The organism is Kitasatospora sp. CB02891 (assembly GCF_002803145.1).
Lineage (GTDB): Bacteria > Actinomycetota > Actinomycetes > Streptomycetales > Streptomycetaceae > Kitasatospora > Kitasatospora griseola.
This window is the reverse complement of the sequence record NZ_NNBO01000020.1, coordinates 1-57,671: the sequence shown is the minus strand read 5'-3', so window position 1 is coordinate 57,671 and position 57,671 is coordinate 1. Positions and strand designations below refer to the sequence as shown.

Here is a 57,671-nt window from a genome sequence, read left to right as displayed (position 1 = left end):
TTCCTGAACACCTGGGCCGCCCACATCGAGGTCGCCCGCCACCTCGACTCCGCCGCCCGCATGCGCGCAGCCGAACACGCCGTACAGACCCTGGATCGCGACGACCCCCGCTGGAGCGAAGCCATCCGCGTATGCCTGGAGATCTTCAACCGGGCCTACGCGGCGGTGAACGGATGACCTGGTCCTGGGAGTACCACCCGGACGAGCAGGACGTCGCCGCCGAAGCAGCACCGGCCCCCTGGCCGAGGTGGAGCAACGCGCCGACGAGCTGGTCCGCGCCGCTGAAGCCCGCTGTCTCGACGGCACGGGTTACCAGGGCCCCGGAGAGGCCATGAGAACTACTGCCGTCACCAGCGGCTTCTTCGCCTCTCGCCAGAAACGCATCTACATCTGCCAGGTCATCGGCCTGTAAACCGCTAGGCTGCCGGGTTTCTGCATGAAGGGGGCCGTTGGCGTGTTGGTGCTGGTGCACGGCGGGTTGTGGGACGAGGAGATGGACGCCGAGCGGTTCTGGGGGCGGACCGGGGTGGTGGCGGGGTTGCGGGACGCAGGGGTGGCGGTGTGTGCGCCGGATCGGGCGATGCGGGCCGGGAGTTGGGGAGCGGAGGCGGAGCAGCTGGTGGCGGGGCTGCCGGACGGGCCGGTGGTCGTGGTCGGCGGGTCCAACGGGTGCTCGGTGGCGGTGCGGACGGCGCTCGCGGTGCCGGAGCGGGTGCGGGGGCTGGTGTTGGCCTGGCCGGCGACGGCGGGGGATGCGCGGGTGGACGGGCGGCTGCCGGCCGAGGTGGCGCCGTTGCTGGCGGGCGGGGTGCTGCGCGGGGTCGCGGACGAGGAGTTGACGGAGCTTCGGATGCCGGTGGCGGTGCTGCCGGCGGTGCCGGAGAACCCGGTGCACCAGCGGCGGACGGCGGACGCGCTGCTGGCCCTGGTGCCGGGGGCGGTGGAGCTGCCGGGGTGTCCGGAGCCGCCGCACCCGCTGTTCCGGCCGGAGGGACTGGTGGCGGCGCTGGCGGGGTTCAGTCGTCCTTGAGCCGGTCCTCGGTGCGGCCGTGGCGGCCCGGGCCGATGGCGTCGAACTCGTCGCGGCGGCCGTCGGCGTGGCCGCCGAGGTGGCGCAGGGCGGGGGAGATCGGGCGGCGGCCCGGCTCGAACAGGGGGCCGAACGTGAGGGCGCCGGCGGTCCGGACGGCGGCGGACCGGTCGCCGGTGCCGCCCCGGATGTCGGCCTCGACGTAGGCGACGGGGCTGGTCGCGGACCAGGCGGCGAGGGTGCGCCCGAAGCCGCTCGGGAGCACCCGGAACGGGGCGGGCCGGGGGCCGTCGCCCCTGACCGCCTCGTCCGGTCCGTCGCTCATCGGGAGCAGTGCGAGGCCCTGGGCGAGCGGGACGACGCGGGTGGCGGGGAGGTCGGCGGCGTCGGCGCGGAGCAGGGTCCCGGCCGCGACGACGGCCTCCAGGTAGTGGCCCGCGGTCGGCCGGTCCTACTTCTTGAGGCGGTAGATGACGGTGTCCCCGGTGACGCCGACCACCTCGTAGTGGGTGTTGAGGAGGGTGGCGATGCGGGGCACCATGTCGGGCTGGTAGGGGGAGGTGCCGGAGTCGTCGACGACGACCTCGGGGAAGCCGTTGGTGGAGATCTCGTTGTCGAAGGTCTGCCAGGCCTCGGCGACGGAGTACTGTTCGCCGACCTTGTCCGCGCCCTTGCCGCCGCTGAAGTTGGTGAGGAAGCCGGCGGTGAGGTAGCGGGTGACGGGGCGTCGGTCGGCGAGCCAGTAGAGCTCGGGGTGCATGCCCCAGATCAGGACGGTGTCCTTGGGGGTGGTCTGGGCGGCGACGGCGGTGGCGACCTCGGTGGTCTGGGTGAGGCGCTGGCCGGGCCAGAGGACGGCGAGGACGCAGAAGAAGCTGCTGGCGAGGGCGGAGTAGATCAGGACGGGCCGCCACGAGATCGCGGAGGTGGCGACGGCGCCGACGCCGAGCAGGACCAGCGGGGGCATCAGCTGGAGGTAGTAGTGGCCGAAGAAGTGGAAGCCGATCGAGACGGCGATCACCGAGGAGGCGAGCCACATCCACAGGTCGACGGTGGAGCCGTGCTCGGGTCCGCGGGCGGGGACGGGTCGTCGGCGGTGGCGCAGCCACAGGCGGTGGGCGAACGGCAGCAGGAAGGCCAGGCCTGCGCTCATCAGGATGGCGGAGTTGCCGAGTGCGCGGCCGATCATCTGGGGCCAGTCGGAGCCGAGGCCGGCGTAGTCGCCGGAGCCGGTGACGACCCAGAACAGGAAGCCCTTGGGCTTGGTGAGGATGACGGCGACCAGCGCTATCGGCAGCGCGAATCCGAAGCCGATCTTGGCGAGTGCGGGGGGCCAGCGGACGCCGCGGCGGCGGGTGTCCTGGAGGAGCATCCACAGCACGGGGAGCATGACCGCGCCGCCGGTCTGCTTGGTGAGCGAGCAGAGCGCGACCGCGATGCCGGCGGCCAGCCAGCGGCGGCGCTCGGCGTAGCGGAAGGCGGCGACCATCGCGGGCAGCATGAAGACTTCGAAGGTCGCGGCCTGGGTGTCCTCGGGCGAGAGCCCGATGGAGACCAGCAGGTAGAGGATGCCCGCGTAGCGCCCGGCCTTGTCGCCCCAGCGGCCGCGGGCGAGCGAGGCCAGCAGGATCGCGGTGGCGAGGTGGGCGACGATCGCGAGGGTGCGCAGCGGCCAGAGCGAGGCGGAGCCGAAGAGCGCGAAGCAGGCTTCGTACAGCCAGGGCAGCAGCGGGGGTTTGCGGTCGACGACGGTGTCGTACAGGACGCCGCCGTCGGCGAGCATCCGGGCCTGGGTGGCGAGGTAGCCCTCGTCGGGGCTCCACACGGGGCGCAGGAAGGACGGCAGGTGGGTCAGTGTGGCCAGCACGGCGAGCAGCGGGACCAGTCTGGTCCAGTACCCGGTGCGGAGGCGCTCTGGGAGGCGCTCGGCAAGGGCACGTGGGCTGCTCGTGAGGGTGAGGGACACGGATGACAACCTACCGGGCGTGGACGGGCGTAGTCAGGGGCAGTCCACGAATGAGTGTGACCGTCCGACAATAAGCGCACCGTCACAGGGCCAAAAGGCGGTCCCGTGACGGTGCGCTGGGGGGATTGCGGGTGGTCAGCTCCGGGCGAAGGAGCGGGTGCTGACCAGTGCTTCGATCTTCTCGGCGATGGCGGGCACGGTGAGCCCGATCTCGTCGAGGATCTCGCCGCGCGAGGCGTGGTCGAGGAACTCCTGCGGGATGCCGAAGTCGCGCAGCGGCACGTCCACGTCGGCGTCGCGCAGCGCCTGGGCGATCGCGGAGCCGACGCCGCCGGCCCGGCCGTTGTCCTCGACGGTGACGACCAGGCGGTGCTGGGCGGCCAGGCCGGGCAGCGCGGCGTCGACCGGCTTGACCCAGCGCGGGTCGACCACGGTGCTGCTGATGCCCTGCTGGGCGAGCAGCTCAGCGGCCTCCAGGCAGGTCGGGGCCATCGCGCCGATCGAGACGATCAGCACGTCGGCGGCCTCGTCCGCGGAGTCGGCCTCGGGGCGGCGCAGCACGTCCATGCCGCCGACGGTGCCGACGGCGGGCACGGCGGGGCCGACGTTGCCCTTGGAGTAGCGGACCACGGTCGGGGCGTCGGCCACCTCGACGGCCTCGCGCAGCTGGAGCCGGACCTGCTCGGCGTCGCGCGGCGCGGCCAGCCGCAGGCCGGGGACGACCTGCAGGATCGACATGTCCCACATGCCGTTGTGGGAGGCGCCGTCGGTGCCGGTGACGCCGGCCCGGTCGAGCACGAAGGTGACGCCGAGCTTGTGCAGCGCGACGTCCATCAGGACCTGGTCGAAGGCCCGGTTGAGGAAGGTCGCGTAGACCGCGACCACCGGGTGCAGGCCGTTGGTGGCCAGGCCGGCGGCGCAGACCGCGGCGTGCTGCTCGGCGATGCCGACGTCGAAGATCCGCTCCGGGTAGGCCTTGGCGAACGGGGCGAGGCCGACGGGGTGCAGCATGGCGGCGGTGATGGCGACCAGGTCGCGGCGCTCGCGGCCGAGCGCGACCATCTCCTCGCCGAACACCGACGTCCAGTCCTTGCCGGAGGTCTTGACCGGCAGGCCGGTGTCGGGGTGGATCACGCCGACCGCGTGGAAGCGGTCCTCGTCGTTGTTCTCGGCGGCGTGGTAGCCGCGGCCCTTCTCGGTGATGCAGTGCACGATGACCGGGCCGCCGAAGTTGCGGGCCTTGGTGAACGCGGACTCCAGCGCCTGCAGGTCGTGGCCGTCGATCGGGCCGAGGTACTTCAGGCCGAGGTCCTCGAACATGCCCTGCGGGGCGATGAAGTCCTTCAGGCCCTTCTTGGCGCCGTGCAGGGTGTCGAACATCGCCTGGCCGACCACGGGGGTGCGCTGCAGCGCGTCCTTGCCCCAGGACAGGAAGCGCTCGTAGCCCTGGGTGGTGCGCAGGGTGGCCAGGTGGTTGGCGAGGCCGCCGATGGTCGGCGAGTAGGACCGCTCGTTGTCGTTGACGACGATGACGATCGGCAGGTCCTGGCTGTCGGCGATGTTGTTCAGCGCCTCCCAGGCCATGCCGCCGGTGAGCGCGCCGTCGCCGATCACGGCGACCACGGGGCGGTCCTTGTGGCCCTGGATCTTGTTGGCCTTGGCGAGTCCGTCGGCGTAGCCGAGGACGGTGGAGGCGTGCGAGTTCTCGATCACGTCGTGCTCGGACTCGGCGCGCGAGGGGTAGCCGGACAGGCCGCCCTTCATCTTCAGCCGGGAGAAGTCCTGGCGGCCGGTCAGTAGCTTGTGGACGTAGCTCTGGTGACCGGTGTCGAACAGGATCCGGTCGCGCGGCGAGTCGAAGACCCGGTGCATGGCGAGGGTCAGCTCGACCACGCCGAGGTTGGGTCCGAGGTGGCCGCCGGTCTTGGAGACCTCCTCCACCAGGAAGGCGCGGATCTCCTCCGCGAGCTCCGCGAGCTGCGCGGGGGTGAGTCGATCGAGATCGCGCGGTCCCCGAATACGGGTCAGCAGGGCCACCCGTTCCTCCTCGTCCAAGTTCTCGCGCCCGCTCGGGCCCGGAGGGCGTACGCCCCGCTTGAGTCTAATGTCCATTACCCGGGCGTAGTGCGGCGGGCAACCCCGTCCCCCGTTCGGGTGACAGGGGTGGAAAAGCACCGAACCGCGCGACCGGCCCCGCTAAGGCGGGGAAGTGTGCCGGTCGCGCGGTTGCGGGTGGTGCCGGGTCAGCCGCGTCCGTTGGACTTCTGGGTGCGGCGGGAGACCGAGTCCAGGACCACCGCGGCGAGCAGCACCGCGCCGGTGATCATGTACTGGATGGCCTGCTCGGCGCCCACCATGTCCAGGCCGGTGGTGATGGACTGGATGACCAGGATGCCGAGCAGCGCCGACCAGGTCTTGCCGCGGCCGCCGAACAGGCTGGTGCCGCCGATGACGGCCGCCGCGATGGCGTTCATCAGCATGTTGGCGCCACCGAGGCCCTTGTCCGCCGAGCCCTGCTGGGAGGCGATGAACAGGCCGCCGAGACCGGCCAGGCCGGCCGAGATCATGTACACCGAGGTGCGCACCCAGGCGACGTTGATGCCGGCCCGGCGGGCCGCCTCGATGCCGCCGCCGACCGCGAAGATCTGCCGGCCGTAGCCGGTGCGGCGGAGCACGAAGTCGGTGATCGCGACGATGCCGACGAACAGCACCAGCGGCAGCGGCAGGCCGCGGTCCTGGTTGAGCACGTAGGCGACCACCAGCACGATCACGGCGAGCACGCCGGTGCGCATTGCGATCTCGGCGATCGGGCGGGCCGGCAGGCCGGCGGCCGTGCGGCGGCGGGCGTCGAGCAGCTGGCCGGCGGCGAACAGCGCGATGGAGAGGATCGCGGCCAGCCACGCCCAGACGATGTCGCCGTCGCCCAGGAAGTAGGTGTCCAGGTTGGCGATGACGCCGTCGTTGAGGTTGTTGACGGTGCCGAGCTTGCCGATGACCAGGTTCTGCAGGCCGCTCCAGGCGAGCATGCCGGCCAGCGTGACCAGCAGCGCGGGCACGCCGATCTTCGAGAAGAAGAAGCCGTGCAGGGCGCCCAGGGCGACCGCGGCGGCGATGCCGATCAGCACCGCCAGCCACTCGTTGACGCCCTGGCGGACGGCCAGCACCGAGGAGATCGCGGCGGTGGCGCCGGCCACCGAGCCGAGCGAGAGGTCGATCTCGCCGAGCAGCAGCACGAAGACCACGCCGGTGGCGATCAGGCCGGGGCCGGCGATCCACTTGGTGATGTTGGTGACGTTGTCGGCGTTGAGGAAGTGGCCGGTCTTCCACTGGAAGACGGCGGCGATGATGATCAGGCCGACCACGACGGGCAGCGAGCCGAGCTCGCCGCTGCGGACCTTGCGGCCGAACTCGTCGAGGTAGCCGGCCAGGCCCTCCTTGCGGACCAGCAGGCGCGGGTCGACGGCGGGCGGGGTGGGCGTGGTGGGGGTCTCGGTGCTCACTTGGCGTCCTCCGCGATACGGGCCTGACGACGGGTCACCGCGTTGTCGGTGGCGCCGGTGATGGCGGAGATGATCTCCTCGTGCGAGGTGGTGGCCACCTCGAAGATGCCGTTGTTGCGGCCCAGGCGGAGCACCGCGACGGTGTCCGCGACGGCCTTGACGTCGGCCATGTTGTGGCTGATCAGGATCACGCCGAGGCCCCGCTCGCGCAGCCGCTCGACCAGGTCGAGGACCTGGGCGGTCTGCTCGACGCCGAGGGCGGCGGTGGGCTCGTCCAGGATGACGATCTTCGGGTCGCCGACCAGGGCGCGGGCGATCGCGACCACCTGGCGCTGGCCGCCGGAGAGGCCGGCGATCGGGATCCGGACGCTGGGGATGCGGATCGACAGGGTGTCGAGGAGCTCGCGGGCGCGCTTCTCCATGGCGACCTCGTCCAGGGTGCCGAAGCGCTTGAGCTCACGGCCGAGGAACAGGTTGCCGACCACGTCGAGGTTGTCGCACAGGGCGAGGTCCTGGTAGACGGTGGCGATGCCGAGCGCCTGCGCGTCGTGCGGGCGGCCGATGGAGACCGGCTTGCCCTCCCACTCGATGACGCCCTCGTCGATCGGGTGGACGCCCGCGATGGTCTTGACCAGGGTGGACTTACCGGCGCCGTTGTCGCCGACCAGGGCGACGACCTCGCCCGCATGGACCTCCAGCTGCACGTCGGTGAGTGCCTGGACGGCACCGAAGCGCTTGGAGACCCCGCGCAACGCCAGTACGGGTGCGCCTGTCACGTGAACCATCTCCTTGAGTTCCGTGTCGGACCTGACGTTTCCGACACGGGCGACCCGCGCGCCGGTCCGGACGCGCGGGGTGGGACTGCTGGAACCGAAAGGGCCGGCGGGAGCTTCCGGGTGGTCAGGAAGCTCCCGCCGGGCGGGTGTTACTGCAGGCCGGCCGCGGTGCAGGCAGCGGCGAAGTCGGCGGTGCAGATGTCCGCGACCTTGTACAGCTTGTCGGCGATCACGGTGTCCTTGATGTTCGCCTTGGTGACGACCTTGGGGTCCAGCAGGACGGACGGGATGCCCTTGTCCGCGCCGCTGTCGACCGTGGAGGTGGCGACGCCCTTGACGTCCTTGCCCTGGAGCAGGTTGACCGCGAGCTCGCCGGCCGCGTCGGCCAGCGGCTTGTAGGCCTTGTAGATGGTGAAGGCCTGGTCGCCGGAGACCAGGCGCTGGATCGCGTCCAGGCTCGCGTCCTGGCCGCCGACCGGGACGCTGATGCCCTGCGACTTCAGCTGGGTGATGATCGCGCCGGCCATGCCGTCGTTGGCGGAGTAGACGCCCTGGAAGCCGTCCTTGCCGAGCGAGGAGATGGCGGCGCCGATCTTCTGGCCCGCGACGGTGGGCTTCCACTCGCCGCTCTGCTCGTAGACGATGCCCTTGACCTTGCTGTCCAGCACCTTGTGCGCGCCGGTCTTGAACTGGGCGGCGTTCGGGTCGGCGTCGTCACCGTTGATCATCACGACGTTGGAGTCGGCGGCCTTGGCGCCGAGGGCGTCGACCAGGCCCTGGCCCTGGAGCTCGCCGACCTTCTCGTTGTCGAAGGAGACGTACGCGGAGACCGGGCCGCTGGCCAGGCGGTCGTACGCGACGACCTTGACGCCCTTGTCGGCGGCCTCCTTCACCCAGCTCTGGGTGGCCTTGGCGTCGAACGCGTCCAGGATGATCACCTTGACGCCCTGGGCGATCAGGGTGTCGAACTGCTGCTTCTGCTTCGACGCGGAGGCCTCGGCGTTGGCGTACTCGATCTTGCAGTCGGAGCAGAGCTCGTGGACCTTCGCCTCGATGAACGGCTTGTCGAAGGACTCGTAGCGGGTCGAGGAGGCGTTCTCCGGCAGCAGCAGGCCGATCGACTTGTTGTTGCCCGAGGCCGCGCCGTCCTTCTTGTCACTGCCGGCCTTGCCGCACGCGGCCATGGTCAGTGCCATCGAGACAGCGGCGGTGCCGACGACGACGCGACGCATCATTGCGTTCATGGTGGGGGGTGCCTCCCTGACAGAGCCGCAACGTTGCGGCGAGGTGGGCAGGAGTCAACCCCGTCACCAAGCTTGTCGTCAACAAGTAAAGCATCAGCCCCAGGGATTCAAACCCTTTCGTTATCTTCCTGAAGGCTCAGTCGAGATCGGACGGCCCGTCAGGGGCCCTCAGGGGCCCCTCGAAGCGACTCAGATCCCGCCCGTCTCCCCCATCTCACTCATCACCAGGGCCAACGCCCCGAGCACCTCGGCGCGGCCGCCGAGCGTGCCCGGGACCACCGACAGCTGGCGGGCGGCGCTGGGGATCGCGTACCGGGCCACCGAATCCCGGATCGGGGAAAGCACCAGCTCACCGGCCTCGGCCAGCTCTCCGCCCAGGATCACCCGGCGGGGGTTGAGCAGGTTGCACAGGGTGGCCACGCCCATGCCGATCTGGCGGCCGGCGTCGGCGATCACCCGGCGGCAGCCCAGGTCGCCCTGCTGGGCCAGCTGCACCACCTTCCCGAGGGTCAGTTCGCCCGGGTGGTTGGCGTTCAAGAGGTTGAGCAGGTAGCGGGAGCCCACGAAGGTCTCCAGGCAACCGCGGTTGCCGCAGCGGCACACCGGGCCCGCCTCGTCCAGCGTGATGTGCCCGATCTCACCCGCCGTGCCGCCCGGGCCGCGGTAGATCTGGCCGTTGATCACCAGTCCCGCGCCGACGCCGCTGGCCACCTTGATGTACGCCAGCTCGCCCAGGCCCCGCCCGGCGCCCCAGACCAGCTCGCCCAGCGCGCCCAGGTTGGCGTCGTTGTCCACGTGCACCGGCATGCCCAGGCGCTGCGCCAGCTCCTGACCGGGCATCACGCCGGTCCAGCCGGGCAGGATCGCGGTCGAGCCGAGCGCCCCGGTCTCCTGGTCGATCGGGCCGGGCACGCCCAGGCCCACGCCGATCACCTTGTCGCTCCGGAAGCCGGCCTGCTCCAGCAGCCGCGCCACCATCCGCTCGGCCAGGTCGAACCCCTGCTGGGCGGAGACGTCCACGTCCAGCGGCTCGCTCTCCTCGGCCAGCACCCGGTGCGCCAGGTTGCCGACCGCCACCCGCAGGTGGGTGTGGCCGAAGTCCACGCCCACCACGATCCCGGCGTCCCCGCTCAGCGAGACGCTGCGCGCCCGGCGCCCGCCCGAGGAGGTGTCGGCGACCACCACGGTGCCGGACTCCTTGAGCTCCCGGACGATGTTGGACACCGTCGCGGCCGACAGCCCCGTGCCCCGGGCGATCTCGGCCTGGGTCAGCGATCCGGCCATCCGCACCGCCCGCAGCACCCGTTCGAGATTCGCCCGGTGCAGCGAGGACTGCGATCCCGGTGTGTCCGTCGACATGTTCCACCCTCCAGGGCGCACTTGCGTTCGTCCAAAGTCCAGCTTCAACTTCTGAACTCTATGCTCCGGTACCGATCGGAGGGCCCGTCAAGTACGAACACGGATCGTTACGCACGTGGGAGGATGCCCGGTAACCAAGCTCTGACGAAGGAGTCCTGCGTGCCTGGCACCAACTTGACCCGTGAGGAGGCCCGCACCCGGGCCGCACTCCTGCATGTGGAGGCGTACGACATCGAGCTCGACCTGAGCTCCGCGCGCGAGGGCGGCACCTTCCGGTCCACCACCGTGGTCCGGTTCACTGCCACCGAGCCCGGCGCCTCCACCTTCATCGACCTGGTCGCCCCCGCGGTCACCGAGATCGTCCTCAACGGCCGCGCGCTGCCGCTGGAGAGCTTCTCCGACAGCCGCATCGCGCTGCCCGACCTGGCCGCCGAGAACGAGCTGCGGGTGGTCGCCGACTGCGCCTACACCAACACCGGCGAGGGCCTGCACCGCTTCGTCGACCCGGCCGACGGCGAGACCTACCTGTACACCCAGTTCGAGGTCCCGGACGCCCGCCGGGTGTTCGCCAACTTCGAGCAGCCCGACCTGAAGGCCGCCTTCGCCTTCACCGTCACCGCCCCGGCCGGCTGGGTCGTGATCTCCAACTCGCCGACCCCCGAGCCCGCCGGCGACGGCGACACCCGGGTGTGGACCTTCGAGCCCACCCCGCGGATGTCCACCTACATCACCGCCCTGGTGGCCGGCCCCTACGTCGGCGTGTTCGACGCCTACGAGAACGGCGCGCAGCGCGTGCCGCTCGGCGTCTACTGCCGCCCCTCGCTGCGCGAGTTCCTCGACGCCGACGCGATCTTCGCCGTCACCAAGCAGGGCTTCGACTACTTCCAGGACAAGTTCGACTTCGCCTACCCGTTCGCGAAGTACGACCAGCTGTTCGTCCCGGAGTTCAACGCCGGCGCGATGGAGAACGCGGGCGCCGTCACCCTCCGCGACCAGTACGTGTTCCGCTCCAAGGTCACCGACGCCTCCTACGAGCTGCGCGCCGCGACCATCCTGCACGAGCTCGCCCACATGTGGTTCGGCGACCTCGTCACCATGGAGTGGTGGAACGACCTGTGGCTGAACGAGTCGTTCGCCACCTTCGCCGAGGCGGTCTGCCAGGCCGAGGCCCCCGGCTCCAAGTGGCCGCACTCCTGGACCACCTTCGCCAACCAGATGAAGACCTGGGCGTACCGGCAGGACCAGCTGCCGTCCACCCACCCGATCATGGCGGAGATCAACGACCTGGAGGACGTCCAGGTCAACTTCGACGGCATCACCTACGCCAAGGGCGCCTCGGTGCTCAAGCAGCTGGTGGCGTACGTCGGCCAGGACGCCTTCTTCCAGGGCGTGCGCGCCTACTTCAAGCGCCACGCCTGGGGCAACACCCGCCTCACCGACCTGCTCGGCGCCCTTGAGGAGGCCAGCGGCCGCGACCTGCGCACCTGGTCCAAGGCGTGGCTGGAGACCGCCGGCATCAACGTGCTGCGGCCCGCCCTGGAGGTCTCCGCGGACGGCGTCATCGAGTCCTTCGCCGTCCTGCAGGAGGCCCCGGCGCTGCCCGCCGGCGCCCGCGGCGAGGCCGTGCTGCGCCCGCACCGCATCGCCATCGGCCTGTACGAGCTGGTCGACGGCGACCTGGTCCGCACCGACCGCATCGAGCTCGACGTGGACGGCGCGCGCACCGAGGTCCCGCAGCTGACCGGCCGCCCGCGGCCCGCCGTGCTGCTGCTCAACGACGACGACCTGTCCTACGCGAAGGTCCGCCTGGACGCCGAGTCGCTGGCCGTCGTCACCGAGCACCTCGGCGACTTCACCGACTCGCTCCCCCGCGCGCTGTGCTGGGCTTCCTCCTGGGACATGACCCGCGACGGCGAGCTCGCCACCCGCGACTACCTGTCGCTGGCGCTGTCCGGCCTGCGCCGCGAGAGCGACATCGGCGTGGTCCAGTCCGTGCACCGCCAGATCAAGGTCGCGCTGGAGCTGTACGCCGACCCGGCGTGGCGCGAGACCGGCCTGCAGCGCTGGGCCGCCGCCGCCGAGACCTCGCTGCGCGAGGCCCCCGCCGGCAGCGACCACCAGCTCGCCTGGGCCCGCGCGCTGGCCGCCTCGGCCCGGACCGACGGTCAGCTCGCGCTGCTCGCCGGCCTGCTGGACGGCTCGGAGACGATCGAGGGCCTGGCCGTCGACACCGAGCTGCGCTGGACCCTGCTCGGCCGCCTGGTCGCGACCGGCCGCGCCGACGAGGCCGCGATCGACGCGGAGCTCGCCCGCGACAACACCTCCTCCGGCCAGGAGCACGCCGCCACCTGCCGGGCGGCCCGCCCGACCGCCGAGGCCAAGGCCGAGGCCTGGGCGTCCGTGGTCGAGTCCGACACCCTCACCAACTACGTCCAGGAGGCCGTCATCGCCGGCTTCCAGCAGCCCGACCAGCGGGACCTGCTCGCGGCGTACACCGAGAAGTACTTCGCCTCGGTGAAGCAGGTGTGGGAGACCCGCAGCCACGAGATCTCCCAGCAGATCATCGGCGGCCTGTACCCCGCGTACTCCGTCTCGCAGGCCACCCTGGACGCCACCGACGCGTGGCTGGCCTCCGCCGACCCGGCCCCGGCCCTGCGCCGCCAGGTCGTCGAGGCCCGGGCGGGCGTGGAGCGGGCGCTGAAGGCTCAGGCCGCGGACCGCTGACGCGGAGTCGTGCGCGAGGGGGCCCGGGGGACGCGTTCTCCCGGGCCTCCGGCGTGTTCGGGGGTGGGGGTGGGGGTGCTCACCCTGGTGGTGCGCTCCTCACCGAGCCTTGGGCAGGGTGATGCGGAAGGTCGTCGCGCCCGGTGCGCTTTGTGCCGTGGCGGTGCCGGCGTGGGCCTGGGTGACGGCCCGGACGATGGCGAGCCCGAGGCCGGTGGAGCCGGTGCGGCGGGAGCGGGTGGGGTCGCCGCGGACGAAGCGGTCGAAGATGTGCGGGAGGAGTTCGGGCGGGATGCCCGGGCCGTTGTCGGTGACGGTGAGGAGCACCTGGTCGGGGGTGGCGGAGAGCCGGAGGGTGACCTCGGTGCCGTCGGGTGTGTGGGTGCGGGCGTTGGCCAGCAGGTTCGCCACCACCTGGGTCAGCCGGTGCGGGTCGCCGGGGACCGTGACGGGTTCGGCGGGGAGTTCGAGCAGCCAACGGTGCCGGGGCGCGGCGGCGCGGGCGTCGGCGGTGCAGTCCAGGGCGATCCGGGTCAGGTCGACGTCCTCGACGGCCAGCGGGCGGCCCGCGTCGAGGCGGGCGAGCAGCAGGAGGTCCTCGACGACGGTGCCCATGCGCCGGGACTCGGCGGTGATCCGCTCCAGCGAGTGCCGGACGGGCTCCGGCACCGGGCCCGGGTGCCGCAGGGCGAGCTCGGCGTGGCCGCGGACGGCGGCCACGGGATTGCGCAGTTCGTGGCTGGCGTCGGCGGCGAACGCCCGGAGCCGCTCCTCGACGTCCTGCCGGCGGGTCAGCGCGTCGCCGATGTGGCCGAGCATCCGGTTCAGCGCGGCGCCGACCCGGCCGACCTCGGTGCCCTGGTCGTCGTCCGGGACGCGCTCGCCGAGGTCGACCGCGCCGCTGGCCAGGGGCAGCGCGGAGACCCGTTCGGCGGTGGCGACCACCCGTTCCAGCGGGCGCAGGGCGAGTCGGACGCCGAGCGTCCCGGCGACGGCCGCGACGGCCAGCGCGGCGGCGAACACGACGAGTTCGATCAGCAGCAGGCGCTGCACGGTCTCGTCGAGGGGGTGCATCGGGAGGCCGGTGATCAGCACGTCCCCGTCGGAGCCGGCGACGGAGACGGCCCGGTAGTGGCCGAGCGCGGACAGCGTGACGTCCCGCGGACGGCCGTTCACCGGGAGGGCGCGCAGGGTGCGGACGTCCCGGTCGGTGAGCGGGACGGCGGCGTCGCCGCCCGAGCCGCCGGCGATCGGGACGGGGTCGTCGTCACCGGGCGGGATGCCGCCGACCACGGAGGCGTGGGTGACGGCGCCGTTCACCAGGCGGGCGCCGAAGGTGCCGGGCGACTGGGCGCGGGTGTCGTGGCCGCACGTGCCGGGGTGTTCGAGGCTGGACGCGTAGCGGCCGCCCGAGGCATTCAGCTGCTCGTCGATCCGGTCGACCAGGAAGTGCCGCATCGCACAGCTGGTGGCGACGCCGACGCCGACGCAGATCACGGTGAGCAGCGCCAGCACGCCCGCCACCAGCCGGACCCGCAGGGTGCGGGGTCGTCCGACGCGGGTCATCCGGTGGGCGCCTTGAGCACGTAGCCGGCGCCGCGCACGGTGTGGATCATCGGCGGGCGGCCGGCGTCGATCTTGCGGCGCAGGTAGCTGATGTACAGCTCCACCACGTGGGCCTGGCCGCCGAAGTCGTAGGACCAGACGGCGTCCAGGATCTGCGCCTTGCTGAGCACCTGCCGGGGGTGCTCCATCAGGTAGCGCAGCAGCGCGAACTCGGTGGGGCTGAGGTCGACGACCTCGCCGCCGCGGCTGGTCTCCCGGGCCGCCGGGTCCAGGTGCAGGTCGCCGACGGTGAGGGTGCCGGGGTTGGCGGGGCTGGTCGGGGCGGCGCGGCGCAGCAGGCCGCGCAGCCGGACCACGACCTCCTCCAGGCTGAACGGCTTGGTGACGTAGTCGTCGCCGCCGGCGGAGATGCCGGCGATCCGGTCCTCGACGGCGTCCCGGGCGGTCAGGAACAGCACCCGCACCTCGGGGTCGGTGCGGTGCACCCGGCGCAGCACCTCCAGTCCGTCGCAGTCGGGCAGCATCACGTCCAGCACGACGGCGTGCGGGTGCCACTCGGCGGCGGCGGCGACGGCGTCGAGGCCGCAGGTGACGCCGCGGGCCTGCCAGCCCTCGTAGCGCAGGGCGCCGCAGATCACCTCGACCAGGTCGGGTTCGTCGTCGACCACCAGGACCCGCCAGGGGGCGTCCGCGTGCTGCATGGGCCCATTCTTGCGTCCCGGCATGAGAAAGCGGTGAGATCATCCGACCGCGTCCGGCCGGGCAGGGCCCGGGCGACCAGCACAAACACCGCCGTCACGGCCCCGGAACGGCGTCTTTTCATAGGGAACTGAGAGCTTCCGGTGCCACGGTGGCGGTGCACTGACGAAGGAGGGCGCCCGTTGACCGCACTGACCACCCCGACCCGGGTCGCCCGTCGCGCCGCCCGGCGCCGCGCCCTCCCGCCGGACGCCGTCCGCCACGGCGCGCTCGCCCTGATCGCGCTCGGCGCCCTCGGCGTGCTCGCCCTGTGGTGGGTCGACACCCCGCGCATCGCCGGCGCCGCGGACTGGCTCACCGGCACCGCCCGGATCACCGGCCTGCTGGCCGGCTACGCCGCACCGGTCCTGCTGCTGCTGATGGCCCGCGTTCCGCTGCTCGAACGCGAGGTCGGGGCCGACCGGACGGCCCGCTGGCACGCCTTCGGCGGCCGCTACCTGGTGTCGCTGATCACCGTGCACGTGCTGACGGTCGTCTGGGGCTACGCGCTGACCAGCGGCCAGGGCCTGTGGGCCCAGGGCGTGGAGATCGTCCTGCACTTCCCCGACATGCTGAAGGCCACCGCCGCCACCCTGCTGATCCTCGGCACCGGGGCCGTCTCCGCCCGGGCCGCCCGCCGCCGGCTGAGTTACGAGGCCTGGTACTACCTGCACCTGGCCACCTACCTGGCCGTCGCGCTCGGCTTCGGCCACCAGCTCACCACCGGCGCCGACCTGGCCGACAACAAGGCGAAGGCCCTCTGGTACCTGCTGTACCTCGGCACCGCCGCCGTCCTCGGCTGGTACCGGCTGCTGCGGCCGTTCCTGCGCGACCGCCGGCACCGGCTGCGGGTCGCCGAGGTCCGGGCCGAGGGCCCGGGCGTGGTCTCGGTCTTCCTGACCGGCCGCCACCTGCACGAACTGCGCGCCGAGCCCGGCCAGTTCTTCCGCCTCCAGTTCCTCACCCCGCAGCTGCGCTGGGCCGCCAACCCCTACTCGATGTCCGCTCCCCCGCACCCGCACTTCCTCCGCTTCACCGTCAAGGGCCTGGGCGCGCACAGTGCCGCCGTCGCCGCCCTCGCCCCCGGCACCGCCGTCCGCGCCGAGGGCCCGTACGGGGCGTTCACCGCGCGACGCCGCCACGGCGGGCCGGTGCTGCTGCTCGGCGCGGGCGTCGGCGTCACCCCGCTGAGGGCGCTCTTCGAGACGCTGCCCGGACGGGTGACGCTCGTTCAGCGGGCCCGGCGCCCCGAGGACGTGCTGTTCCGCCACGAGCTCGCGGCCGTCGCCGCCGGGGGCCGGGGCAGGCGGGTGCACGAGCTGCTCGGCAGCCGCGAGCAGGTCGGCGACCTGGGTGCGGCACTGCACCGGCTGGTGCCGGACCTCGGCCGGCACGAGGTCTACCTGTGCGGGCCGGACGCGTTCACCGCCGAGGCGGTCCGCGCGCTGCGCGCCGCCGGGGTCCGGCCGTCCCGCATCCACCACGAGTCCTTCGCCTTCTAGGAGCCCCCACCGCCATGCGCCGAGCCGTCATCACCGCCTCCGCGACCGCCGCCGGGGTCGTCCTGCTGCTCTCCCTGAAGCCGCACGACCCGTCCACCGCGGCCGCCATCTCCTCGTCCCCGGTCGCCGGCGGCCCGAGGAGCAGCGCCGGCCCGACGTCCTCCCCGTCCGCGCCCTCCCCGTCCGCGTCCTCGACGGCCGCTTCCGGCGGCACCCGGACCGTCACCGGCAACGCCGTCAACACCCGGTACGGGCCGGTGCAGGTCCGGGTGACGCTCGACGGCAGCACGATCAGCAAGATCGACGTGATCCAGTACCCCAACCGGGACCGCCGCGACCAGGAGATCAACAGCTACGCCGTCCCGGAGCTCAACCAGGAGGCGATGGCCGCGCAGAACGCGCACATCGACGTGGTCTCCGGCGCCACCTACACCAGCGACGGCTACACCCGGTCGCTGCAGAGCGCGCTCGACCGGGCGGCGAAGAAGTGACCGCCGCTCACGTCGAGCACGTGATGGGGACGGTCTTCTCCTTCACCGTCCGCGACCCCGGCCCGGGCACCGCCGACGCCCTCACCCGGATCGTCGCCCGCCTGCACCGGATCGACGAGGTGTTCTCCCCGTACCGGCCGGAGAGCGAGATCAGCCGGCTCGGACGCGGCGAGCTCGAACTCGCCGCCTGCGACCCCGAGGTCCGGTGGGTGCTGGAGCGCTGCGCGGAGCTCGCCGCCGAGACCGACGGCTACTTCACCGCGACACCCGGCGGACGCCTCGACCCGAGCGGCTGGGTCAAGGGCTGGGCCGTCGAGGAGGCGTCCCGGGCGCTGCGTGACGCCGGCTCCGTCCAGCACTGCGTCAGCGGCGGCGGCGACGTCCAGACCGCCGGCGGCCCCTGGCGCATCGGCATCGCCGACCCGCACCGCCCCGGCGCCGTCGCCCACGTCGTCACCGGCCACGACCTCGCCGTCGCCACCTCCGGCACCGCCGAACGAGGCCCCCACATCCTCGACCCCCACACCGGCCGCCCCGCCACCGCCCTCGCCTCCCTCACCCTGGTCGGCCCCCGCCTCGCCCGCCTCGACGCCCTCGCCACCGCGGCCTTCGCCAGGCCCGACCCCCTGCCCTGGCTCACCGCCCGCGGCATCCCGGCCCTCGCCGTCCACCCGGACGGGACCCGCGAGCAGACGCCGGACTTCCCCTGACGGACCGTCCGCCCTCGCCGTCCCGCGCGCAGAGCGCCCCGGTAGCGTGGCGCCGTTCATGGTGCACGAGGGGTCGGGGGCGCAGCGGTGATCGTCGGTTACGGGGCGGACGGCAGGCTCATGGACGTCCACCGGCCCGCGGGCGCGTCGGGACCGGTGCCGGCGGTGCTGCTCTGGCACGGCCGGGGCCCCGACGAGCGGGACGTCCTCTCGCCGGTGGCCCGCGCGGCGGCGGAGCTGGGCGTCGTGGTGCTGGTGCCGGACTGGCGTCCCGACGCTCCGGACGGCGGGCGGGCGCAGCTGTGGGAGTCGGTCGTCTTCGCACGGCGGAACGTGGCCGACTTCGGCGGGGATCCCGGGCGGATCGTGCTCGCCGGTTGGTCGCTGGGCGGCAAGGCCGCGGTGGGTGCGGCGCTGAATCCGGCGGCGTTCGGCGGTTGGCGGCCGCACGCCGCGGTGGGGATCGCCGGCGCGTACGGGTCGCCGGCGCCGTCCACCGGCACCGTGCCGATCGACGACGTCCGCGGGGACGACCCGCTGCCGCCGGTGCCGGTGTGGCTGGTGCACGGCACCGCCGATCCGGTGGTGCCGGTCGCGCGTTCGCGCGAGTTGCACGCGGCGCTGCAGGAGCGCGGCCGACCGGTGTCGCTCGACGAGGTCGACACGGATCACGCCGGTGTCGTGCTGACCGAGTTCGTCCCCGAGCGCGCCCGCTGTCTGCCGAGCACCGCCCGGCACGCCGTCGAGGCGGGGTCGCGGACCGCCGAGGTGCTGGCGCTCGCGGCGCGGCATTCCGGCGACCGGTGAGCGGCGCTGCGGGGAAGGAACGACGGCGACTGCCGGGGTGGCCGAAACGGTGGGTTTCGGCTGCCCCGGCAGTCGCCGTTCGGGTCCGGGGACCCGGAGGGTTACTTCTTCCGACCCGGGATCATGCAGAGGCCCGCGATCACCAGGAAGGAGACGATCGGGAGGGCGACAAACAGGCCCAGGGTCTGGCCGACGCTCAGGCCGGCGCCCGGGTCGTCGCCGTCGTCGCGTACGAGCGCCATGGCGGGCGACGACATCAGCATCATCAGCGTGGCCGCCGCGGTGACCGCACCGGCGCGCATTGCGTTCCTCTTGTCCACGTTTCCCAAGGTACCGGCCCCCTACAGCGGCTCGCCCGGCGGGGTGCGCCTGTCGGCGTGTCCCGCCGTCGGAGTGCCGAGCGGGGCGAGGGTCGCGGCGAGCGCGGCGGTGCCGGGGGCGGTGGCGATGCGGTCGAGGGTGCGGGGGGTTCCGGTGGCGTCGGCGACCGGGAGGCGCCAGTTGGGGTACTGGTCCCAGGTGCCGGGGAGGTTCTGCGGGCGGGGGTCGCGGACGGTGTCGGGCAGCCAGACGCCGACCAGGCGGGCGGGGGTGGCGAGCAGGTAGGCGTACAGGGCCTCGGGGGTGACGGGCGCTCCGTCGGGGAGCAGGCCGAGGCGGACGAGTTCGCGCTGCCAGTCGGCGAGTTCGGCGGCGGCGGCCTGCTGCTCCTCGGCGAGGGGGCGGGCCAGCAGGCCGAGCTGGTGGCGGAGGGCGACGTGGTCGCCGGTGAGGCGGGCGGCGGTGCTGGGCAGGTCGTGGGTGGTGAGGGTGGCGAGGCAGCCGGCCCGCCAGCGTTCGGGGGGCAGGACGGCGCCGTCGGCGTGCCAGTCGCGTTCGAACCAGAGCACGGAGGTGCCGAGCACGCCGTGCTCGGCGAGCCGTTCGCGGACGCCGGGTTCGACGGTGCCGAGGTCCTCGCCGATGACGGCAGTGCCGGCCCGGTGGGCTTCCAGGGCGAGGACGGCGAGCATCGCCTCGGCGTCGTAGCGGACGTAGGTGCCTTCGGTGGGTCGTGCGCCGACGGGCACCCACCAGAGCCGGAACAGGCCCATCACGTGGTCGATCCGGATCGCGCCGGCGTGCCGGGCGGCGGCCCGCAGCAGTTCGGCGTAGGGGGCGTAGCCGGTCTCGGCGAGGGCGTCGGGGCGCCACGGGGGCAGGCCCCAGTCCTGGCCGTGGGCGTTGAAGGCGTCGGGCGGGGCGCCGGTGGAGATGCCGGTGGCGAGGACGTCCTGCAGGACCCAGGCGTCCGCGCCGTCGGGGTGGACGCCGACGGCGAGGTCGTGGATCAGGCCGAGCGGCATGCCGGCGTCGGCAGCGGCCCGCTGGGCGGCGTGCAGTTGGTCGTCGACCAGCCAGGCCAGCCAGCGGTGGAACTCGATCCGGTCCGTCAACACGGCTTTCTCGGCGGCCACTTGGGGGTTGGACGGGTGGCGCAGGCCCTTCGGCCAGGAGTGCCAGGCGGCGCCGTGCACCTCCGCCAGCGCGTTCCACACCGCGTACCGTTCCAGCCACTGCCCCTCACGGCGGACGAACGCCCGGTACGCGGCTTCCCGGCCGACGCCGCGCGGCACGGTGTGCAGCAGTTCCAGCGCCTGCCGCTTCAGCGACCAGACCGCGTCGCGGTCGATCAGCGCGTCGTGTTCCAGCACTTCCTCGCGCAGCAGCCGGGCCCGGCGGGCCAGGTCGCGGACCTCCTCGTGCCGGGTGTACTCGGGGATCGCCTCGATCCGCAGGTGCACCGGGTCGGCGAAGCGGCGGGAGGACGGGCGGTAGGGGGACGGGTCGGAGGGCGCGCCGGGCATGCCCGCGTGCAGCGGGTTGATCTGCAGGAAGCCGGCGCCGAGTTCGGCGCCCGCCCACTGGGCGAGGTCGGCGAGGTCGGCGAGGTCGCCCATGCCCCAGGACCGGTCGCTCAGCACCGAGTACAGCTGGGCGAGGAAGCCCCAACTGCGCTGCCGCGGTTCGGGGATGCGCGGCGGGGCGACGATCAGCGCGGCGCGGCCGGTCCGTTCGCCCGCCGTCACGTGCAGGGTGTGCCGGCCGAGCGGGACGTCCTCCGGCAGCCACCAGGAGTGGTCGTGGGCGAGTTCCCAGGAGCCGCCGTCCTCCAGTTCCAGCCGCACCTCGGCGTCCGCCGGCAGGTCGAGCGCGGTGCGCCGGCCCTGCCAGGCGACCACGGTGGGCGGCAGCAGCCGCCGGGCCTGTTCGGCGCGGTGCCGCTCCAGCGCCTCGGCGGCGAACTCGGGCGTCGCCGCCGCCACGCCCAGTGCGGCGAGCACGGCGCCGAGGGTGCGCGGCGAGACCTGGACCGGCCCGGCCCCGGCGTCGTACTCGGTGTCCACCCCGTACGCGTGGGCCAGCGCCAGCAGTTCCGGTGGCGCGGGCGGGTTGTCCTCCGCCGGCACCTGCTCGGTCCCCATCTGCTCACGGTCAAGGTATGCGGCCACTCAGCGCACTCCGTCCTCGGACTCCCGAACGCCAACAGCCACAGTCCTACCCGCGCACCTGTCCGCCGACCCCGATCGACACGGCCCCGGGCCCGCGCCGGACGGGTGAACGTCCCGTCGCCGGGTTGCCGGGCGCCCCGGCGCGGCAGGGCCGGCTCGGCCACGCGGCCCTCGGCCCCCGGGTGTCGCCCCGTCATCCGCGCGGTGTCGTCCGGGCGTTCGGAAGCGCGGCAATATCGTGCGATAACGGACATAGCTGCCAGGGGCGTTGACAGGGACGCGGAGAGCTGATGGGCTGGTCGGGCCGGATGGCCGCGGGGGGCCGGGGCGGGCCGGGGGGCCGGTGAACTGGGCGTTCAGGGCGAGGAGGCTCCGGTGCAGGCGCGGGTGTCGGTGGCGGCAGGGCGTCGACTGCGGCAGCAGTTGGAGCAGAGCACGGCGCTGCGCGAGGTGCTGTACCACCCGGCGGCGCTGACGGCGCGCCGGACGGCGGCCCGGACGGCCCGTCAACTCGCACCGCGCGCCGCGGACCGGTTCATCGCCGACCTCAAGGGCACGGACCCGCTGCTGGCCTCGGTGCGCGCCGAGCGGCGGGCGGGGCGGCGCGGCAGCGCACTGCGGCTGGCGGCGACGCTGTCGGCGGCGGCGGTGGTCGGCGGGCTGCTGATCCCGGCGCAGAGCTTCGCGGCGGAGCCGGGCGACCGCCGGGCGGTGTCCGCGGAGGCGGACGTCCCGGGCGCGGCGGAGGCGTCGCTGCCGCTGGGCTCGCTGGCGGACCCCCAGGTGTTCCCCCGCCCGCAGCAGCTGCGGCCGGGCGGTCGGCCGGTGTCGGTGCCCCGGCAGGTGACGGTGGTGCTGGCGGACGGCGCGGACGGCCCGGCGGTGGACGCGGTGCGCACGCTGCTGCACCGGGCCGGCGCGACCGAGGTGGCGACCGTGCCGGAGGCCCCCGCGACGCCGGCGGCGGGGTCGCTGGTGGTGTTCGTGGGCGGCCCGCACGAGGGCGCGGGCGGCGCGACCGACCGGGCGCTGCGCGCCCTCGCGGTGGCGGCCGGCCTGAAGGACACCGAGGTGCCGCCGCTGGCGGGCCTGCCGTCCGGCGGCCACCTGCTGGCGACGGGTCAGCTGCCCACCGCGGGCGGCGCGTACGGCGCGGTGGTGCTGGCGGGCGTCGACGGCGAGGGCACGTTCTACGCGACGCAGAGCCTGGCGCAGCTGCTGTCCCCGATCGGTCCGGGCCAGGGCCAGGGCGCGGTGGGCGACAAGGGCTTCCCGGGCGTGCTGGTGCGGGACTGGCCGAGCGGCGCGCCGGTGCGCGGCACCGCCGAGTCGTTCTACGGGGAGCCGTGGAGCGCCGCGCAGCGGCTGGCGGCGATGGACTTCCTGGGCCGCACCAAGCAGAACTTCTTCCTGTACGCGCCGGGCGGCGACCCGTACCGCTCCAGGCGCTGGCGCGAGCCCTACCCGGCCGATCAGGTACGGGAGTTGACGGATCTGGCGGGCCGGGCCCGGGACAACCACGTGACGCTGGCGTACGCGGTGAACCCGGGGCAGTCGTTCTGCTTCTCCTCCGGCAAGGACCTGGACGCGCTGGTCGCCAAGCTCGACGGGCTGCGTCAACTGGGCTTCCGGGCTTTCCAGTTGGACTTCGCGAACGTCTCCTACGACGAGTGGCACTGCGGCGCGGACCGCCGGAAGTTCGGCACCGGCCCGGCGGCGGCGGCGAAGGCGCAGGCCGCGGTGGCGGCCGCGGTGCAGAAGCGGCTGGTGGCGCCGCACCCGGAGCTGGCGCCGCTGGCGGTGATGCCGACGGAGTTCCAGAAGCAGGGCGCGACGCCGTACCGGTCGGCGCTGGCGGCGGCGCTGCCGGCCGAGGTGCAGGTGGTGTGGAGCGGCGGCGCGGCGATCGCCAAGCAGGTGACGGCCGGCCAACTCGCCGACACCGCAGGCCTGTTCCACCGCCCGTTGGTGACGCTGGACAACTACCCGGTGAACGACTCGGCGCCGGACCGGCTGTTCCTGGGCGGCTACGGCGGCCGGGACGCCGAGGTGGCGCAGCGCTCCGCGGTGCTGCTGACCTCGGCGATGAGCCAGCCGGTGGCGTCCCGGATTCCGCTGGCCACCGCCGCGGACTTCGGCTGGCAGCCGGCCGGGTACCAGCCGGAGCAGTCGCTGTCCTCGGCGCTGCGGCTGCTGACCGCCGGCCCGGCGCAGCAGGCCGCGGTGGCCGCGCTGGCCGGCAACAGCGCGTCCTCGGCGCTCGGCGGCAAGGAGTCGGCGTACCTGGCCCCGCTGGTGGAACGGTTCTGGGCGGCCGCGGAGCCGGCCTCGGGCGGGGCGGTCGACCAGGGGAAGCTGCGGGAGGCGGCGCAGCCGCTGCGCGACGCGTTCACGGTGATGGCGGACGCCCCGAGGACGCTGGCCGCCGACCCGCTGGGCGCGGACGCCGCGCCGTGGCTGGCCCGGCTCTCGGCGTACGGCAGGGCCGGCCGGGCCGCGCTGGACATGCTGACCGCGCAGCACGCCGGCGACGGCGCGGCGGCCTGGCAGGCCCGGCTGGAGCTGGGCCGGCAGCGGTCGGTGCTGGAGCAGAACCCGGTGACGGTCGGCAAGGGCGCGCTGGACCCGTTCCTGGACCGGGCGGTGAAGGCCGCCGACACCTGGGCGGGCATCACCGCCGGCGCCTCCCCGACCACCACCATGGGCACCGCGCACGACCACGGCCCGGCGCTGATGGCGGACGGCTCCGCGCAGACCTTCTACTGGTCGGCGGCGCCGCCGCAGGTCGGCGACAGCTTCGGCCTGGACCTCGGCACCGCGAAGCCGCTGGGCACCGTGACGGTGCTGATGGGCGGGCGGGGCGACGACCCCGACGCGGCGTCGGCCACCGACGACTACCTGCGCGACGGGGTGCTGGAGTACTTCAGCGGCTCGGGCGGCTGGCAGCAGCTGGCGACGGTGCACGACCAGCGGGTGGTGATCGCGAACGCCCCGGCGGGCGCGGTCGCCAAGGCGGTGCGGCTGCGCGCCACCGGCGGGCAGAAGACCGCGGTCGCGGTGCGCGAGTTCACCGCCGGCGCCCCGGGCGTGGTGGACGCCGAGGTGAGCGGCCCGCCCGCGGTGCCCGGCTCCTCGCCGGGCGCGGTGCTGTCGGGCGACCCGGACTCGGCGTTCCGGGCGGCGGCCCCGCCCGCCGCGGGCGGCGCCCCGCTGACCGTGGAGCTGGGCGCGGCCCGCCCGCTGGACCGGCTGACGGTGCTGACCGACCCGACGGTGCGCGCCGAGGCGACCGCGCAGGTGCGCCACCCGGACGGCGCCTGGGTCGACCTCGGACCGGTCCACCCCGGCTACAACGAGCTGCGCGCCGACGGCGCCCCGGTGGACTCGATCCGCCTGGTGTGGCGTCCCGGCGGCGAGGCCCCGGTGGTCAACCAGGTGATCCCCTGGTACGCGGACGTCCCCGCGGCCCGGGTGACGCTGGCCGATCCGACGCTGGACGTGGTGGCGGGCGCCGCCGCCCCGGCGCAGACCCGGGCCACCGTGGAGTCGGGCCGGGCGGACGCGCTGACCGGCCGGCTGACGGCGGAGGTCCCGGCGGTCGCCAACGGCCTGACGGTGACACCGGCCCCGACCGTGACGGTGCCGCGCGGCGGCAGGGCCACCGCCCCGGTGCAGGTCTCGGCGGCCGCCGACACCCCGTCCGGCACCTACCGGGTGCCGGTGGTGTTCACGGCGGGCGGCCTGACGGTCCGCCAGGAGCTCCAGGTGCACGTGGTCCCGCCGACCGGCGGCCCGGACCTGGCCCGTTCCGCCACCGCCTCCTCCTCGGGCGACGACAGCGGGAAGACCCCGGCGGCGGCGATCGCCGACGGCGACCCGAAGACCTCCTGGACGGCCCCCGCGAAGGACGACGCCTGGGTGCAGCTGCGGCTGCCGCAGACCGCCCGGCTGGGCACGGCGGTGCTGCGCTGGGGCGACGCGTACGCCTCCCGGTACCGGCTGGAGACCTCGTCCGACGGGGTGTCGTGGACCACCGCGGCGGTGGTGGAGAACGGGCAGGGCGGCACCGAGACGGTCCGCTTCGACGCCCAGGACGCGCAGTACCTGCGGGTGCAGGGCGTCAGCCGGGCCGGCCGCTACGGGTACACGCTGTCCGCCGTCGAGCTGTACGGCGTCCAGGCCCCCTGACACGCGGCGGGCCGCCGACGCTCCCGCTGCGGGGTGCGCCGGCGGCCCATGAGGCGTACCGAATGTCGTGTCGGGCAGGCCCTTGTCTGGTCAGGCGGAGAGCGGAGCGTGCTGCTCGCCGCGGCGGACGGAACGGGTGCGGACCGGGGACGGAACGGCGGGCGGCAGCTCCGTATGGTCGTGGTGTTCGAAGTCCCGGAACTGGTCGAGGCCGCCGTACGGCTCCAGGTAGGGCCGCCAGCGGGGGTCCTTGATCCCGGTGCCGATGACCCGCCAGGCCAGGCCGCTGGGCGCGGCCGGGGGGCGCTTCATCCGCCAGCCGAGGTCGGCGAGGTGCCGGTCGGCCTTGGTGTGGTTGCAGCGGCGGCAGGCCGCCACCACGTTGTCCCAGCGGTGCTGACCGCCCCGACTGCGCGGGATCACGTGGTCGACACTGGTGGCTGCGGCCCCGCAGTACACGCATCGCCCGTGGTCGCGGGCGAACAGCGCGCGCCGGGTGAGCGGCACGGGGCCTCGGTAGGGAACCCGCACGAAACGGGTCAGTTTGACGACGGACGGCGCCGGAACGGCGCTGGTGGCGCTGTGCAGAGTGGTTCCCGCGTCCTCCAGGGCGATCGCCTTGTGGTTGAGGACCAGGATGAGTGCGCGTCGCATCGAGACGACACCGAGTGGCTCGTACGACGCGTTGAGGACAAGGACATGCGGCACGGGGCCTCCTTGGACGCCTGCGGCGCGTGGCTCGCGCCGAGTCGAGCGGGCGATCGTGCCCCTTGCGGGGCGCGATCTCCCTCAGTGTCGCCTTACGCCCTCGTACGACGCCACCATTTCTCTGTGAACGGGCCACCCGCGCAGGGTGGATCTTGCGCGACCGCCCATAGGCGGTATGCCCAGCTCGGGGCCCTCCTGCACCCACCGTGGCCGGGGCGGTGCGGACGGTGGCCGGAACCGGTCCGACCGGCCGTCCGGGCGGGTGAACGAGGTCGCGGGGGCCCGATGGCCAGGCCCTAGAGTGGGGCGATGCTCGCCGACGACACTCCTCCCGACGCCGCCACGCCGACCTTCAACCTGCCCACCAGCGCCGCCGAGGTGACCGACTCCACCCGGCAGGCCGCCAGCTGGCTCGACGACAACTGGCAGGGCTGGCTGATCGACGGGCTGCGGATCGTCTTCATCATGCTGCTCGCACTGATACTGCGGGCGGTGGTCCGCAAGGTCATCGACAAGCTGGTCGCCCGGATGGGCCGCCCCGCCGAGGCCGACAACGACCACGGCGTGATCGGCGGGCTGCTGGCCAACAGCGGCGTCGTCAACACCGAGCGCCGCCAGCAGCGTTCCGAGGCGATCGGCTCGGTGCTGCGCTCGGTGGCGTCCTTCAGCATCCTCGGCACCGCCTCGCTGATGGCCCTGTCGGTGCTCGGCGTGGACCTGGCCCCGCTGCTGGCCTCCGCCGGTGTCGCCGGTGTGGCGATCGGTTTCGGCGCCCGCAACCTGGTCACCGACTTCCTCTCCGGCGTCTTCATGATCATGGAGGACCAGTACGGCGTCGGCGACGAGATCGACACCGGCGTCGCCACCGGCACCGTGCTGGAGGTCGGTCTGCGGGTCACCAAGCTGCGCGGCTCCGGCGGCGAGATCTGGTACATCCGCAACGGCGAGGTCAAGCGGATCGCCAACATGAGCCAGGGCTGGGGCACCGCCTCGGTGGACGTCCAGGTCGGCTACAAGGAGGACCTGGAGCGGGTCGAGCTGCTGATCACCGAGGCCGCCGAGCAGCTCTCCAAGGAAGCCCCCTACGACGAGCTGATCTGGGGCCGGGTCAAGGTCCTCGGCGTCGAGTCGGTGGCCGTCGACTCGTTGGAGCTGCGGATCGAGGCCCGCTGCACGCCCGGCAAGTCCGCGCAGGTCTCCCGCGCGCTGCGGCTGCGCATCAAGGCCGCGTTCGACCTGGCCGGCGTCAAGCTCAAGGAGGAGGCCCCGGCCGCCGTCCCCGCCCAGGCCGCCGCGCCCGAGATCCTGCCGCCGTCCGCGCTGTCCGACCCCAGCTCGGCGCGCTCGCTGGCGGCCAAGCCGATACCGACCCAGCCGTAGCGCGACGCACCGACGGCCGGGGCCACGGGAGTTCGAACTCCCGTGGCCCCGGCCGTCGCTGTCACTGCGTCAGGCGCGACGCCTCCGCACGGCGATCAGCACGCCGGCGCCGGCCACCAACAGCGCCGCTCCGCCGACCAGGGCGTACCTGAGGGCGGTGTCGTCCAGGCCGGTGAAGGCCAGGCCGCCGGGCGACGACGGCTGCGGCGAACCGCTCTGCGGCGGCGCGGGCACCGGGTCGACGCCGGGCGTGGGCGGCGGGGTGGGGGCCGGGGTGGTGGGCTGCGGGGGGACCGGCTTGTTGACGGCGGTGGTGGTGACACCGTCCGCCAAGTGCTCGTCGTCCAGGACCACCGGCCCGAGGACCGGCTGCTCAGGGGCCTGGTAGCCCTTGGGCGGGGCGACCTCCTGCCAGTAGTACGTGCCCTGGTCGACGGTCGCGGCGCAGGTGCCGTCCGCGCCGGTGGTGCACGGCTCGCCGACCTTGGTGTCGCCGTCCTGCTGCAGGCCGTCGGTGCCGTTCGACTCCCGCCACAGCTGGAACACCGCCCCCGGCAGCGGCTTGCCGTCCTGGTCGTGCTTGACCAGGCGCAGCGCGCCCTGCTGGGGCGTGAACCCGAAGTCGAAGCCGTGGTCGTTCTGCCCCGGACCGCCGGTGGTCAACGCCCGCTCCGCGAACTGCCCGTGGGCGTCGGCCTTGGCCGGCAGCCAGTGGTACAGCGGGCCGCCCTCGGCGTAGTCGGCCGGGTTGTCGAGGCGGACGGTGTAGGCCGTGTTCGGCTTCAGACCGCCGGTGACGTTGGTGTTGTCGAAGTAGTACTCACCGCGCTCGGTGGTCTTCGCGGTGCCGACCTTCTTGCCGTCCGCGTCGTACAGGTTGACGGTCACTCCGGCGGCCGACTTCTGCTGCGGGAGCTGCTGACCGGAGCGCTCCGGGTCGTACCAGACCCGGTTGCCGATCTGCAGCGGGGCACGGTCGCAGAGCACTTCGAGGTCGCCCATCGAGGTGCCCTTGCCGAAGGCCGCACGCTGGTTGAGCGGGTTCAGGCGCACCCCCGCGCCGGGGTCCACGGTGCCGTCGCGCAGGGTGAAGAGCGGGCCGTAGCCGTAGGTGGTGTCGTCCGGGTCGACGCCGGCGGCAGCGATGGAGGTCTCCACCTTGGACAGCGCCAGGCCCGCGTAGGCGGCGTTCGGGTGGTAGGTGACGCCGTTGATGGTGACCCGGTGGGAGTCGAAGAACTTGGTGCCGCGCGGGCCGAGGCCGCAGCCGCCGTTGACGTCCATCACGTACGTGCCACCGGACTTGCAGGCCTTGTCCAGGTCACCGTTGGCCCAGACCGGGGCCGTCAGGTTCGCGCCGGAGACGCGGTCGGCGGCCCGGTCGCGGAAGGCCAGCAGCATCGAGCCGTCGGTCTCGAAGCCGATCTCGCCGAGCACCGGTTCGGGCTTGGCGAACCCGGCCCCGCCGCACGGCTTCCCGCCTTCGCCGGCCGGCCAGACGTCCGTCCACGGATACCAGCCCGCACCCCGGCAGAGCGGGTCGGCGGCCCGGAAGTAGGACGGCTGGCGCGGGTAGTCGAGCGGCTGGTCGAGCACGGCCGCACCGAACTTCCCGGTGGCCGGGTCGAACGGCAGGACGATCGCCCGCAGGTCCTCGGTCTTCTGGGTGGACTGGCCGGAGCAGATGCCGCCGAGGTAGCCGACGCCGTCCTGCATGCCGAGGCCGAACGGCCGCCAGTCGTCCGCCGACGGGCAGTCCGGCGTCGGGATCGCGTACACGGCCTTGGGCTTCTCCACCGTCTTCGCCGTGGCGTCGTACCGGTACAGCTTCCGGTCGTGGAGGTTGACCACGTACAGGTCGCGGCCGTCCTCGCTGAGCTTCAGCCCGCCGAGACTCTCCTTGCCCGGCGCCGCAATGAAGCCTGCGTCGTCGCCCGCGTGCGCGGTGGCGCCGGTGTCCGGGACGGTGGTGAACAGCGCGGTCGCCTTCGTCTCCGGGTCGGTGACGTAGATCGCGCCCGGCCCGCCCGGGCCGTAACCGGTACCGGACTTGGCCTGCGCGGAACTGAACAGCCGCCGGTCGTCCCGGTTCCAGGCCAGACCGAACACCGTGCCGGTCTGCGCGCCGGTCGCCAGGTCGGTCACCTGCCCGGAGGCGTCGGCCGACTTACGGGTCCGGTACGGGAGGCTCACCAGGGTGTGCCGGTCGGCCGGTTCACTGGTGGCGGGCTGGCAAGCGGTGGCCAGCGGGGCGTTCTGCTGGCAGTAGTCGGCCGGGTTCCACAGGCCGGTCGTCAGCGTGGCCTGCTTGCCGCCGGACAGGTCGACGAACTCGGTGCTGCTGCTCAGCCTGTCCGGCGCGGCCAGGCCCTCGCGGGACGCGAACGCCGGGTACAGCAGGCCGGGTTGGGGATTGACCACGTCCACCCGGTACTTGCCGCTCGCCGTCGCCTTGGCGGGCTTCAGCGTCACCGTGCCGTCGGCGGCCGTCACCGCGGTGCGCACCGCGCCGTCCTCGCCGGTCAACGTCACCGTCACCCCGGCCATCCCCGGCTCCAGCGCCGGGCTGTACGTCCCGCTCTCGTCCACGGCGCGGACCACCCGCACCGTCACCGAACCGTCCGCGGTGACCGCGGGCGCGGAGACTGCCGGACCGGTCGCTATCCCGGCCGCCAGCAGAGCGGCCAGCGCGGCAGGACGCCGGTACCCGCTTCTCTTGAGTTGCACGTTCCTCCTTCGTTCCGGCGTGCTCCTCCCCCCGGGAGGGGCGCGCCCGTTGGGACGGAGGCTAGCGGGTCCCGGAGGGCGCTCGGAACCTCGGATTCCGTTTTCGCCGGATTAGGGCAACGGCACGACTGCATAACGGAGATGACGTTCGCTCAGTCACGAATGCCGACAGGGGCCCCGGGGTGGTCCCGGAGCCCCTGCGCCACTGCTGTCACCGCCTCAGGCGCGACGCCTCCGCACGGCGATCAGCACGCCGGCGCCGGCCACCAACAGCGCCACTCCGCCGACCAGGGTGTACCTGAGGGCGGTGTCGTCCGTGCCGGTGAAGGCCAGGCTGCCGCCCGACGGCTGCATCGGGGCCTGGGTGGGCCTCGGCGTCGCCGGCGGGGTGGGGGCCGGGGTGGTGGGCGGCGGCGGGATCAGCTTGTTGACGGCGGTCGTGGTGACGCCGCCCTCCAGGTGCTCGTCGTCCAGCACAACCGGCCCGAGGACGGGCTGTTCAGGCGCCTGGTAGCCCTTGGGCGGGGCGACCTCCTGCCAGTAGTACGCGCCCTGGTCGGCGACCGTGCGGCAGGTGCCGTCGTCGCCGGTGGTGCAGGGCTCGCCGACCTTGGTGTCGCCGTCCTGCTGCAGCCCCTCGGTGTCGTTCGACTCCCGCCACAGCTGGAACACCGCCCCCGGCAGCGGCTTGCCGTCCTGGTCGTTCTTCACCAGGCGCAACTCGCCCTGCTGGCGGGCGAAGCCGAAGTCGAAGGTGTGGTCGTTCTGACCGGGGCCGCCGGTCTCCAGCGCCCGCTCGACGTACGTGCCGCCCTTGGGGATCGTCCCGTCGGAGTCGATCGTCCGGTTGTCGCCGACGTTCGCCTTGGTCGGGACCCAGTGGTACAGCGGGCCGCCCTTGGCGTAGTCCGCCGGGTTGTCGAGCTTGACGGTGTAGGCGGTGTTGGGCTTCAGGCCGCCGGTGACGTTGGTGTCGTCGAAGTAGTACTCGCCGCGCGCGGTGGTCTTCGCCGTGCCGACCTTCTTGCCGTCGGCGTCGTACAGGTTCACCGTCGCGCCCACGACCGGCTTCTGCTGCGGCAGTTGCAGGCCCGAGCGCTCCGGGTCGTACCAGACCCGGTTGCCGATCTGCAGCGGCGCCCGGTCGCAGAGCACCTCCAGGTCGCCCATTGCGGAGCCCTTGCCGAAGCTGGAGCGGCCGTCGGAGAGCTCCTGCCCCATGCCCGGGTCCTTCTCGCCGGTGCGCAGGGTGAACATGGTGCCGGCGGTGACGACGTGGTCGAGCACGTCGTAGCCGGAGGTGGCGATGGAGTTCTCCACCTTGGACAGCGCCATGCCCGCGTACGAGGCGTAGGTGTGCGAGTCGTAGTAGCGGCGGACGTCGTAGAAACCCTTGCCGCGGGTGGTGATCCCGCAGCCGAGGTTGACGTCCATCACGTACGTGTCACCGGACTTGCACGCCTTGTTCAGGTCACCGGACGCGAGCGCCATCACACCGCCCGGAGGAGCCGGCTGCCCGGCGCTCGGGTAGACGTTGGCCTGGTCGGGGTAGCGGTCGCGGAAGGACAGCAGCATGGAGCCGTCCGTCTCGAACCCGATCTCGCCGAGCTCGGGCTGCCCGTAGAAGTTGCAGCGGTCGGCCGGCTTGACGTCCGTCCACGGGTACCAGTTGTAGGTGTTGCAGGGGACGGCGGGCGTGCCCCGGTGGTCCATCGGCTGGTTCAGCACGGCCGCACCGAACTTCCCGGTGGCCGGGTCGAACGGCAGCACGATCGCCCGCAGGTCGCCGACCTTCTGGGTGGACTGGCCGGAGCAGACGCCGCCGACGTAGCCGACGCCGTCCTGCATGCCGAGGCCGAACGGCCGCCAGTCGTCCGCCGACGGGCAGTCCGGCGTCGGGATCGCGTAGACGGCCTTGGGCTTCTCGACCGTCTTCGCCGTGGCGTCGTACCGGTACAGCTTGCGGTTGTTGAGGTTGACCACGTACAGGTCGCGGCCGTCCTCGCTGAGCTTCAGCCCGCCCAGGCTCTCCTTGCCGACCGCCGCCATGAACGCCGGGTCGAGGAGGCCTTCGTGCACACTGCTGCCCGCGTCGGGGACGGTGGTGAACAGCTTGGTGGTCTTCGTCGCCGGGTCGGTGACGTAGATTCCGCCCGCCCCGCCGGGGCCGTAGTTCGTGTCGCGCTTCGCCTGGGCCGAGCTGAACAGCCGCCGGCCGTCCCGGTCCCAGGCCAGGCCGAACACGTTGCCGGTGCCGGCGGAGGTGCTGAGGTCGGTGACGTCCTGGTTCACGCCACGGGCCTGGTACGGGTAGCTCAGTACGGTCCGCTTGGTCGCCGGGTCGGTCACCGCGGGCTGGCAGGCCGTCGCCAGCGGGGCGTTCTGCTGGCAGTAGTCGGCCGGGTTCCACAGACCGGTCGTCAGCGTGGCCTGCTTGCCCGCCGACAGGTCGACGAACTCCGTGTTGCTGCTCAGCTTGTCCGGCGCACCGGCCAGGCCCTCACGGGACGCGAACGCCGGATACAGCACGCCCGGCTTCGGATTCACCACGTCCACCCGGTACTTGCCGCTCGCGGTCGCCTTCGCGGGCTTCAGCGTCACCGTGCCGTCGGCCGCCGTCACCGCCGTCCGCACCGCACCGTCCTCGCCGGTCAACGTCACCGTCACCCCGGCCATCCCCGGATTCAGGACCAGGTTGTACGTCCCGCTCTCGTCCACGGCGCGAACCACCCGCACCGTCACCGAACCGTCCGCCGTGGCGGCCGGCGCCGAGACCGCCGGGCCGGTGGCTATCCCGGCCGCCAGCAGAGCGGCCAGCGCGGCAGGACGCCGGTACCCGCTTCTCTTGTGTTGCACGTTCTCCCCTCCTGTGGTCGGCGCCCACTCCCCCGAGGAGACGCACGATGTGACGGAAGGTTAGCGGCACCTGGACGAACCACGGAACTTGGTCCTCCACTTCCGCAACGGCCTTACGAACTCCAGTGGCTGACGCTCACTCAGTGGCCCGGGCGCCATGCCGGAAAGCTACCGCTCGTAGGCCCACGAACAGCACTCTCGCCACCGCCGACCGGACGAAAGGGCCCCGGGAAATTGCCCCGGGGCCCCTCGGTCGTGCGTTTGTGCTCGGGCGTCAGGCGGTGCGGCGCTTCCGGGCGACGATCAGGATTCCGGTGCCGACCGCCAGCAGGACCGCTCCGCCGACCAGGGTCCAGGTCAGCGCGGTGTCGTCCATGCCGGTGAAGGCCAGGCCGCCCGACGGCTGCGTCGGGGCCTGGGTGGGCCTCGGCGTCGCCGGCGGGGTCGGGGCCGGGGTGGTGGGCGGCGGCGGGATCAGCTTGTTGACGGCGGTCGTGGTGATGCCGTCGTCCAAGTGGTCGTCGTCCAGCACGACCGGGCCCAGGACGGGCTGTTCGGGGGTCTGGTAGCCCTTGGGCTGGGTGACCTCCTGCCAGTAGTAGCTGCCCTTGTCGACGGCGGGGGCGGTGCAGGTGCCGTCGTCGGCCGTGGTGCAGGGCTCGCCGATCTTGGTGTCCGCCTTGTCGCCGTCGGTCTGGAGGCCGTCGGTCTTGTTGGTCTCGCGCCACAGCTGGAAGACCGCGCCCGGCAGCGGCTTGCCGTCCTGGTCGTTCTTGACCAGGCGCAGCGCGCCCTGCTGCTGGCTGAAGCCGAAGTCGAAGCTGTGGTCGTTCTGGCCCGGGCCACCGGTCTTCAGTGCCCGCTCGACGTAGGTGCCGCCCTTGGGGACGGTGCCGTCGGAGTCGATCGCCTTGTTGTCGCCGACGTTCGCCTTGGTCGGGACCCAGTGGTAGAGCGGGCCGCCCTTCGCGTAGTCGGCGGCGTTGTCGAGCCGGATGGTGTACGCGGTCTTCGGCTTGAGGCCGCCGGTGACGTTGGTGTCGTCGAAGTAGTACTCACCGCGCGCGGTGGTCTTCGCGGTACCGACCTTCTTGCCGTCGGCGTCGTACAGGTTCACGGTCGCGCCCACGACCGGCTTCTGCTGCGGCAGTTGCAGACCGGAGCGCTCCGGGTCGTACCAGACCCGGTTGCCGATCTGCAGCGGCGCCTTGTCGCAGAGCACTTCGAGGTCTGCCATCGCCGCGCCCTTGCCGAACCGCGAGTTCTCGGTGGACAGTTCGTTGCCGAAGCCCGGGTCCTGCGCACCGTTGCGGAGGGTGAACATGGTGCCGGCCGTGTACGCGTGGTTGAACACGTCGTAGCCGGAGGTGGCGATGGACGACTCCACCTTGGACAGGGCCAGGCCCGCGTAGGTGGCGTAGGCGTGCACGTCGCCGACGCGCCGGGTGTCGAAGAAGCCCTTGCCGCGGGTGGTGATCCCGCAGCCGAGGTTGACGTCCATGACGTAGGAGTCGCCGGCCTTGCAGGCCTTGTTGAGATCGGCGGAGGCGATCGCGAACACGTAGTCGGCGCCCATGGTGCCGCTGGCCTGGTCGCCGTAGCGGTCGCGGAAGGAGAGCAGCATGGAGCCGTCGGTCTCGAAGCCGACCTCGCCGAGCTCGGGCTGGCCGTAGAACCAGCAGGCGCCGTCGGTCGGCTTGCTGTCCTTCCACGGGTACCAGTAGTAGCCGCTGCAGGTGCTCGGGGCCGCGCCTCGGTAGTCCAGCGGCTGGTTCAGCACGGCCGCGCCGAACGTGCCGGTGGCCGGGTCGAACGGCAGGACGATCGCCCGCAGGTCGCCGAGCTTCTGGGTGGACTGGCCGGAGCAGACGCCGCCGACGTAGCCGACGCCGTCCTGCATGCCGAGGCCGTAGGGCCGCCAGTCGTCCGCCGACGGGCAGTCCGGCGTCGGGATGGTGTAGACGGCCTTGGGCTTCTCCGCCGTCTTCGCCGTGGCGTCGTACCGGTACAGCTTGCGGTTGTTGAGGTTGACCACGTAGAGGTCGCGGCTGTCCTCGGAGAGCTTCAGCCCGCCCAGGCTCTCCTTGCCCGGGGCGGCGAAGAAGCCGACGTCTCCGCCGGCGGTGTGCGCCGTGCTGCCCGCGTCCGGCACGGTGGCGAACAGTGACGTCGCCTTCGTCGTCGGGTCGGTGACGTAGATCGCGCCCGGTCCGCCGGGGCCGTAGGGCGCGTCGCGCTTGGCCTGGGCCGAGCTGAACAGCCGCCGGTCCTCGCGGTTCCAGGCGATGCCGAAGACGTTGCCGGTGTCACCGGCGGTGCCGACGTCGGTGACGTCCTGGTTCACGCCCCGGGAGCGGTACGGGAAGGTGAGCAGCGTCCGCTTGGTCGCCGGGTCGGTGACCGAGGGCTGGCAGGCCGTCGCCAGCGGGGCGTTCTGCTGGCAGTAGTCGGCCGGGTTCCACAGACCGGTGGTGAGCGTCGCCTGCTTGCCCGCCGACAGGTCGACGAACTCCTCGTTGCTGCTGAGCTTGTCCGGCGCACCGGCCAGGCCCTCGCGGGACGCGAAGGCCGGGAACAGCACGCCCGGCTTCGGATTCACCACCTCGACGCGGTACTTGCCGCTCGCGGTCGCCTTCGCAGGCTTCAGCGTCACTGTGCCGTCGGCCGCCGTCACCGCCGTCCGCACCGCACCGTCCTCACCGGTCAACGTCACCGTCACCCCGGCCATCCCCGGGTTCAGCACCGGGCTGTACGTCCCGCTCTCGTCGACCGCGCGGACCACCCGCACCGTCACCGAGCCGTCCGCCGTGGCGGCCGGCGCGGAGACGGCCGGGCCGGCGGCTATCCCTGCCGCGAGTAACGCCGCCAGCGCGGCGGAGCGTCGACAACCGCTCTTCCTGAGTTGCACGTTCCTCCCCTCCTGTTCGTCGGCGCCCGCTCCCCCCGGAGTGGGCACACGATGAGTCGGAGGGTAGCGGCACCGGCCGAACTACGGAACAGCGCCCTCCACTTGGGACGCGATGCGTAACCGGTCTGCTAACCACCATGGTTGACGACTCGTCAACACCTGCGATGTGCGACGGGCCCCGGGAGAGTGTCCCGAGGCCCCTGGGCCGTGCGTCAGTGCCGTGTCGTCACGCGGCGCGGCGCTTCCGAACCGCGATCAGCAGACCCGTGCCGGCGACGAGCAGGACCGCTCCGCCGACCAGGGTGTACGTCAGGACGGTCTCGTTCGTGCCGGTGAAGGCCAGGCCGCCCGACGGCTGCGTCGGGGCCTGGGTGGGCGTCGCCGGCGGGGTGGGTGCCGGGGTGGTGGGCGGCGGCGGGATCAGCTTGTTGACGGCGGTGGTGGTGATGCCGTCGTCCAAGTGGTCGTCGTCGAGGACGACCGGGCCGAGGACGGGCTGCTCCGGCGTCTGGTAGCCCTTGGGCGGGGTGACCTCCTGCCAGTAGTAGGTGCCCTTGTCGACCTCGCCGGCGCAGGCGCCGTCGCCGCCGGTGGTGCACGGATCGCCGACCTTGGTGTCCGCCTTGTCGCCGTCGGTCTGGAGACCGTCGGTGCCGTTGGTCTCGCGCCACAGCTGGAACACGGCGCCGGGCAGCGGCTTGCCGTCCTGGTCGTGCTTGACCAGGCGCAGCGCGCCCTGCTGCTGCACGAAGCCGAAGTCGAAGCTGTGGTCGTTCTGGCCCGGGCCGCCCGTGGTGAGCGCCCGTTCGACGTAGGTGCCGCCCTTGGGGACGGTGCCGTCGGAGTCGATCAGGCGGTCGTCGCCGACGTTCGCCGTGGTCGGGACCCAGTGGTAGAGCGGGCCGCCCTTCGCGTAGTCGGCGGCGTTGTCGAGCCGGATGGTGTAGGCCGTGTGGGGCTTCAGACCGCCCGTCACATTGGTGTCGTCGAAGTAGTACTCGCCGCGCGCGGCGGTCTTCGCCGTGCCGACCTTCTTGCCGTCGGCGTCGTACAGGTTCACCGTCGCGCCCACGACCGGCTTCTGCTGCGGCAGTTGCAGGCCCGAGCGCTCCGGGTCGTACCAGACCCGGTTGCCGATCTGCAGCGGCGCCCGGTCGCAGAGCACTTCGAGGTCCGCCATCGAGGCGCCCTTGCCGAAGCTCGCGGTGCCGTTGGAGAGTTCGTTGCCCTGTCCCGGGTCCCGGCCGCCGGTGCGCAGGGTGAACATGGTGCCGGCCGAGTACGCGTGCTCCAGCACGTCGTAGCCGGAGGTGGCGATGGACGACTCCACCTTGGACAGCGCCATGCCCGCGAAGGTCGCGTAGGTGTGGCCGAGGCGGCGGGTGTCGAAGAAGCCCTTGCCGCGGGTGGTGATCCCGCAGCCGAGGTTGACGTCCATCACGTACGTGTCACCGGACTTGCAGGCCTTGTTCAGGTCGGCGGCGGCGGCGTTGGCGATGAAGTCGGCGCCCGGCACCCCGGTGCCGCTGGCCTGGTCCGAGTAGCGGTCGCGGAACGAGAGCAGCATGGAGCCGTCGGTCTCGAAGCCGATCTCGCTGAGTTCGGGCTGGCCGTAGTAGTAGCAGTTCGCGGTGGCCGGCTTGGTGTTGATCCAGGGGTACCAGTAGTAACCCGCGCAGGGCGCCGGGGGCGCGCCGCGGTAGTCCAGCGGCTGGTTCAGCACGGCCCCGCCGAAGTCGCCGGTGGCGGGGTCGAAGGGCAGCACGACCGCCCGCAGGTCGCCGAGCTGCTGGGTGGACTCGCCGGAGCAGACGCCGCCGAGGTAGCCGACGCCGTCCTGCATGCCGAGGCCGTAGGGCCGCCAGTCGTTCGCCCCGGACGGGCAGGCGGGGGTCGGGACGGTGTAGACGGCCTTCGGCGCGGACGCGGTGGCCGCGGTGGCGTCGTAGCGGTACAGCTTGCGGTTGTTGAGGTTGACCACGTACAGGTCGCGGCCGTCCTCGCTGAGCTTCAGCCCGCCCAGGCTCTCCTTGCCGGCGGCGGTGAGGTAGCCGACGTCGCCGTTCCCGGTGTGCGGCGTGGCGCCGACGTCGGGGACGGTGGCGAACAGTGAAGTCGCCTTCGTCGTCGGGTCGGTGACGTAGATCGCGCCCGGTCCGCCGGGGCCGTAGGGCGCGTCGCGCTTGGCCTGGGCCGAGCTGAACAGCCGCTTGTCGTCCCGGTTCCAGGCGATGCCGTAGACGTTGCCGACGTCGCCGACGGTGCTGAGGTCGGTGACGTTCTGGTTCATCCCGCGCGACCGGTACGGGAACGTCAGCAGGGTGCGCTTGCCGGCCGGTTCGGCGACCGAGGGCTGGCAGGCGGTGGCCAGCGGGGCGTTCTGCTGGCAGTAGTCGGACGGGTTCCACAGACCGGTGATCAAGGTGGCCTGCTTGCCCGCCGACAGGTCGACGAACTCGGTGTTGCTGCTGAGCCCGTTCGGCGCGGCCAGGCCCTCGCGGGCGGCGAACGCCGGGTACAGCACGCCGGGCTTCGGATTGACCACGTCCACCCGGTACTTGCCGCTCGCCGTCGCCTTGGCGGGCTTCAGCGTGACGGTGCCGTCGGCGGCGGTCACTCCGGCGCTGACCGCGCCGTCCTGGCCGGTCAACGTCACCGTCACGCCGGCCATCCCCGGCTCCAGCGCCGAGCCCGACCACGTTCCGCTCTCGTCGACGGCCCGCACCACCTGCACCGTCACCGAGCCGTCCGCGGTGGCGGCCGGTGCGGAGACGGCCGGACCGGTGGCGATCCCCGCCGCGAGTAACGCCGCCAGCGCGGCGGAGCGTCGAAATCCGCTCTTCCTGAGTTGCACGTTCCTCCCCTCCTCCTTGTCGGCGCCCGCTCCCCCCGGAGCGGACACACGATGAGTCGGAGGGTAGCGGCGGCGACCGGGCTTCGGAACAACGCCCTCCACTTTCCCCACAAAGGAGTAACGCGCTTTGTTGACAAGCTGACTGACGATCCGTCAGTTGCCGGTATCCGCAGCCGCTCCGCACACCCCTGCCGACACTCCGGTAACGAACACGCATCCGACCGTTGACATCGCGCCCCGACGATTGGAAACTTTCCTAACAGTTGGCCGCGTCGGTGTCACCGGATGGAGGATGATCGGGCCCGTGACCACCCAGAAGAGTCCCCGTTCCCCGCAGGCCGGCACGCCCAGTCTGCTCCGGGCCATAAACGACCGTGCCGCGCTGGAACTGCTGCTCGCCAACGGCCCATTGTCCCGCACCCAGATCGGGAGTCTGACCGGGCTGTCGAAGCCGACCGCGTCCCAGCTGCTGGCCCGGCTGGAGGCCGCGGGCCTGGTGGTGCCGGTGGGGACGACCGCGGGCGGGCCGGGGCCCAACGCGCAGCTGTACCAGGTGAATCCGGCCGCCGGGTACGTCGCGGGGCTGGACGTGACCAGCACGACGGTGCGGGTCGCGGTGGCCGACATCACCGGGGTGACGCTGGCCGAGCACCAGGTGTCCTGCAAGGGGTGGCCGGCGGCGACGACGGTGGAGCGGGTCGCGGAGGCGGTCGCCGAGACGGTGCGCCGCGCGCAGCTCCCGCCGGGTTCGCTGCGCGAGGCGGTGATAGGGATCGGCGGCGCGCCGGACCCGGTGACCGGCAAGCTGCGGTACGCCTCGCACCTGCCGGGCTGGCACTCGCCGCGCCTGCTGGAGGAGCTGGCGACGGCGATCGGCGCGCCGGTGTCGATCGAGAACGACGTGAACCTGGCCGCGGTGGCGGAGCAGTCCGTGGGCGCGGCGGCCGGGTGCGAGGACTTCGTGCTGCTGTGGGCCGAGGAGGGCATCGGCGCGGCGATCGTGCTGGCCGGCCGGCTGCACCGCGGCTTCACCGGCGGCGCGGGCGAGGTCGGCTACATGCCGGTGCCGGGCGCGCCGGTGTCGTTGAACTCCCGCCGGAAGCACTCCGGCGGGTTCCAGGACCTGGCCGGCGAGCCGGCGGTGCTGGCGCTGGCCCGGGCGCACGGGCTGCGCGGCGCCGACGCGGCGCAGGCGGTGGCCGCGGCCCTGGACGCCCCCGAGGGGGAGGCCTTCCTGGCGGAGCTCGCCGAGCGGCTGGCGGTCGGGCTGGCGGTGATCGCCTCGGTGGTCGACCCGGAACTGGTGGTGCTCTCCGGGGGCACGCCGACCGCCGGCGGCGAGCGCCTGCGGGAGCTGGTCCAGCAGGCGCTGGGCCGGATGTCGATCCCCCGGCCGGAGGTCCGGCTGTCCGCCCTCCCCGGTTCGCCCGTCCTGGCCGGTGCGCTGCAGCGCGCGCTGGCCAGCAGCCGGGACGCCCTGTTCAGCACCCGCTGAACCGGGCAGCACACCGGCCCGGCCCCGTCCGAGCGGGTCCGAGCCGCACGTCCGATCCGCACGTTCCCGCTCTCCCCTCACCCCGCACGGGCGCCGGGCCCCACCGGCCTGCGTCCGTACCCCCGTCAGGAGTGCCATCCGTGGACACCACCCGCAGCTCCCCGCTCGTCCGCCGCCCGCTGGCCGCGCTCGCCGCCGCGCTCTGCACGGCCGTCCTGGCCTCCGCCTGTACCGGCACCAACTCCGACGGCGCGGAGGACGGTTCGGCGGCCGGACAGGACGTGACGATCACCTTCTGGCACGGCTGGAACCAGGACTCCGAGATGAAGGCGATCAACGACAACGTCGCCGCCTTCGAGAAGCTGCACCCGAACATCCACGTCAAGGTGCGGGAGAACATCTCCGACGAGAAGAGCGAGCAGGCGCTGCGGGCCGGCGGCCCGGACGCGCCGGACGTGGTGTCCTCGTTCAGCACCGACAACGTCGGCAAGTTCTGCTCCTCGCAGGTGTTCGCGGACCTCGGGCCGCTGATGAAGAAGGACGGCATCGACCCGGCGAAGACCTTCCCGCCGGCGATGCTCCAGTACAGCCAGTACCAGGGCAACCAGTGCACGCTGCCGCTGCTCGGCGACGCCTACGGCCTGTACTGGAACAAGACCGCGTTCGCGCAGGCCGGGATCAGCGGCCCGCCGAAGACGTTCAGCGAATTCGCCGAGGACGCCGTCAAGTTGACGGTCCCGGACGGCGACTCGTTCAAGCAGCTCGGCTTCCTGCCGAACTACCACGGCTACGAGACGCCGATCGCGCACTACCTGGGCCAGTACGGCTCCGGCTACTTCGGCCCGGACGGCCGGTCCAGCGTGGCCACCGACCCGACCGTGGCGGCCGCGCTGACCTGGCAGAAGCAACTCGTCGACCGGCTCGGCGGGTTCGAGAAGCTGGAGAAGTACCGGACGACCTTCGGCGACGAGTTCAGCTCGAAGAACCCGTTCGCCACCGGGCAGGTCGCGATGAGCATGGACGGCGAGTGGCGGGCCGCCGCGCTGGCCGACGACAAACCGTCCTTCGAGTGGGCGACCGCGCCGTTCCCGGTGCCGGACGAGCTGGCCTCCACCTACGGCCGCGGCTACCAGACCGGCACCATCATCGGCGTCGCCAACGGCTCCAAGAAGCGCACCGCGGCCTGGGAGTTCGTCAAGTACCTGACCACCGACACCGATGCGGTGGTGTCCTTCGCCAACGCGATCCACAACGTGCCGAGCACGCTGGCCGCACTGGACTCGCCGAAGCTCCAGGCCGACGCCAACGCCAGGACCTTCCTGGACATCGCCCGCAACCCGAACTCCTCGACCACCCCGGCCAGCGTCAACGGCGGCGCCTACCAGATCTCGCTGCAGAACTTCAGCTTCGAGGTCGAGTCCGGCCGGCAGACCGACCTGAAGGCGGGCCTCACGGCCACCGCCAAGGAGATCGACGCCGCGGTCGACCAGGCGAAGAAGTGACGGGCGCGCCATGGCACTCGTGAGCTCCCCCGTCCCGCCGGCGCTGCGGGCCAAGCGCCGGCGGGAGGCGGCCAGGACGCTGGCGTTCCTGTCCCCGTGGCTGATCGGGTTCGGGGTCTTCTTCCTGTACCCGCTGGTCTCGACGGTCTACTTCTCGTTCATGCACTACGACGGGTTCCGCGCGCCGACCTTCTCCGGCCTGCGGAACTGGGACTACGTCCTCACCACGTACCCGTCGTTCTGGACCGGCCTCGGCAACACCCTGTGGCTGGTCGTGGTGATGGTCGGCCTGCGGGTGGTGTTCGGCCTCGGCATCGGGATGCTGATCACCAAGGTGAAGTCCGGCGCGGGGTTCTTCCGCACCGCCTTCTACCTGCCGTACCTGGCCCCGCCGGTGGCCGCCACCATGGCGTTCGCGTTCCTGCTGAACCCGGGCACCGGCCCGGTCAACCACCTGCTGGGCGAACTGGGCCTGCCGCAGCCGGGCTGGTTCAACGACCCCGCCTGGTCGAAGCCGGCGCTGACGCTGCTGGCCGTGTGGGGCATCGGCGACCTGATGGTGATCTTCATGGCGGCGCTGCTGGACGTCCCCAAGGAGCAGTACGAGGCGGCCCAGCTCGACGGCGCGAGCGCCTTCCAGCGGTTCCGGTACGTCACCCTGCCGAACATCTCGCCGATCGTGATGTTCGCGGTGGTCACCGGGGTGATCCAGACAATGCAGTACTACACGCAGGCGATCGTCGCCGGGAAGGTCGCCTCCGGCGTGATCGGCGGCTCCGGGCAGCAGTTCGAGCCCGGCTACCCGTCCGGCTCCACCTGGACGCTGCCGCAGATGGTCTACAACCTCGCCTTCCACCAGTCCGACTACGGCTCGGCCTGCGTCGTCGCGGTCGTCCTGCTCGCCCTCTCGATGGCGTTCACCTCGCTCCTGCTGCGCCGCAGGTCCGGCTTCCTGGCGGAGGACTGATCCCCGATGACCCTCGCCCCCGCCCTGCCGCGCGAGGCCGCCGCCCCGGCCCCCGCCGCCGCCCGCACCGCCCGCCGCCGGGCCGCCCTGCACTGGGTGGCCGTGCACGCGCTGGCGATCGCCGCCGCGCTGTTCTTCCTGCTGCCGTTCGTGTTCCTGTTCCTCACCTCGGTGATGACGGACCACCAGGCGCTCACCTCCGACCTGTGGCCGACCCGCTGGCAGTGGTCGAACTTCTCGAAGGTGTGGCACACCCCCGGCTTCCTCACCTGGTGGCGCAACACCCTGCTGTACGCGGCGGCCGGCACCGCGCTGACCGTCGTCTCCAGCCTGCCGGTGGCGTACGCGCTCGCCAAGTTCCGCTTCCGGGGCCGCAACCTGGCCCTGATGGCGGTGGTGTCGATGATGATGCTGCCGCCGCAGGTCACGATCATCCCGATGTACCTGTTCTGGGCCAAGCAGCTGCACCTGACCGGATCGCTGTGGCCGCTGATCGTCCCGATGGCGTTCGGCGACGCGTTCTCGATCTTCCTGCTGCGGCAGTTCCTGCTGACGATTCCCCGGGAGTACCTGGAGGCCGCCCGGATCGACGGCTGCGGCGAACTGCGCACCCTGCTGCGGGTGGTGCTGCCGATGGCGAGACCCGCCGTCGCCGCCGTCGCGCTGTTCCAGTTCTTCTACTGCTGGAACGACTACTTCGGCCCGCAGATCTACGCCAGCGAGAACCCCGGCGCCTGGACGCTGAGTTACGGCCTGGAGTCCTTCAAGAGCGCCCACCACACCAACTGGAACCTCACCATGGCGGCCACGCTGCTGGTGATGGCGCCGGTGATCGTTCTGTTCTTCTTCGCGCAACGCGCCTTCATCGAAGGCGTCACACTGACAGGGGTCAAGGGCTGATGTCCGCACTGAAGTTGGCAATCGTCGGCGGCGGTTCCACCTACACGCCGGAGTTGATCGACGGGTTCGCGCGGCTGCGCGACACCCTGCCGATCGGCGAACTCGTGCTGATAGACCCGGCCGTGGACCGCCTGGAGCTGATCGCCGGCCTGGCCCGCCGGATCTTCGCCAAGCAGGGCCACGACGCCGTCGTCTCCACCGCCACCGACGTCACCGCCGGCGTGCAGGGCGCCGACGCGGTGCTGCTGCAGCTGCGGGTCGGCGGGCAGGCGGCCCGCAACCAGGACGAGACCTGGCCGCTGGAGTGCGGCTGCGTCGGCCAGGAGACCACCGGCGCCGGCGGCCTCGCCAAGGCGCTGCGCACCGTCCCCGTGGTGCTGGACATCGCCGAGCAGGTCCGCCGCACCAACCCGGACGCCTGGATCGTCGACTTCACCAACCCGGTCGGCATCGTCACCCGCGCCCTGCAGACCGCCGGCCACAAGGCCGTCGGCCTGTGCAACGTGGCGATCGGCTTCCAGCGCAAGTTCGCCGCCCACCTGGGCGTCGACCCGGAGCTGGTCCGCCTGGACCATGTCGGCCTGAACCACCTCACCTGGGAGCGCGGCGTCACCCTGCTCGACGCCCCGAACGCCGCCGACGGCCGCGAGGTGCTGCCGCAGCTGCTCGCCGAGCACGGCGCGGCGATCGCCGCCGACCTGCACCTGCCCGAGCCGGTGATCCGGCGGCTCGGCGTCGTCCCGTCCTACTACCTGCGCTACTTCTACCAGCACGACCTGGTGGTGGAGGAGCTCAAGGTCAAGGGCTCGCGGGCCGCCGAGGTCGCCGCCATCGAGGCGCAGCTGCTGGAGATGTACGCCGACCCGGCGCTCGACACCAAGCCCGAGCTGCTCGGCAAGCGCGGCGGCGCGTTCTACTCGGAGGCCGCCGTCCAGCTGATCGCCTCGCTGCTCGGCACCGACGGCCGCACCACCGTGCAGGTGGTCAACACCCGCAACGACGGGGTGCTGCCGTTCCTGCCCGACGACGCGGTGATCGAGGTCCCGGCCGAGGTCGACGCCGCCGGCGTGCGCCCGCTGCCGCAGCGGCCCGTCGAGCCGCTGTACGCCGGCCTGATCGCGGGCGTCACCGCGTACGAGCACCTGGCGCTGGACGCCGCCCTGCGCGGCGGCCGCGACCGGGTCTTCGACGCGCTGCTCGCCCACCCGCTGGTCGGCCAGCTGGAACTCGCCGAGCAGCTCACCGACCGGCTGCTCGCGCACAACCGCGACCACCTGAGCTGGGCGTGACCGCCGGCATGAGAACGACCAGTACCGACAGGCACCACCACGGGGAGACCGGCCGATGAGCCACGTCGCACACCTGCCCGGCGTCCTCGCGATAGACGCCGGCAACAGCAAGACCGACCTCGCCCTGGTCGGCGCCGACGGGCAGGTCCTCGGCACCGCCCGCGGCGGCGGCTTCCAGCCGCAGAACACCGGCTTCGAGGCCGCGGTCGCCGCGCTCGCCCCGCTGGTCGAGGACGTCGCCCGGCAGGCCGGCGTCCCGCTCCGGCCCGGCGGGCGGCCGCTGACCAGCCACGTCAGCGCCTGTCTGGCCAACGCCGACCTGCCCGTCGAGGAGCAGCGGCTGCACGAGGCGATCACCGCGCACGGCTGGGCGCCGTCCGTGCACGTCGCCAACGACACCTTCGGCCTGCTGCGGGCCGGCACCGACGGGCCGCTCGGCGTGGCCGTGGTGTGCGGCGCCGGCATCAACTGCGTCGGCCTGCGGCCCGACGGGCGCACCGCCCGCTGGCCCGCGCTCGGCAAGCTCACCGGCGACTGGGGCGGCGGCGGCGGACTCGCCGACGCCGCGATGTGGTACGCCGCCCGGGCCGAGGACGGGCGCGGCGAACCCACCCTGCTCTCCCCGATGATCGGCGCGCACTTCGGCCTGGCCGGGGCCAACGCCGTCGCCGAGGCCATGCACCTCGGGCAGCTCGCCCTGCCCCGGCTGCACGAGGTCTCCCAGGTGCTGTTCCGGGCCGCCGAGGCCGGCGACCCGATCGCGCTGTCGCTGGTCGACCGGCAGGCCGACGAGATCGTCCGGTTCGCCACCATCGCGCTGACCCGGCTCGACCTGCTCGACCGGCCCGTCCCGGTGGTCCTCGGCGGCGGTGTGCTCGCCTCCCGGCACCCGCTGCTGATCGACAACCTGACGGCCCGGCTGGCCGCCGCCGCCCCGCTCGCCGAACCGCGGATCGTGGTCGCCCCGCCGGTCCTCGGCGCGGCCCTGCTCGGCCTCGACCACCTCGACGCCGACCCGGCCGCCCACCACCGGCTGCGCGCCGCCTACCCCACCGTCCACCCGGTGGCGGTCTGACGCGCCGTCGACCGCCGGTGGGAGCAGGAAGCTTTCTGCTCCCACCGGCGGCGTTCTGCGTCCCGGGATCCGGGGCTTGACCTTCACCTTCGGGGAAGGCCCAGCATCGGGGGTGCCGGACACCGGTCCGGCACGAGGAGGCGGGGATGGAGCTGCTGACCATCGGAGCGTTCGCCCGGGCGGCCCGGCTGTCGCCGAAGGCGCTGCGCCTGTACGACGAACTGGGGCTGCTGCGGCCCGCCCACGTGGACCCGGTGACGGGCTACCGGCGGTACCGGCCGGGACAGTTGGAGCAGGCCCGGCTGGTGCTGTGGCTGCGCCGACTCGGCCTGCCGCTGGCCCGGATCCGGCTGGTGCTCGGCCTGGAGCCCGCCCGGGCGGCCGAGGAGGTCGCCCGATACTGGCAGTCGGTGCTGGCCGAGACCGAGGCCCGCCGGGAGCTCGCCGCCCTCCTCGTCGACCACCTCTCGGGGAAGGCCACCACCATGACGAACCACCCGACGACGGGCGCCCTGCGCATCCGGTACGCGGCACGGACGGACGCGGGCCTGGTCCGCGCGCGCAACGACGACACGGCCTACGCCGACGCCGGGCTGATCGCCGTCGCCGACGGCATGGGCCCGCAGGGGGGCGGCGGCCCGGCCGGCGCCGCCGCGATCGAGGCGCTGAAGGAACTCCGGTTGCCCGCCGGGGAGTTGCTGAACGTCCTGGAGGAGTCGGTGGCCCGGATCGACGCCAGGGTCGGCGAGGCCTCGGACCTCCCGGAGGTGGGGACCACGCTGACGGCGATGCTGTGGTCGGAGCCGCAGCTCGCCCTGGTGCACATCGGCGACTCCCGCGCGTACCTGCTGCGCGGCGGCGAACTGTTCCAGATCACCCACGACCACACCCTGGTGCAGTCGATGGTCGACGACGGCCGCCTGACCCTGGCGGAGGCCGCCTCGCACCCGCAACGCGCCCTGCTGGTCCGGGCGTTGACCGGGTCGGGCGACAACCGGCCCGACGTGTCGCTGCACACCGCCCGCGCGGGCGACCGCTACCTGCTCTGCTCGGACGGCCTGTCCCGGTGGGTCGCCGACGACGCCCTGCACACCGTGCTGAGCACCGTCGCGGCGCCGGAACAGGCGGTGCAGCAGCTGATCGCGGCGGCCAACCGGGCGGGCGGGCCGGACAACATCGCCTGCGCGGTCGCGGACGTCGTGGTCGACGAGTGACCGGCCGATCCACCCGGGCGGATGCGGCTCCGCGCAGCTGACGGTACGTCATGGAAGGGACAGGTTCCGGGTACGTGTTTCGATTGGGGAAAATCTCGACGACCTGCGCAGGATGCCCCGTTCTGTCCGTTGAACGGCACCGCGCGGGGCCGCTAGCGTCGCGCACTCACAGCGTGTCCGACGGGGGTGCGCGGGGAGACCGGGAGCCGACGCCAGATGGCGATCCGTAAGTCCACCATGCAGGAGCAGGTCGCCGCGGCGATCGCCGCCATCGAGCCGAACGACCGCCCGGTGGTGACCTTCCACACCATTTCGGGCCCGAGCCCGTGGCTGATGAGCCAGCTCGGCCTGATCGGCCAGCTGTTCGTGAAGTACTACTTCGTCACCCTGACCCACCGGGTGGTCACCGTGCACCGCGCCTCCCGGATGAGCAACCGTCCGCAGGAACTGGTGCACGTGATCCCGCTGGACCAGGCCCGCGCGGCGATCACCGACGTCAACCGCGCCACCCTGTGGAGCTCGCTGAAGTTCCAGTTCCCGGGCGAGCCGAAGCCGACCCGCCTGAACATCGGCCGCTACTGGCGCAACGAGCTGGACACCTTCGTCAACGGCCTGTTCGGCGGCGGCCCGGCCGTCCCGCCGCAGGGCCAGCCGGCCTACAACCCGTACCAGGCCTGATCCGACGCCGAAGCGCCCGCCCGGAGGTCCGGACGGGCGCTTCGCGTTCGACGGCCCGTCAGCGCAGGTGCGCGGCGGCCCACTCGGCGAGCAGCCGGGCGCAGCCGTCCACGGACTCCTGCCAGCTGAACTCCGCGCCGTCGCCGGCCTCGTCGCTGACGTGCTTGACCAGCCGGACGGGCACGTCGGCGCGGCGGGCGACGGTGGCGAGCGCGTAGCCCTCCATGTCCACCAGGTCGGCGGTGCGGGCGAGCCGGTCGCGGTCGGCGTCGGAGGAGACGAACCGGTCGCCGGTGGCGAGCACCGGCCCGTCGGCGGCGAGGTCGACCGGGCCGTCCAGCGGGCGGCCGACGAGCTGCTCCAGCAGCGGGGTGTCCAGGTCGTGCTGGAGCACCCGGCCGATCTCGTGGGTGCCGGCCAGGCCGGGCCGCAGCGCCCCGGCGGTGCCCAGGTTGACCACCTCGGACGGCCGCGCGCCGCCCGCCAGCACGGTGGCCAGCGCGGCCGCCGCGTTGACCTTCCCCATTCCGGTCAGCAGCACCGGCAGTCCGGCGTCCAGGTGCGCGGCCTCCTCGGGCAGCGCGAGGACGAGCAGGGGGCGGTCGGGGGTCACGGTTCCGATCAGGCGCATGGCGTCCAGCTTACGAGGGGCGGAACCGCCCGATGCCGAACGGGCGTCGCAGCGGGCGCGGACCGCACACCGTCCGGACGGACACGAAGAGATCAACTCCCGCTCAACTCGGGTGTGGTGGCGGCCGCGGACCGCCATACTGCGGGATGACGGGGGACGTCGGACGGGGAGGTCGTACGGTGGCAGCACCGACGGTGGCACAGCAGCAGGCGGGCGCGGTCGCACCGCCCGCGGCCCGCGGACCGGGGCCGGTGGCGCGGCTGCGCCGGGCGGCGGCCACCCCGCCGGGGCGGCTGCGCGCGGCGGGCGCGGTCCTGGCCGCACTGGTGCTGCTGTTCGGCGCGGTCGCGGTGTGGCAGTCCGCACACCGTTCCCGGGCGGCCGGGCAGGTGGTGTCGGTCGGCGGCCCGCTCAGCCAGGACGCCGCCGAGATCTACCGCCGGCTGGCGGACGCCGACGCGACCGCCGCCGCCGGATTCCTGCTGGCCGGCAACGAGCCCGCCGAGGTCCGCGCCCGCTACCAGGACGACCTGGCGACCGCCGCCCGGCTGCTGGCCGAGGCCGCGGGCCGCAGCGGCGACTCGGCCGAGTCGCAGTCCGCGCTCGCCGAGCTCAACCGGCAACTGCCGCGCTACGCGGGCCTGGTGGAGACCGCCCGGGCGGTCGACCGCCAGGGCCTGCCGCTCGGCGGGGCCTACCTGCGGTACGCCTCCGACCTGATGCAGGGCACCGTCCTGCCGCAGGCGCAGCGCCTGGCCGACGCCGAATCGGCCGGCCTGGACGCCGACTACCGCACCGCCGGGGCCGTCCCGTGGACGGCGCTGGCACTCGGCGCACTGGCGCTGGCCGCACTGGTCCGCTACCAGGTGCTGCTGTTCCGGCGCACCAACCGGGTGTTCAACCCGGGCCTGCTGGGCGGTTCACTGGCGGTGCTGGCCGCGCTGCTGTGGCTGCTGGCGGGCACGGCGACGGCGAGCGGCGACCTGGCGGGCAGCCGCTCCTACGGCACCCGGCCGCTGCGGGAGCTGGACCAGGTGCGGATCACGGCACTCCAGGCGCACACCGCGGAGAACCTCGACCTGGTGGCCCGCGGCGCCAGCGACAGGTACACCAAGCAGTGGGACGGCCTGGCCGCCGCGCTCGACGCCGACGTGCGCACCCCCGGTTCGGTCACCCGGCTGGTGGCCGGCGCGGATCCCGCGACGATCGGCCCGCTGACCGACGCCGCAAACGCGTACCGGCAGTGGCAGGACCGGCACAAGGACGCCGCCGCGAAGAACTCGGCCGGCGACTACGAGGCCGCGCTGCAACGGACGTTGACGGCGGGCGGCACCGACACCGCGGACGCCGCGTTCCGAGCCGCCGACGGGAAGTGGGCGGCCGCCGCGCAGACCGAGCAGGACGCGTTCGCCCGCCGGGCGGGCGGCGTGGACGGCGTGCTGGCCGGGCAGGCGGTGGCCGCCGGCGTGCTGGCCGTGCTGGGCGCGGCCGCCGTGCTGCGCGGCATCGGCCGCCGACTGGCCGAGTACCGGTAGAGGGGGACGAAGGATGCGCACGGCAAGGTCACGTTTCCTGGTGGCGGCGGCAGTGCTCGCGGCCGGGGTGCTCGGCACCGGCAGCGCCGACGGCGCGGGCGGGCCCGCGCCGCGGGCCGCGCTCGAAGCACCGGCAGCCCCCGCGGCGCCCGCCGACACCTGCGACCCGACGGATTCGCTGCCGCCCCGGCAGACCGTCGGGGCGAAGATCGCCAAGATCCGCGAGCGCGGCACGCTGATCGTCGGCGTCGACCAGAACAGCTACCACTGGGGGTTCCGCAACCCGCAGACCGGCCGGATCGAGGGCTTCGACCTCGACCTGGCGCACGCCCTCGCCAAGTCGCTGCTCGGCGACCCCGACCGGATCACCCTGAAGACCGTGCCCACCCCCCGCCGGGTCGAGGCGGTGAAGAACGGCGAGGTCGACCTGATCGCCCGCACCATGACCATCACCTGCGAGCGCAAGAAGGACATCGCCTTCTCCGTCCCGTACTTCCGGGTCGCCCAGCGGGCGGTGGTGCCGAAGGCCGCGCACGCGACGACGCTGGACGGCGCACTGAAGGGCAAGCGGGCGTGCGTGGCGCAGACCTCCTCCTCGGAGGCCGAGCTGAAGCGCAACCCGCACGGCACCGTCTCGGTGCTCGCATTGGAGAGCCAGCTGGACTGCCTGGTGCGGATGCAACTCGGCGAGGTGGACGCCACCTTGACGGACATCGAGCTGGCCGCCGCCCAGGTCGCCCAGGACCCGATGGTGGAGATGGTCGGCGAGCCGTTCCTGCCCGCGTACATGGGGGTGGCGATGAACCAGAACGACACCGACCTGATCGCCTGGGTCAACCAGGTGCTGGCCGACCGGCAGGCCGACGGCAGCTGGCGGGCGTCCTACGACCACTGGCTGCGCGACACCATGGGGGCCCCGGACCCGTACCTGCCGTGACCCGCCCGGCGCGACGTCGGGGGACCGCCGTCCGCACCGCACCGGGCGTCGGGGAGACTTGCCGCCGACGGGCCGACGCCCCGTCACCGCATGCGTGGCCGAGAGGAGGAACCGCGATGGCCGGAGGGACCCGCCCGGTGATGAACCGTGAGCAGGTGGACCGGGCGCTGGCGCAGCTGGGCGCCGAGCGCGACGCGGTCGAGGCGGCACTGCTGGCGCTCCAGGACCACCCCGGGCTGCGGCTGCTGACCGGCGCCGAACTGTCCGGGCGCACCCGGGAGCGCTGGGCGGTCGCCGAGGGCGGCATGGCCCTGCTGTGGGCGCTGTTCGACCGGTACGCGGAGGCGCTCGCCTCGGCCCGCGCGGTCCGCTCGCGCCGTACCCGGCCCACCGCCGCCGAACTCGCCGAGCTCGGCGAACTGCTCTCCGGCCGCGCGGTCGCCGTCTCCGGCGGCCGGCTCCCCGAAGCGGCCGGTCAACTCGGCGTGCCCGCCCGGCTGGTGGAACGCGTCACGCTGACCGAGCTGCTGGAGCGGATGAACGGCTGGTACGCCGTGGTGGTCGAAGTGGTCAGCGCGGTCGACGCGGTGTGGTCGGCGCTGCCCGCCCGGATCGACCTGCTGCTCGCCGAACTCGGCCGGGTGCAGATGCTCGCGCTCTCCGTCGGCGTGCGCTCCGGCGCGCACCCGCTGGCCGACGATCTCGACCAGCTGGCCGGGCAGTTGACGGCGCTCCGGGCCGAGGTGGTGGCCGACCCGCTGTCCCTGTGGCGGCCGAGCCGGGTCCCCGCGCAGCGCGGCCGGGGTGCCGAGGACGCTGCCTGGGCCTCCCCCACCGGTGCCGTCGACACCGGGAGCTTCGATCGGATGGGTCGCGCCCTGGACGACATCCGGGTCGAACTGGAGGGGCTGCTGCGGCTGCGCGACGAGTCCCACGAACGCCTCCAGCAGGTCGCCGACCTGCTCCAGCGCGCCGACCTGACGCTCGCCGAGGCACGGCGGGCCCGCGGCGAGGTGCTGGCGAAGATCGCCGCCACCGAGGTGCCCGCCGTGCCCGGCCCGGCGTCCGCGCTGCGCGAGGCGATCGGGCAGGCCGTCGACTACCAGCAGACCGGCCAGTGGCACCGGCTCGGCCCGCTGCTGGACGCCCTGGAGAACGCCGCAGCCAAGGAGCTCGGCCGGGCCCGGCAGGCGCTCACCGAGGTCGCCCAGCCACTCGCCGTCCGGGCCGAGCTGCGCGGCCGGCTGGAGGCGTACAAGGCGATGGCCGCCCGGCTCGGCCTGGCCGAGGACCCCGAGGTGGTCGAACGCTTCGAGAAGGCCCGCTGGCTGCTCTGGAGCGCCCCCTGCGACCTGCGGGCCGGCGCCGAGGCCGTCGCCCGCTTCCAGCAGGCGCTGCGCGCACCGGAACGGCAGCCCGCACCGCAGACCGAGGACAGTGCCGAGGGGGAGGAAACCGATGGCTGAGGCATGCGCCCGTCCGGGCTGCGACGGCGAGATCGACGGCGACGGCTACTGCACCGAGTGCGGTCTCGCCCCGGCCGCCACCGGCACCGGCACCGCGGCGTCGGCGGCGTCCGTGGCATCGGTGGCGTCCGTGGCATCCGTCGCGTCCGTGGCATCCGTCGCGTCCGCAGCCTGCGGCCGGGCCGGCTGCGACGGCGAGATCGACGCCGACGGCTACTGCACCGAGTGCGGACTCGCCCGCACCACCGCCGCCGCCGCGCCCGTCCCCGTCTCCGTCCCCGCCCCGCGCGCGGCCCCCGCCGTCGGCGGGCCGTGCGGCCGCCCCGACTGCGACGGCGAGATCGACGCCGACGGCTTCTGCACCGAGTGCGGGCTGGCCCCCGCCACCACCGCCGGCACCGCCACGGCCCCGGCGTCCTCGGCGTCCGCCTCCTCGCCGCGCACTTCCTCCGGCCGCTCCGTCTCGGTGCGCGGCTCCCGGAGCGGCACCGGCGCCAGTGGCCGGCGCGGCAACCTCGGCGCGGGCCTGGTCACGGTGCCGCCGGTGCCGACCGCCGACCCGTCGAAGGCCGTGCTGACGGACCCGCAGGTCCCCGAGAACCGGCGGTTCTGCTCGCGCTGCGACCACCCGGTGGGCCGGGAGAAGAACGGCGTCCCCGGCCGCCCCGAGGGCTTCTGCACCAAGTGCGGCACCCCGTACTCGTTCACCCCGAAGCTGGTGCGCGGCGATCTGGTCGGCGGCCAGTACGAGGTGATGGGCTGCCTGGCGCACGGCGGGCTCGGCTGGATCTACCTGGCGGTCGACCGCCGGGTCAACGACCGCTGGGTGGTGCTCAAGGGCCTGCTGGACAGCGGCGACGAGGACGCGTTGGCGGTGGCGATCGCCGAGCGCCGCTTCCTGGCCGAGGTCGACCACCCGAACATCGTCCGGATCATCAACTTCGTCGAGCACCCCGACGCCCGCACGGCCGCCGCCGACGGCTACATCGTGATGGAGTACGTCGGCGGCAAGTCGCTCAAGGACATCGCCGCCGAACGCCGCACCCCGGACGGCCGGCGGGCGCCGCTGCCGGTCGAGCAGGCCGTCGCGTACGCGCTGGAGGCGCTGCCCGCGCTCGGCCACCTGCACGCCCGCGGGCTGGTGTACTGCGACTTCAAGCCCGACAACGTGATCCAGTCGGACGACACCCTGAAGCTGATCGACCTGGGCGCGGTGCGCCGGCACGACGACGACGGGCCGATCTACGGCACGGTCGGCTACCAGGCCCCGGAGATCGCCACCGACGGGCCCTCCCCCGCCTCCGACCTGTACACCGTGGGCCGCACGCTGGCCGTGCTGACCCTCGACTTCCCCGGCTGGACCGACCGCCGGCGGCACGAACTGCCGGGCCCGGACGAGGCCGAGCTGCTCGCCCGCCACGAGTCCTTCCACCGCTTCCTGCTGCGCGCCACCGACCCGGACCCGGCCCGCCGGTTCGCCTCCGCCGAGGAGATGGCCGGCCAGCTCACCGGCGTGCTGCGCGAGGTGCTGAGCCGCCAGGACGGTCGGCCCCGGCCCGCCGTCTCCACCCTGTTCGGCCCGGAACTGCGGGTCGTGGACCCCGAGTTCGGCGAACAGCCGACGGACGCCCGGGCCGCCGCGCTGGCCCTGCCCGCGCCACTGGTCGACCCGGCCGACCCCAACGCCGGCTTCCTGTCCGCGCTGCCCGCCGCCGACCCCGCCGAGGCTCTCACCGCACTGCGCGCGGCCGGCGCCGACTCCCCGGAGCTGCGACTGCGGGTGGTGCGCGCCCACCTGGAACTCGCCGACGACGACACCGCCGGCCAGGCGCTGGCCGCCCTGGAGACCGAACACCCCGGCGACTGGCGGGTGGTGTGGTACCGCGGACTGGCCGCGCTCGCCGCCGGCCGGGCCGAGGCCGCCGCGGAGGCCTTCGACGCCGTATACGACGCCTTCCCGGGCGAGGCCGCGCCCAAGCTGGCGCTCGCGGTCTGTGCCGAACTGCTCGACGACAACGGGCGGGCCGCCGCCCACTACGGACTGGTCGGCGGCGCCGACCGGTCGTTCGTCGGCGCCGCGTTCGGGCTGGCCCGGGTCCGGCTGCGGGCCGGCGACCGGCCGGGCGCGGTCGCCGCGCTGGAGTCGGTGCCGGAGAGCTCCACGCACCACACCGCGGCCCGGATCGGCGCGGTCCGCGCCCGGCTGCGCGGCCGCGCCGCCACCGAGGCGCTGGCCGCCGAACTCACCGACAGTTCCGCCCAGCTGACGGCCCTCGCGCTGGACGCCCGGCGACGTGCGGAACTCGCCGCCGAGGTGCTGGGGACGGCCCTCGACTGGGTGCTCGCCGGGGCCGCGGGGAAGCCCGCCACGCTGACCGTGCTGGGACATCCCGCCGCGGAACGGGAACTGCGGCTTGCCCTGGAACACTCCTACCGGGTGTTGGCTCGGTTGACCGACCGTGCCGAGAAAAGGATCGAGTGGGTGGAACGGGCCAACCGGGCCCGCCCCCGGACGTGGGTGTGAACATGCCGCAGCAGACCGAGTGCCCGACCTGTGCCGAACCGCTGGGGCCCCAGGACGCCTTCTGCGGGGCCTGCGGCACTGCCCTGACCGGGCCGCCGACCCTCCGCGACCTGCCGGTGGTGCCCAGCTGCCCGAACTGCGGCTCCACCGAGCTCGCCGACGGCTGGTGCCAGGGCTGCGGGCACGCCCAGCCCCGCGCCCGCGACCACCAGGAACGCGAGGTGACGGGCGTCGCCGCGGTCTCCGACCGCGGCCTGCGCCACCACCGCAACGAGGACGCGTTCGGCGTCGCCACCGCCGAGGCCCCGGACGGCACGCCCGCCGTGGTCGCCGTGGTCTGCGACGGCGTCTCCTCCTCCGCCCGCCCCGACGAGGCGTCCGCCACCGCCGTCACCGCCGCCACCGACTCGCTGCTCGCCGCACTGCAGGCCGGCCGCGACCCCGGCCAGGCCATGCGGGAGGCGATCGGCGCCGCCAACCGGGCCGTCACCGCGCTCGCCCACGACGGCACCCCCGCCGAGCCGGGCCGCCACAACAACGCGCCCGCCTGCACCTACGTCAGCGCGGTCAGCGCCGCCGGCCTGGTCACCATCGGCTGGGTCGGCGACACCCGCGCCTACTGGATCCCCGACGACCGGGAGTCCGCCGAGCCGTACCGCCTCACCGAGGACGACTCCTGGGCGGCCCGGATGGTCGCCGCCCGGCTGATGGACGAGGCCGAGGCGTACGCCGACCCGCGCGCCCACGCCATCACCGGCTGGCTCGGCGCCGACGCCGAGGACCTCGACCCGCACACCGTCAGCTTCACCCCGCACGTCCCCGGGGTGCTGCTGATCTGCACCGACGGCCTGTGGAACTACGCCGAGGCCGCCACCGACCTGGCGTTCTTCGTCCGCGCCGACGCCCGCACCGAACCGCTGGCCGCCGCCCGGGCGCTGGTCGGCTTCGCCGTCGAACGCGGCGGGCACGACAACATCACCGTCGCCGTGCTGCCGATCGACCCGCCGGTCGCCACCGCCGCCCACGACGCCACCCTGCTCGACGTCCCGCTGCCGCGCGCCGCAGAGGAGGACGCCACCGTGCCGCTGCGCCGGGCCGCCGAACCGGCCGCGAGCTGACCCCTCCCGCCGACCGGCTCCCGATCGCCTCGCCGGCCGCCCGATTCCGGACCGTCCGTCTGATCGTCCGACTTCCGATCGTCCGACTTCCGACTGCCTGCCTTCCGACCGCCCGACTTCCGACCGTCCGACAGGAGCCCACCGCATGGCCTCGTTGTCCAAGCCCGGCACGCCGAGATTCGACGTCGACGTCTTCCAGAACGAGTACCTGGCCCAGGGATCCCGGGAGGTCAACGCGATCGTCACGGTGACCGCGACCGGCGGCGGCACCTCCGGCGGGCGGCCGCTCGGCGCGGCCGCCGGGACGGACGCCGCCGTGGTGCTGGTGATCGACTGCTCCGGCTCGATGGAGCACCCGAACACCAAGATGCGGCACGCCCGGGAGGCCACCGCCGCCGCCATCGACACGCTGCGCGACGGCGTCGCGTTCGCCGTGGTGGCCGGCACCCACGAGGCCGTCGACGTCTTCCCCGGCAACGGCCGGCTCGCCGTCGTCGGCCAGTACACCCGCGGCCACGCCAAGGAGGCGCTGCGCCGCCTCAAGCCGTCCGGCGGCACCGCGATCGGCACCTGGATCAGCAAGGCCCGGCAGCTGTTCGACTCGCACCCGCAGGCGTCGATCCGGCACGCCGTCCTGCTCACCGACGGCCGCAACGAGCACGAGAAGCCCGCCGACCTGCAGCGCGCCCTGGACGCGGCGACCGGCGCCTTCACCGCCGACTGCCGGGGCGTCGGCACCGACTGGGACGTCGCCGAGCTGCGGAAGATATCCTCCGCGCTGCTCGGCACCGTCGACATCGTCGCCGAACCCTCCGGCCTCGCCGAGGACTTCCGCGCCATGATGGCCGACACCATGGACAAGCAGGTCGCCGACGTGGCGCTGCGGGTGTGGACGCCCGCCAACGCGCAGGTGAAGTTCGTCAAGCAGGTCGCACCCGCCGTCGAGGACCTCACCGCGCGCCGCGCCGCGGCCGGGCCGCGGGCCGGGGACTACCCGACCGGGTCCTGGGGCGACGAGTCCCGCGACTACCACGTGTGCGTGGAGGTCCCGGCCGCCGCCGTCGGCAACGAGATGCTGGCCGCCCGGGTCAGCCTGGTGCTGCCGCAGCCCGACGGCACCGCCGAGGTGCTCGGCCAGGGCCTGGTGCGCGCCGTGTGGACCGACGACCTGGCCTCCTCGACCCGGATCAACTCCCAGGTCGCGCACTACACCGGCCAGGCCGAACTCGCCGAGTCGATCCGCGACGGCATGGAGGCCCACCGGGCCGGTGACCTGGACCGCGCCACCGCCAAACTCGGCGCCGCCGTCCGCCTCGCCCACGCGGGCGGCAACGAGGGCACGCTCAAGCTGCTGCAGAAGGTGGTGGACGTGGTCGACGCCAGGGAGGGTACCGTTCGGTTCCGTAAGAACGTGAGCGAGGCCGACTCGATGACACTCGAGACCCGATCGACCAAGACCGTACGCGTGAAGAAGTGAGCCGGACACCCGCCGGACCCGAACCTGCTGGAGTGTGGGGGACCTGATGCCGATCTGCCCTAGGGGACACGAGTCTCAGGCCGAGGACTGGTGCGACTACTGCGGATTCCCGATGACCCCGCCGCCCGGACTGGCGATCCCCGGATTCCCGTCCGCGCCGGCCCAGCCCGGCGGCCCCGGCGCGCCTGCCGCGCCGCAGGCCCAGTACGGCGGCGGGTACCCGCCGGCCGGACCGGGCAGCACCCCGCCGTCCGGCACCCCGGCCGGGGGCGGCGGCTACTTCGAGCCGCGCCGCCCCGCCACCCCGGCGGGCGGCACCCCGCTCGCCCCGGCCCCA

Annotated in this window: 40 protein-coding genes and 1 pseudogene (1 of these 41 running past the window's edge); 24 read left to right on the top strand and 17 right to left on the bottom strand. The window is 73.4% G+C overall.

Annotation, left to right across the window (positions count from 1 at the left end):
* Both CG736_RS32255 and CG736_RS32250 read left to right on the top strand, forming a co-directional pair.
* A protein-coding gene (locus CG736_RS32255) for a hypothetical protein (RefSeq protein ID WP_232734327.1) crosses the window boundary here: on the top strand, positions 1-177 show its 3' end. It extends 189 nt beyond the left edge of the window; the window shows 177 of its 366 coding nt (coding positions 190-366); the start codon falls outside the window, past its left edge; the stop codon is at positions 175-177.
* A 259-nt stretch (positions 178-436) separates the two neighbouring features.
* On the top strand, positions 437-1,030 hold the full coding sequence (locus CG736_RS32250) for an alpha/beta fold hydrolase (RefSeq protein WP_157815821.1): 594 nt from the start codon (positions 437-439) through the stop codon (positions 1,028-1,030).
* Here CG736_RS32250 and CG736_RS36685 read toward each other — a convergent pair.
* From CG736_RS36685 to CG736_RS32215, 7 genes are all read right to left on the bottom strand, one after another.
* Positions 1,017-1,355, bottom strand: a complete 339-nt coding sequence (locus CG736_RS36685) for a hypothetical protein (protein ID WP_157815820.1) — start codon at positions 1,353-1,355, stop codon at positions 1,017-1,019. The two genes, CG736_RS32250 and CG736_RS36685, sit on opposite strands and share 14 nt — an antisense overlap.
* Before the next feature lie 126 nt (positions 1,356-1,481).
* On the bottom strand, positions 1,482-2,996 hold the full coding sequence (locus CG736_RS32240) for a glycosyltransferase family 39 protein (protein WP_100589670.1): 1,515 nt from the start codon (positions 2,994-2,996) through the stop codon (positions 1,482-1,484).
* Between the two features lie 135 nt (positions 2,997-3,131).
* Positions 3,132-5,033 (bottom strand): 1-deoxy-D-xylulose-5-phosphate synthase, encoded by a 1,902-nt coding sequence (gene dxs / locus CG736_RS32235; protein WP_198520686.1) that lies wholly within the window; start codon positions 5,031-5,033, stop codon positions 3,132-3,134.
* 206 nt (positions 5,034-5,239) lie between these two features.
* Positions 5,240-6,496 carry a sugar ABC transporter permease gene (locus tag CG736_RS32230; RefSeq protein WP_043909962.1) on the bottom strand — a complete coding sequence of 419 codons (1,257 nt, stop codon included), beginning with the start codon at positions 6,494-6,496 and terminating at the stop codon, positions 5,240-5,242.
* A complete protein-coding gene (locus CG736_RS32225) occupies positions 6,493-7,281 on the bottom strand; it encodes an ATP-binding cassette domain-containing protein (RefSeq protein ID WP_100589668.1) in 789 nt (262 codons plus the stop codon). Before CG736_RS32225 ends, CG736_RS32230 begins: the two co-directional genes overlap by 4 nt.
* 140 nt (positions 7,282-7,421) lie before the next feature.
* Positions 7,422-8,516, bottom strand: coding sequence for a sugar ABC transporter substrate-binding protein (locus CG736_RS32220; RefSeq protein ID WP_369880791.1), 1,095 nt, complete (start codon positions 8,514-8,516; stop codon positions 7,422-7,424).
* A 189-nt stretch (positions 8,517-8,705) separates the two neighbouring features.
* Positions 8,706-9,875, bottom strand: coding sequence for an ROK family transcriptional regulator (locus tag CG736_RS32215; RefSeq protein ID WP_043909958.1), 1,170 nt, complete (start codon positions 9,873-9,875; stop codon positions 8,706-8,708).
* Between the two features lie 159 nt (positions 9,876-10,034).
* Here CG736_RS32215 and pepN point away from each other — a divergent pair, with 159 nt between their 5' ends.
* Entirely contained in the window at positions 10,035-12,599 is a 2,565-nt protein-coding gene (gene pepN, locus CG736_RS32210; RefSeq protein WP_100589667.1) for an aminopeptidase N, read from the top strand.
* A 99-nt stretch (positions 12,600-12,698) separates the two neighbouring features.
* Here pepN and CG736_RS32205 read toward each other — a convergent pair whose 3' ends face one another.
* The gene (locus CG736_RS32205; RefSeq protein ID WP_100589666.1) at positions 12,699-14,165 is read right to left on the bottom strand and encodes a cell wall metabolism sensor histidine kinase WalK; all 1,467 of its coding nucleotides are present in this window, start codon (positions 14,163-14,165) and stop codon (positions 12,699-12,701) included.
* Positions 14,162-14,866, bottom strand: a complete 705-nt coding sequence (locus CG736_RS32200; RefSeq protein WP_198520685.1) for a response regulator transcription factor — start codon at positions 14,864-14,866, stop codon at positions 14,162-14,164. The genes CG736_RS32205 and CG736_RS32200 overlap by 4 nt, the downstream gene beginning before the upstream one ends.
* A 180-nt stretch (positions 14,867-15,046) precedes the next feature.
* Here CG736_RS32200 and CG736_RS32195 point away from each other — a divergent pair, with 180 nt between their 5' ends.
* The 4 genes from CG736_RS32195 to CG736_RS32180 all read left to right on the top strand — a co-directional run bounded on the left by CG736_RS32195 (position 15,047) and on the right by CG736_RS32180 (position 18,413).
* Positions 15,047-16,405, top strand: a complete 1,359-nt coding sequence (locus CG736_RS32195; protein WP_100589664.1) for a ferric reductase-like transmembrane domain-containing protein — start codon at positions 15,047-15,049, stop codon at positions 16,403-16,405.
* A 14-nt stretch (positions 16,406-16,419) separates the two neighbouring features.
* The gene (locus tag CG736_RS32190) at positions 16,420-16,896 is read left to right on the top strand and encodes an FMN-binding protein (protein WP_100589663.1); all 477 of its coding nucleotides are present in this window, start codon (positions 16,420-16,422) and stop codon (positions 16,894-16,896) included.
* Positions 16,897-16,919: 23 nt separating this feature from the next.
* Complete coding sequence (locus tag CG736_RS32185; RefSeq protein ID WP_100589742.1) at positions 16,920-17,606, top strand: FAD:protein FMN transferase; 687 nt, start codon at positions 16,920-16,922, stop codon at positions 17,604-17,606.
* A 120-nt stretch (positions 17,607-17,726) separates the two neighbouring features.
* Positions 17,727-18,413: an alpha/beta hydrolase gene (locus CG736_RS32180; RefSeq protein ID WP_100589741.1), complete on the top strand. Its 687-nt coding sequence runs from the start codon at positions 17,727-17,729 to the stop codon at positions 18,411-18,413.
* Between the two features lie 101 nt (positions 18,414-18,514).
* Here the strand turns inward: CG736_RS32180 and psbW are convergent, their stop codons facing one another.
* Both psbW and malQ read right to left on the bottom strand, forming a co-directional pair.
* A complete protein-coding gene (psbW, locus tag CG736_RS32175) occupies positions 18,515-18,733 on the bottom strand; it encodes a photosystem II reaction center protein PsbW (protein WP_083462161.1) in 219 nt (72 codons plus the stop codon).
* Between the two features lie 21 nt (positions 18,734-18,754).
* Positions 18,755-20,878 carry a 4-alpha-glucanotransferase gene (gene malQ / locus CG736_RS32170; protein ID WP_100589662.1) on the bottom strand — a complete coding sequence of 708 codons (2,124 nt, stop codon included), beginning with the start codon at positions 20,876-20,878 and terminating at the stop codon, positions 18,755-18,757.
* Positions 20,879-21,280: 402 nt separating this feature from the next.
* On the opposite strand from malQ, the gene CG736_RS32165 reads away from it, so the two are divergent.
* Positions 21,281-25,093, top strand: coding sequence for a beta-N-acetylglucosaminidase domain-containing protein (locus tag CG736_RS32165; RefSeq protein ID WP_304528234.1), 3,813 nt, complete (start codon positions 21,281-21,283; stop codon positions 25,091-25,093).
* A 90-nt stretch (positions 25,094-25,183) separates the two neighbouring features.
* Here CG736_RS32165 and CG736_RS32160 read toward each other — a convergent pair whose 3' ends face one another.
* Positions 25,184-25,801, bottom strand: a complete 618-nt coding sequence (locus tag CG736_RS32160) for an HNH endonuclease (RefSeq protein WP_043909950.1) — start codon at positions 25,799-25,801, stop codon at positions 25,184-25,186.
* A 309-nt stretch (positions 25,802-26,110) separates the two neighbouring features.
* Between CG736_RS32160 and CG736_RS32155 the strand changes: the two genes are divergently transcribed.
* Positions 26,111-27,181: a mechanosensitive ion channel family protein gene (locus CG736_RS32155; protein WP_100589661.1), complete on the top strand. Its 1,071-nt coding sequence runs from the start codon at positions 26,111-26,113 to the stop codon at positions 27,179-27,181.
* A gap of 69 nt (positions 27,182-27,250) precedes the next feature.
* Here CG736_RS32155 and CG736_RS32150 read toward each other — a convergent pair whose 3' ends face one another.
* The 4 genes from CG736_RS32150 to CG736_RS32135 form a co-directional block, all read right to left on the bottom strand.
* Positions 27,251-29,908 (bottom strand): SdrD B-like domain-containing protein, encoded by a 2,658-nt coding sequence (locus tag CG736_RS32150; protein ID WP_232734325.1) that lies wholly within the window; start codon positions 29,906-29,908, stop codon positions 27,251-27,253.
* Positions 29,909-30,127: 219 nt separating this feature from the next.
* On the bottom strand, positions 30,128-32,764 hold the full coding sequence (locus CG736_RS32145; protein ID WP_232734324.1) for an SdrD B-like domain-containing protein: 2,637 nt from the start codon (positions 32,762-32,764) through the stop codon (positions 30,128-30,130).
* A 274-nt stretch (positions 32,765-33,038) separates the two neighbouring features.
* Positions 33,039-35,672, bottom strand: a complete 2,634-nt coding sequence (locus CG736_RS32140) for an SdrD B-like domain-containing protein (protein ID WP_232734323.1) — start codon at positions 35,670-35,672, stop codon at positions 33,039-33,041.
* Positions 35,673-35,898: 226 nt separating this feature from the next.
* Positions 35,899-38,526, bottom strand: a complete 2,628-nt coding sequence (locus CG736_RS32135; RefSeq protein WP_232734322.1) for an SdrD B-like domain-containing protein — start codon at positions 38,524-38,526, stop codon at positions 35,899-35,901.
* A gap of 304 nt (positions 38,527-38,830) precedes the next feature.
* On the opposite strand from CG736_RS32135, the gene CG736_RS32130 reads away from it, so the two are divergent.
* The 8 genes from CG736_RS32130 (at position 38,831) to CG736_RS32095 (ending at position 47,646) form a co-directional block, all read left to right on the top strand.
* The gene (locus CG736_RS32130) at positions 38,831-40,021 is read left to right on the top strand and encodes an ROK family transcriptional regulator (RefSeq protein ID WP_369880790.1); all 1,191 of its coding nucleotides are present in this window, start codon (positions 38,831-38,833) and stop codon (positions 40,019-40,021) included.
* A 140-nt stretch (positions 40,022-40,161) separates the two neighbouring features.
* On the top strand, positions 40,162-41,523 hold the full coding sequence (locus tag CG736_RS32125) for an ABC transporter substrate-binding protein (RefSeq protein WP_100589659.1): 1,362 nt from the start codon (positions 40,162-40,164) through the stop codon (positions 41,521-41,523).
* Positions 41,524-41,533: 10 nt separating this feature from the next.
* Complete coding sequence (locus CG736_RS32120; RefSeq protein ID WP_100589658.1) at positions 41,534-42,490, top strand: carbohydrate ABC transporter permease; 957 nt, start codon at positions 41,534-41,536, stop codon at positions 42,488-42,490.
* Between the two features lie 6 nt (positions 42,491-42,496).
* A complete protein-coding gene (locus tag CG736_RS32115) occupies positions 42,497-43,390 on the top strand; it encodes a carbohydrate ABC transporter permease (RefSeq protein ID WP_100589657.1) in 894 nt (297 codons plus the stop codon).
* 8 nt (positions 43,391-43,398) lie between these two features.
* Positions 43,399-44,679 carry a 6-phospho-beta-glucosidase gene (locus tag CG736_RS32110; protein ID WP_100589735.1) on the top strand — a complete coding sequence of 427 codons (1,281 nt, stop codon included), beginning with the start codon at positions 43,399-43,401 and terminating at the stop codon, positions 44,677-44,679.
* A gap of 55 nt (positions 44,680-44,734) precedes the next feature.
* Positions 44,735-45,754 (top strand): N-acetylglucosamine kinase, encoded by a 1,020-nt coding sequence (locus tag CG736_RS32105; protein WP_100589656.1) that lies wholly within the window; start codon positions 44,735-44,737, stop codon positions 45,752-45,754.
* Positions 45,755-45,900: 146 nt separating this feature from the next.
* A complete protein-coding gene (locus CG736_RS32100) occupies positions 45,901-46,968 on the top strand; it encodes a MerR family transcriptional regulator (RefSeq protein WP_100589655.1) in 1,068 nt (355 codons plus the stop codon).
* 216 nt (positions 46,969-47,184) lie between these two features.
* The gene (locus CG736_RS32095; RefSeq protein ID WP_052509180.1) at positions 47,185-47,646 is read left to right on the top strand and encodes a hypothetical protein; all 462 of its coding nucleotides are present in this window, start codon (positions 47,185-47,187) and stop codon (positions 47,644-47,646) included.
* Between the two features lie 58 nt (positions 47,647-47,704).
* Here the strand turns inward: CG736_RS32095 and CG736_RS32090 are convergent, their stop codons facing one another.
* A complete protein-coding gene (locus CG736_RS32090) occupies positions 47,705-48,277 on the bottom strand; it encodes a nucleosidase (protein WP_198520684.1) in 573 nt (190 codons plus the stop codon).
* Between the two features lie 179 nt (positions 48,278-48,456).
* Here CG736_RS32090 and CG736_RS32085 point away from each other — a divergent pair, with 179 nt between their 5' ends.
* The 7 genes and pseudogenes from CG736_RS32085 to CG736_RS32055 all read left to right on the top strand — a co-directional run.
* The gene (locus CG736_RS32085; protein ID WP_232734321.1) at positions 48,457-49,812 is read left to right on the top strand and encodes a hypothetical protein; all 1,356 of its coding nucleotides are present in this window, start codon (positions 48,457-48,459) and stop codon (positions 49,810-49,812) included.
* Between the two features lie 13 nt (positions 49,813-49,825).
* Positions 49,826-50,749, top strand: a complete 924-nt coding sequence (locus CG736_RS32080; protein ID WP_100589654.1) for a glutamate ABC transporter substrate-binding protein — start codon at positions 49,826-49,828, stop codon at positions 50,747-50,749.
* A gap of 116 nt (positions 50,750-50,865) precedes the next feature.
* Entirely contained in the window at positions 50,866-52,215 is a 1,350-nt protein-coding gene (locus CG736_RS32075; protein WP_232734320.1) for a hypothetical protein, read from the top strand.
* Complete coding sequence (locus CG736_RS32070; protein ID WP_100589653.1) at positions 52,208-54,739, top strand: serine/threonine-protein kinase; 2,532 nt, start codon at positions 52,208-52,210, stop codon at positions 54,737-54,739. Before CG736_RS32075 ends, CG736_RS32070 begins: the two co-directional genes overlap by 8 nt.
* Positions 54,740-54,741: 2 nt before the next feature.
* Positions 54,742-55,857 carry a PP2C family serine/threonine-protein phosphatase gene (locus CG736_RS32065; protein WP_100589652.1) on the top strand — a complete coding sequence of 372 codons (1,116 nt, stop codon included), beginning with the start codon at positions 54,742-54,744 and terminating at the stop codon, positions 55,855-55,857.
* A gap of 145 nt (positions 55,858-56,002) precedes the next feature.
* Positions 56,003-57,334 carry a VWA domain-containing protein gene (locus tag CG736_RS32060; RefSeq protein WP_100589651.1) on the top strand — a complete coding sequence of 444 codons (1,332 nt, stop codon included), beginning with the start codon at positions 56,003-56,005 and terminating at the stop codon, positions 57,332-57,334.
* Between the two features lie 112 nt (positions 57,335-57,446).
* Positions 57,447-57,671 (top strand): annotated as a pseudogene (locus CG736_RS32055) (hypothetical protein); the annotation flags it as partial.

What these genes read in the sequence shown, in the direction of transcription:
- CG736_RS32220 (WP_369880791.1), bottom strand. Translation starts at nt 8,516, where the DNA reads ATGAACGCAATGATGCGTCGCGTCGTCGTCGGCACCGCCGCTGTCTCG.
- CG736_RS32090 (WP_198520684.1), bottom strand. Translation starts at nt 48,277, where the DNA reads ATGCGCCTGATCGGAACCGTGACCCCCGACCGCCCCCTGCTCGTCCTC.
- CG736_RS32095 (WP_052509180.1), top strand. Translation starts at nt 47,185, where the DNA reads ATGGCGATCCGTAAGTCCACCATGCAGGAGCAGGTCGCCGCGGCGATC.
- CG736_RS32120 (WP_100589658.1), top strand. Translation starts at nt 41,534, where the DNA reads ATGGCACTCGTGAGCTCCCCCGTCCCGCCGGCGCTGCGGGCCAAGCGC.
- CG736_RS32080 (WP_100589654.1), top strand. Translation starts at nt 49,826, where the DNA reads ATGCGCACGGCAAGGTCACGTTTCCTGGTGGCGGCGGCAGTGCTCGCG.
- CG736_RS32070 (WP_100589653.1), top strand. Translation starts at nt 52,208, where the DNA reads ATGGCTGAGGCATGCGCCCGTCCGGGCTGCGACGGCGAGATCGACGGC.
- CG736_RS32115 (WP_100589657.1), top strand. Translation starts at nt 42,497, where the DNA reads ATGACCCTCGCCCCCGCCCTGCCGCGCGAGGCCGCCGCCCCGGCCCCC.
- CG736_RS32075 (WP_232734320.1), top strand. Translation starts at nt 50,866, where the DNA reads ATGGCCGGAGGGACCCGCCCGGTGATGAACCGTGAGCAGGTGGACCGG.
- CG736_RS32185 (WP_100589742.1), top strand. Translation starts at nt 16,920, where the DNA reads ATGGGGACGGTCTTCTCCTTCACCGTCCGCGACCCCGGCCCGGGCACC.
- CG736_RS32105 (WP_100589656.1), top strand. Translation starts at nt 44,735, where the DNA reads ATGAGCCACGTCGCACACCTGCCCGGCGTCCTCGCGATAGACGCCGGC.
- CG736_RS36685 (WP_157815820.1), bottom strand. Translation starts at nt 1,355, where the DNA reads ATGAGCGACGGACCGGACGAGGCGGTCAGGGGCGACGGCCCCCGGCCC.
- CG736_RS32215 (WP_043909958.1), bottom strand. Translation starts at nt 9,875, where the DNA reads ATGTCGACGGACACACCGGGATCGCAGTCCTCGCTGCACCGGGCGAAT.
- CG736_RS32205 (WP_100589666.1), bottom strand. Translation starts at nt 14,165, where the DNA reads ATGACCCGCGTCGGACGACCCCGCACCCTGCGGGTCCGGCTGGTGGCG.
- CG736_RS32190 (WP_100589663.1), top strand. Translation starts at nt 16,420, where the DNA reads ATGCGCCGAGCCGTCATCACCGCCTCCGCGACCGCCGCCGGGGTCGTC.
- CG736_RS32065 (WP_100589652.1), top strand. Translation starts at nt 54,742, where the DNA reads ATGCCGCAGCAGACCGAGTGCCCGACCTGTGCCGAACCGCTGGGGCCC.
- CG736_RS32225 (WP_100589668.1), bottom strand. Translation starts at nt 7,281, where the DNA reads ATGGTTCACGTGACAGGCGCACCCGTACTGGCGTTGCGCGGGGTCTCC.
- CG736_RS32200 (WP_198520685.1), bottom strand. Translation starts at nt 14,866, where the DNA reads ATGCAGCACGCGGACGCCCCCTGGCGGGTCCTGGTGGTCGACGACGAA.
- CG736_RS32180 (WP_100589741.1), top strand. Translation starts at nt 17,727, where the DNA reads ATGGACGTCCACCGGCCCGCGGGCGCGTCGGGACCGGTGCCGGCGGTG.
- CG736_RS32060 (WP_100589651.1), top strand. Translation starts at nt 56,003, where the DNA reads ATGGCCTCGTTGTCCAAGCCCGGCACGCCGAGATTCGACGTCGACGTC.
- CG736_RS32100 (WP_100589655.1), top strand. Translation starts at nt 45,901, where the DNA reads ATGGAGCTGCTGACCATCGGAGCGTTCGCCCGGGCGGCCCGGCTGTCG.
- CG736_RS32155 (WP_100589661.1), top strand. Translation starts at nt 26,111, where the DNA reads ATGCTCGCCGACGACACTCCTCCCGACGCCGCCACGCCGACCTTCAAC.
- malQ (WP_100589662.1), bottom strand. Translation starts at nt 20,878, where the DNA reads ATGGGGACCGAGCAGGTGCCGGCGGAGGACAACCCGCCCGCGCCACCG.
- CG736_RS32250 (WP_157815821.1), top strand. Translation starts at nt 437, where the DNA reads ATGAAGGGGGCCGTTGGCGTGTTGGTGCTGGTGCACGGCGGGTTGTGG.